The organism is Paenibacillus piri, assembly GCF_004354045.1.
Lineage (GTDB): Bacteria > Bacillota > Bacilli > Paenibacillales > NBRC-103111 > Paenibacillus_S > Paenibacillus_S piri.
The window spans coordinates 460,740-518,281 of sequence record NZ_SMRT01000002.1 but is presented as its reverse complement, the minus strand read 5'-3'; the positions used below and the strand labels follow the sequence as shown (position 1 = coordinate 518,281).

Sequence of the window (57,542 nt, the reverse complement as noted above, 5' to 3'; positions counted from 1 at the left end):
CAGTTGCCTCCCTGCAATTGTGATTTTATACTAATTATTACATCAATTTTTTAAAAAAGTTGCTGTATCCCGCTCCAATTTTGTTTATTTTTCGTTTATTTTGCTAACATTTCATAAATAGTCGAAGGAGGGAATTCATGTCTAAAATATTGCTGATTGAAGATGATCGAAGTATCGCAGATATGATTTCCATTTATTTGTCCGAGGAAGATTATCAGGTTCACTGGGCGGCGGATGGCCGCCAGGGCAAGGAGCTGTTTCATTCGGTCGGGCCGGATGTAATCATGCTGGATGTCATGCTGCCCGATATGAACGGGATTGAGCTGTGCCGCGAGCTCCGCTCCCAGTCTCAGGTTCCGATCATGATGATCTCCGCCAAAAGCGAAGTATCGGAGCGCGTCAAAGCGCTGGTCATCGGCGCGGATGATTATTTGTGCAAGCCGTTCAGCATGCGGGAGCTTGCTGCCCGAACCGGTGCGCTGCTGCGCCGGTCGACGATGGTCAAAGCTCCGGCGGCCGAAGCGGATGCCGTTTCCGCAGGCGGGCAATCCATTAAAGTCGATATCGAGAAACGGTGCATCTACTTGCAAAATCATCCCGTCGAAACCACGTTCTCCGAATTCGAAATTATGCGTCATTTTTGGCTTCATCCCGGCAAAGTTTTTTCACGCGAGGAGCTGCTCAACAAAATCCGCGGCATCGACACGTTCGTTACGGAACGGTCGGTGGATGTCCACATTACGAATCTCCGCAAAAAAGTGGAGGTCGATCCGAAGGAGCCGAAACATATTAAGACCGTTTGGGGCGTCGGCTACAAATTTGAGCTTTAACCGGAGGCGGCTGCCCGACAAGATGCAGGCGAACGGATCAATCCATACCATGTGCAAAGACGCCTCCGGAGCCACGTCTGAAGTGGGGACGGAAGCGTCTTTTTGTATGCAGCTCCATGTCGGAGCGGGGTTGAACAATCCCGATAATAATTTGCGGGGCGGCCCTTTCCTGCAGGAGGCTATCTTCTCGTATTGCCGTCGTTCGGGAATACGCGCTGGATCAATGTGTTGAACTCGTTCAAATAGGCCGATAAATCGACGCCTTTTTGCCCTTCCTGTTTGTAAAACCGGACACGTTGTACAAAATTGGGATTCGCCGACACGAATACCCGCTGAACCCCTTCGCGGGTCATCGCCAGCACTTCGCTTTTCATGCGGATGCTTAACGATGTGGTTAAACCGCCAGGGTCGGACCAATTGATCCGCGCATTGCCTTTATCGATTCCGAACAAGCCAACCCCGCCCTTCGACGTCACTTGATGCGACATCATATCGGGGTGGCTTTCCGCCGCAGGATCGTGACCGTCCAGCACGACCGCCACATACGCGTTCGTTTCCGTCAGCAGGACGTCGGCCGACCGAACACCCGGATTGCGGCGCACCAGCTCGTCGGCGAGATCAGGCGCAAACCGCAGCGGCGATTTCGTCAAATGGTAATTGTTCGCATCCAGCTGCTGGAACGACCCGGGATTATCCGGCTTCGCCTTCCCGGCTTGCTCCTCCACCCATTTGGCCTTGACACCTAGCGAGTTGTCCTCGTTATTGCGGCTGTCTCTATCGAATTCGGCATGCAGCTGCGACGATTGCACACCGCCTCCGGCCGTTTTTTGATGCTCGTCATTACAACCCGCGGCTAAAATCAGCAGCCCGATCCAAAGGCCGAACCGCCAAGACGCCGGGCGAAAAAATATTGCGCTCACGCTTATCCCCCTCCTTTTCTTATCATCCGTCTATATGCTTAGGATGGTTCCAAGTCAGGAAAATATGCGCTGCCGGCTGCAAAATGAATTTCCGGTGTGAGCGAAAAAAAGAACAGGCCCCCTATTCGGAGCGCCTGATCCTATAATCGCTTTCCGGCTGCAAGCAAGGCCGGACATCCCTTATTTCGATCCGTCTTTATCGGTGCCGCCGGTCCGGTCCAATTCCTCGAGCAGTTTACTAACCGCCTCCGGCGTCAGCTCCCCCGACTGCCTGAACTTCAGCAGCTGCTCTTGAATTTGTCGGCCGATCTCCTCGTTCTCCGTTTCCTCCTCGATATATGCAGGGTCGAACCAAACGTAATCGCCGTCAGGACCGTTGCGTAAAAACGCTTTATTCCACGCATCCGGATAGTGGAAGGACTGTTCGTTAAAAATAATGCCCAGCACATCGTCGCTGCTCAGCGGCATCAAATGATGAAACGTCTCTTCGCCGCTGCTCTCCGGACCAATTGCCGCCACCTGCCGGTGCAGATAGGCATAGTGAAGGTAGTGCTCTCCCGTCAATCTGTCCTTAGCTACCTCATAAAGCTCGAGCTTGTCGTCTCCGCTTAACGCTCTGACGGTTTCCAGCCGCTGCTCAAGCCATTCGGAAGGGATCCGTTTAAATTCCGTAAACGACATTTCCATAACCCGCAGCCTCTTTCTTCCATGCCTTTTCCCGGCTTTATTTTGTGTCTCCGCCGCGTTTCGTACGGACTGCCGTCGTAGCAGCCAAGCTTAGCGAACGACGCGGCAGACGCCATTTAAACAGAACAGAGAGCATTCTTAAAATTACGATAACAACAAACAGGGAAAGCAAATGAAACGGTCCCTGAAACCAGCCCAGTCCGATCATCAAGCCTGCAAACATGCCCCATACCGCATAAATTTCGTCCCGAAGCACAAGCGGTTTCCGGCCGGCCAGCACATCGCGGATGATGCCGCCGCCAATCCCCGTCATTACCGCGGCCACCATGACGGCGCTGATCGGATGGTTCATGTTGGATGCATACAGAGCGCCCTGGATCGAAAAGGCCGCGAGGCCGATCGCGTCGAAAAGCGATTCCCACGTTTTCCAGCGGCGAATCCAGCTGACAGGGACAATAAAGACGAGCGCCGCGGCGATCAAAGCGGTTTTCAAATACATGCCTTGTCCCCAGAGGGTCGTCACCGGAACACCGATCAGCAGATTGCGCACGACGCCCCCGCCAAATGCGGTAACCAGCGCAAGCACGAATACGCCCAATATATCGTAATCTTCCTCCATCGCCACAACCGCGCCGCTTACCGCAAACGCCACAGTGCCGATGATACTGAATAATTGCAAATTCAGGTCGAGCAGTTCCATATCATTATTATATGTTCCAATCCAGTGTAACTACACTGCCTGTGCGGGATGATTCATAAATGGCTTCCAGCACCAGGCTGTTCGCCAAGCCGGACATCCCCGACGTGATCGGTTCCTTTCCTTCACGAATACATTCAACGAAATGCCGGCTTTGCCGCACGCGGGCGCCTTCGTCGTTGGCGGGAACGGATAGCTCCACATCGGCCGTCCGGTCGAATACTTCTGAAAACAGCTTGCCTTGATCACCGCGCAGCGTCGCCCCTCCCTCGGATCCCATCACGTACAAATACGGCTTATTGTCCAGCAGATCGGTATGCGCCGCCCAGCTTACATCCAGCGTCAGCGTACTGCCGTTATCGAGCTTGATCAACGCGGTAGCCAAATCCTCGACATCGTAGGAGCCGTTCCAATCCGGCTTGCCCCATGTGCCGATCCCTTTGCGCTTCGGTCCGAATTCCGCATACGTCGTGCCGAACACCGAGACCGGCTTGGCATTGCCCATCAGGTGAAGCGACAAATCCAGCATATGAACGCCGATATCGATCAGCGGTCCGCCGCCCGATTTGGACTTTTGCGTAAACCAGGTGCCCCAGCCAGGTATTCCTTTGCGGCGCATCCAGCCTGCCTTTATGTTATATATATGTCCCAACGCGCCTTTATCGATCTGCTCCTTCACCTGTAGGTTAATCGCTTCCCAGCGCATCTGGTGGGCGATCATCAGCGTTTTATTCGATCCGCGATGCGCCCTGACGATATCTTTGGCCGAAGCGGCGTCGATCGCCATCGGCTTCTCCAGCAGCACGTGCTTGCCCGACTCCAGCGCGCGAATTGCGATAGGCGCGTGCATCTCGTTCGGCACCGCGATAATGACCGCATCCAGACCCGGATCCTGCAGCAGCTCTTCATATGAAGCATGCACCTTAGGTATGCCGTGCTCCTTCGCTCTCGATTCCGCCAGCGGCAAATAAATGTCGGTCACGGCGGCGATCGCCGCTTCCGGCACTTGTTTAAACACGTTCATGTGTACGTTGGCGATATTGCCTGCTCCGATTACGCCCACTTGGATGATGTTGTTTACTGCCATCGATTTCTGACTCCTCCACATACAATAAGTATCAAACTGTAACATACTATACCATAAAGTCTCGCTTTACCGCCAATGCAAAAAAGACGGCTTTACCGCCATAATAAGCGGTTTAGCCGTTATAAAATACCCATATCCTTCGCCTTTTGGGCCGCTTCCTTGCTGCTCTTGCCGCCAAGCTTGCGCAAAATATTGCCGACATGCACCTTAACGGTGCGAATCGACACGACGAATTTGTCGGCAATCTGCGTCTGCGTATGGCCTTTCTCGATCAGATCCAGCACCTGTATCTCGGTCGGTGTCAGCAGCTCGCGCAGCTCCTTTACTCTGACCTCTTGCTCCAAATTTTTCAATCGGCGAAACTCATCGCGCATTTGGGCCGCAACACTAGGATGAATCGAGCTTCGGTTCGCGCAGGCGTTGCGGATCGATTGCGGGATTTCCGTATAATTGGACTTGACCATATAGTCCACCGCTCCGACCTTGAACGCCTCGAAAATAAGCTCCTTTTCCTCTATCGACGTCAGCATGATCACTCTCGCCCCCGTACACTGGACGATTTCCGCAGCCGCCCATATCCCTTCAGGACTGTCGGACAGCATGATGTCCATCAACACGACGTCCGCCTCGACCCGTTCAAGCAGCTCTACAGCCGCCTGACCCGACGAAGCATGACCTACGATGTCCAAGTCCGGCTCCCTGCTCAAGTAGCTCATTAAGCCGCGCAGCCAATCCTGGTCATCCTCTACGATGACGACACGAATCCGGCTCATGCTCCAACGCCTCCTTTCTTTTTCGGAAAATTCATATATACCGATGTTCCCTGGCCCGGCTTGCTGTGGATGCTCATCGTTCCTTTATGCTTCTGGACAATGGCGTAGCAATACGATAACCCGAGCCCAAAATTAAGCTTTTTGCCGGATTTCGTCGTATAAAAAGGATCGAACGCTTGCTTCACCTGCTTTTTATCCATTCCCGCTCCGGTATCTTTCATTTCGACAATGAGGCTGCGCTTCGATTCCGTCAGCCTGACGGTCAGCCGCCCGCCCTGCGGCATCGCCTCCGCCGCATTCGTCGCCACATTGGTGAACACCTCGATCAGCTGCGCCCGATCGGCCCATATCAAGCCCGCGCAGCGGTAATCCTTGATCAATTCAACGTTATGAAAAACCGGCGACAGCATGCCGAGGCATTGTTCCAGCAAATCCCGCAGCTTCACTTCTTCCCGTTGCAGAACAACATCCTGCGTCTGCCCCTGAATACGGTAGATCATATCGTAAATATGCTGGGAAGCGTTCATGATCACTTCGATATCGCCGATCAGTTGCTGCGGATCGGGCTGCTCCGCCTCCGCTTTGATTTTTTCGCTGAACAGCTTGATTTTGCCGACATCGTTTTTGATCGCATGGTTTAAAATGGCCGTTCCCGATGTAATCGCCCGCAGCGTATAATCGAGCTTCTGGTTGCGGATCGAAATTTGCAGCCCCATAAACCCGTAACGAAAACTGGAAAAAAGAATAACCGCCAATGTGAATCCGATCACAGCCGCGTTGTAGCGCCACCATTCATACAAGCCGAAAAAGGTCGGCAGCACATACAGCGTGAACAAGGCAAAAAATAACGACGGTGCTGCGGCAAGTGCCGTCAGCATCCGGTGCTTGCGCAAAAACGTATTCCGTTCCTTAAACGCTCCGTGAAGCAGCAGAAAAAGCCCCGCCAAAATATAGGGAACCGTCCAGAACGTCACATAGCGGTACGGAATCGGATCGCCGGGCATCGGCTCGAAGGCAAATGAAACGAGCAGCGGCAGCAATAGCGCCCAGCCCAGCAATCTTGTCCAACGCCAGACGGATGCGTTCGGATGGTACATGAGCGTAAACATAATAAACGTGTATGGCAAGCCATAGTAGCAGATGAGCGAGCATATCGTTTCCGTATGACTCATGATCCGCATGACCGGTTCGCTCAGCCAGCCCCGGGCATTCAAATAAGGGTTGATCTGATCGTTGATGACGGCCGACAGCCCGCCGAACCCCCCTGTGAACGCGATGCTTGCAATCCATCGTGTCGTCGGACGCCTCGGGTCCGTAATCAGCAGCAGCAAGCCGATCGCCCATAATCCAATCAGTACAAACAGCATAACATCCGCCACATCCGTTTCGACAAAATGGGGTTCGTTTCTATTATACAGCGTAGTGCCGTCGAATGGTTGAACGGATTTATTTCAAAACGGCGTAATCCTTTTGCAGCTGCTCCAGTTCCTGCAAACTACGCTCGGCCCATTGCACCGTCTGCCGCAGCTTGTTCATTTCGGCTTGAAGCGACTTCTCCAGCGAAGCGCGGTAATCCTGAACGCTGCCGCTGAACGGCTTGATTGTATGACGCGGCATCAAAGCAATTTCCTGATAAGCCAGTGCCCGGCGCTGGTGGAAAAAAGGAACATCCGGGTCCATCGGATGATGCAAATCGCCTTGGGTCGGATGCTTCACGACAGCCAATATTTTGACCGCTAATTTGCCGGACGGGGAATGCTCCACTACCTCGCCCGTATATATTCCTGTCTTATATTCTGCCATGACCAAGCTGCCTACTTCAAACGTATCGTTCATGACGATTCCCTCCCATTGTCGTTTATTTGCTGAAACCAGCGATGCAAATCGTCGACCGCCTGCATCTTGTAGCGTTTGCGCATGCCGCCGTCCGTTCCAAAACCGACGATGCACGGAACGCTTTCGATTTGCCATTCGATTGCCGTCTGCCTGCAAAAATTAACATTGCATTTCACAATCGGCAGCTGCGGATCAAGCGTCAAGATCACCTGCAGCATTCGTTCGGTCCATTTGCACGTGCCGCATAGCGGGGTATAAAAATAAAAGAATCTGCGCTCAGAACTGTCTTTCATCCAATCCTTCAGCTGCGCTTCTGTCCATTCGGTCAAAACGGCACCGCCTCCTTTCAGCCTCGCCGCCGCTGCGTCATTTGCATGAACCCGACAGATTAATGGCCGGCAAACCGTTCGTCGAGCCGCTGCAGGCTGAGCACGACATGATCGAGCAGGCTCGGGATGTCGTCGATCTGCCGCTCATCCAGCTTTCTTGTAAACCGGACGGTCAAATGATTCGTCAGCTTCACCGGCTGGCTGCCATACGTCATGCGCACGCTTTGCGCGGCTTCGACGCCGTCGCCCCAAATGTCGCGGATGAGTTCTTCCGTCCAGGCGCAATCGGCCTCCATCTCACGGATCGGGTGCATAAACGTCAGCTGCAAGCCGCAGCCCGGCTGCTTATCGGTTTCGGCCAGCAATTCCGCCGCCAGATCGGCAACCGACGCCGTCAACCGGACCCGCCCTTTCGCGGCGCCTGCCGGCTTTGCCGTAAACTCCATGCCAAACGAGCGGGACATCGAGGAAAGCTCCATCCGGTCCATACGGTTCGTAATTTGCAGGACGCCATCGAAATCTTTATCGTACAGCGCGCCTTCCAAAACGACTTTCAAATTATCAAAAATAGTCGGGTCAAACATAAGATTCTCTCCTGTAGCCTTAGCTCATTAAAAGCTATTTTTTCACTTGCTTCCACATGGACAAATCAGTACAATGAAATCATCTAATGCAAGGAAGGTGTACACCATGTCGGACGTGAACGAAACGCCAAACGAACAAGCCCATGAGCCGAAAAAAGTCAGCCTGGCGGACGCAGTCAAAAACAAGCTGGCGCAAAAGAAGCAAGCCCAGAACGATGCCAAGTCCAACACTCAGCAGCGGGCGGGCAACAGCGCCGTCATGCGGAGCCAAAACAACAAGAAGCCGAATAATCAGCGCCGCCGCACCGGCGGAAGCTAAAAAGAAGGATGAGCTGCGTAACCCAAGCTCATCCTTTTTTCTTTTTAATATCAGAATGTATTAGTTTTCAGCGGAGCTGAACCATTCTGATAATGCAGGAAAAGCTACCTCTAAAACACGAATGTGTTTTCATCGAAAGGCCTCGATAGAGGTTTTCTTATCCATGCTTGTACGTACGTTTCGACACCGGTTATGCGTAAAGCGCCTCGCGCTGTTTTTTGATTTCTTCGCTCTCCAAATATTCGTCGTACGTCATCATTTTATCTATCACGCCGTTTGGCGTAATTTCCATGATCCGGTTCGCCACGGTTTGAATAAATTGATGGTCATGGGAAACGAACAGCATCGTCCCATCGAAGTCTACCATTCCGTTGTTCAGCGCCGTAATCGATTCCAGATCCAGATGGTTCGTCGGTTCGTCCAAAATCAGCACGTTGGCGCCGCTCATCATCATTTTGGACAGCATGCAGCGCACCTTTTCTCCCCCGGACAATACGCTCGCCTTCTTCAGCGCTTCCTCACCGGAGAACAGCATCCGTCCCAGGAAGCCGCGCAAATACGATTCGTCCTGTTCCTTCGAATATTGGCGCAGCCAGTCGACCAGGTTCATGTCGGATTCGAAATACGCCGAGTTGTCTTTAGGGAAATAGGCCTGAGACGTCGTTACGCCCCAAGTGAACTCGCCCGAGTCGGCCGGCGTTTCGCCCATCAGCACTTGGAACAGTGCCGTTTTGGCGTTGCCGTTCGGTCCGACGAATGCGATTTTATCGCCCTTGTTGATCGTAAAGCTGAGGTTGCTGAACAATTGCTCCCCGTCAATCGATTTGGACAGACGGTCGACGGTCAACAGCTGCTTGCCTGCCTCGCGCTCCGGCGAAAACTTGATAAACGGATATTTCCGGGTAGACGGCTTAATATCTTCAAGCGTTAGCTTCTCCAGCTGCTTTTTCCGGGATGTGGCCTGCTTCGACTTTGACGCGTTCGCGCTAAACCGCTGAATAAACGCCTCGAGCTCCTTGCGCTTCTCCTCTGTCTTCTTGTTCGCTTCGCGCGTCAGCTTCAGCGCCAATTGGCTAGACTCGTACCAGAAGTCGTAATTGCCTACATACAGCTGGATTTTGCTGAAGTCGATATCGGCGATGTGCGTGCACACCTGGTTCAGGAAATGACGGTCATGGGATACGACGATGACCGTGCCTTCAAACTTGGCAAGGAAATTTTCCAGCCAGTTGATCGATTCGATATCCAAATGGTTCGTCGGCTCATCAAGCAGCAAAATGTTCGGGCTGCCGAACAACGCCTGGGCCAATAGTACGCGCACCTTCTCGTTACCGCTCAAGTCTTTCATCTTCAGCTCATGCATTTCTTTCGTAATGCCAAGGCCGATCAGCAGCTCGGCTGCATCCGACTCCGCCTGCCAGCCGTCCAGCTCCTGGAATTCGCCTTCCAGCTCCGCGGCGCGCATACCGTCTTCCTCGGAGAAATCCGGCTTGGCATAAAGCGCATTTTTTTCTTCCATAATTTCAAACAAACGCGCGTGACCCATGACGACGGTACGCAGTACTTCGACCTCGTCGTATTCGAAATGGTTTTGCTTCAGGACCGCCATCCGCTCGCCGGGCGTAATGCTGACATCCCCTTTGTTCGGCTCCAATTCGCCGGACAAAATTTTGAGAAATGTCGATTTGCCGGCGCCGTTGGCACCGATCAATCCGTAGCAGTTGCCTGGCGTGAATTTAATATTAACATCCTCGAATAATGCCCGCTTGCCGTATCGTAAAGTCACATTGGATACTGTAATCATCGTTGGTCTTCTACTCTCCTTCATGAATGCTTATGGCTCATCATACTTCCAAACATAAATTATAGCACAAAAAGCAGGTTCATTCCCAACCGGATTGTAAAAAATTTACGCTTGCCTAACGGGCGGACCGTATCATACTCATTTTTTGCCGGCGGCGATTTGTTCGACCAGCTCCGACAGCTCGGTCCAGCGGTCCATTGCCTGCTCCAGCTCTCCGGTTAGCTGCTGTTCTTCGGCAAACAGCTCCTGCACCTTTCCGTAATCGCTGCCGGCGCGTTCAATGCCCTGCTTGACCGCAGCAAGCCGCTCCTCGATCGAGGCGATGCGCCCTTCGATTTCGTCCCACTCCTTCTGTTCCTTAAAGCTCAGCTTGCGGGGCCGCGCATTTTCTTTGCCTTCCGCCGCTTCGTGTGCGTCCGATGCAGGCTGCCCGGCGGCGGTTCCCGTCTGTTTCTTATCTATGGCCTGCAGCAGCTGCTCGTCGGCCCGGGTCTTTTCCAAATACTCCGAATAATTGCCGTTAAATTGGTGAACTGTCCCGTTATCAAAAACAAACAGATGATCCGCCGTCCGATCCAAAAAATATCTGTCATGAGATACCGTAATGACGGCGCCGGGGAAATCGTCCAAATATTCCTCCAGAATGGTCAGCGTCTGAATGTCCAGGTCATTGGTCGGCTCATCGAGCAGCAGCACGTTCGGCTCGCCCATCAGCGTCCGCAGCAAGTACAACCTCCGCCGTTCGCCGCCCGACAATCTGCCGATCGGCGTCCACTGCAGGGACGGCGGGAACAGAAAGCGCTCCAGCATTTGCGCGGCGGTGATCGATTCGCCATCGGACAAACGGATCACTTCGGCAGCTTCCTTAATGTATTCGATCACGCGCTGCTTCTCGTCCATCTCCACATTTTCCTGCGTATAATAAGCCAGCTTGACCGTCGTTCCCGTTTCAATCGTGCCTCCGTCCGGCTGCAGCCTGCCTGCCATCATGTTCAGAAGCGTCGACTTCCCGCTGCCGTTCGGTCCGATGATCCCGACCCGGTCATCCGGCATGACGATGTAATTAAAATCGCGGATCATATCGCGCCCGTCAAACGATTTGGCGACATGCTCCAGTTCCATCACCTTTTTGCCGAGGCGGCTGGCTCCAAGCGCCATATCAAGCTGCTCCGCCGGTCCGCTCACCTTGCGGTCGCGAAGCTCAACGGCCCGGTCCACTCGCGCTTTTTGCTTGGTCGTCCGCGCCTTTGCTCCCCGTCGAAGCCAGGCCAGCTCGCGGCGCAGCAGGTTTTGCCGCTTATCCTCCTCCGCCGCTTCGCGCTCCAGACGCTCCGCTTTTCTCTCCAGAAAAGTCGCATAGTTGCCTTCATAGCTGTACAGCTTGCCGCGGTCAAGCTCGATGATCCGGTTCGTCACGCGGTCCAGGAAATAACGGTCATGCGTAACAAGGAGCAGCGCCCCTTTCCATTTGGCCAGAAACTCCTCGAGCCATTCTACCGTCGCATGATCGATATGGTTCGTCGGCTCGTCCAGAATGAGCAGATCCGCCGGTTGAATCAGCACACGCGCCATAGCGACACGTTTGCGCTGTCCTCCGGACAGCAGGCCTACTTTTTGCGTAAAGTTGCGAATCCCGAGCCGGGTCAGCACCGTCTTCGCGACGGTGCTCGCATCCCAGGCGCCAAGCGTATCCATCCGCTGCTGCACTGCAAACAGTCGCGACTGCCGCTGCTCGTCCTCCGGCGCCTCCTCAAGAGAAGCCAGCGCTTCCTCGTAATCGCGCAGCGTTCGCATCAGCGGCGTGTCCCCGTAAAACACTTGCTCCAGCACGGTTGAATCGGCGTCGAACTCCGGATTTTGCGGCAAATACTCGGTACGAAAATGATTCGCATGCACCAGCTTGCCGGAGTCGACGCTTTCGAGTCCCGCGATCGCCTTCAACAACGAGGACTTGCCGGTACCGTTCACGCCTACAAGTCCGATCCGCTGCTTTTCGTTGATTTGGAAAGAAATGTCGTCGAACAAAACTTTATCCCCGAAGCTTTTATGAAAATGCTCAATGGCTACGATATTCAAAACGTTACAACCCCTTAAATTCGTTTACAAGACACGGTTCCTGCACATAGGCCGCGAGCAGCGCGATCGTATTCCACACGGCTTCGCTGTGCGTCCGTTCCATGCTGTGGGAGGCGTGCACGCCCGGGCCGACGAGCGCCGCCCGAATGTTGCTGCCGCCCCGCAGGGCGGCGGTGGCATCCGAGCCGTACTGCGGATATATATCGACGGCATAGGCGAGCCGTTCCCGCTTCGCCAGCTCGATCAGCCTGCTTGTCATCTCATAGTCATACGGACCCGACGAATCTTTGGCGCAGATGGAAACGTCAAATTCCGTGCAGGACAGATCATCTCCCATCGCTCCCATATCGACGGCGATCAGCTCATCGATCTCGGAGGGCAGGTAGGACGCTCCATGCCCTACCTCCTCATAAGTGCTGATGAGCAGCTGCAGCGTGCACGCCGGCGTCACTGCTTCCCGCGAAATCAGCTCCAGCAGGCCGAACAGCGCGGCGACGGCGGCCTTGTCATCCAGATGGCGGGATTTGATATAGCCGTTCGCTTTAAATTCCGCCCGCGGATCGAACGAAATGAAGTCGCCGACTTCAATGCCGAGCTTTTTAACATCCTCTGCCGATTGCACCCGCTCGTCAAGGCGAATTTCCATCACGGCCTCCTCGCGCTTCAAATCGCGGGCATCCGTATATACATGCACCGAGGGCTTGTTCGTCAAGATCGTACCGTCATAGCTGCGTCCGCCCCTCGTATGGACTTGGCAGTATTCATTTTCGACGGAGCCCATCATATAACCGCCGACCGAAGTAAACCGCAGCGTGCCGTTCGGCTTGATCGAGCGGACCATAGCGCCCAGCGTATCGACATGAGCCGACAAGCCCAGTACCCGGTCTGTACGCTTGCCGGGCACTTGGATAAGGCCGCAGCCCTTTTTCGTGAAACCGACCGTATAGCCCAGCTTTGCCGTTTCATTGGCGACCAGCTGCATGATTTTGCCGCAGTAACCGCTGGGACTCGGAGTTCGGAGCAGCCGCTCCAACAGTTCAAGCACATACGACTGATTGATGCGGGATTTCATGAACGTCATCTCCTCTACTCAAGCGGGTCCGGAGTGTTTGCTTCCGACCTGCTTTTCATGTAAGCTTACAAATGTACAAAATGAAGGAGGTTACTACCTATGACTGAACCATTGCCACCGAAAACATGTACCATTGACCGCCTCGTTACGAAGGAGGACGATGTACAGAAAGTAATTCGCGGCGAAAAAACGGCAACCCGCCGGAACGGCCGCTATGCCGATATCGGAGAAATTATGGAGCTTGAGGGCCGCAAATTCGAGGTGCACAAGGTGTACCAGCAAACGCTTGGCGAGTTGACCGACGAAGCGGTTCGAACCGAAGGCTATGCCGACCTGGAAAGCTACAAAAATTACATTTTGTCCATGCATGCCGGAATGCCTTGGCTCCCGCACATGAAAGTATGGGTCCATGAATTCCGCGCCATTTAATTAAAGAACTTTCCTCATCGTATTTTCAACGGTTTCTTTTTGATCATGCAAACAGCAAAAACAGTGTAGTTTTTCATTAAAATGAATGCTACACTGTTTTATTCACCTTTTCAAGTTTGGAGGATCGATTTTGTATCCCTGGCTCGTCTTTGTTCACGCGGTAAGCGCTCTTGTTTCCATTGGACCCTTTATCGTACTTATCCCCATGCTCGGCAAGCTGAGAACAGCGGAAGGCAGCTTGCTTCACGCTTATCTGGACTCATTTCAATTCGTCGTGCGCTTATCCAAGCATTCCGGTCATGTTCTCGTCATCTCGGGCCTGCTCTTGATGTGGCTTGGCGAATGGCCGTGGAAAACGCCCTGGATTGCCGGAACGTTCATCGTCCTGTTCGGTTCCCTGTTTTTTATGGCTCGCGCATTTTCACCGACGATTCGCCGTCTGCGCCAATCGGAGCCTTACGACCGTACGGCGCTTCTCAAAAAGCTTTCCCGCTCGTTATATGTATACTTGTTTATTTTAGTCGTGATGTTATGGCTGATGATGATGAAACCGGCTCTATGGTGAACTTGGTTCACCTGAGCCGGTTTTCGTTTGTTTCGGCTGTTCAGGATTGAAAATCGACGCAGACGCTCGTTCCGTCAAGCACCTGCTTCATATGCGCCTTTACTTCCAGATGCAGCGGGTGATTGTCGTAAATTTTCAGGTCGTCCAACGAATCGAATTTCGTAATCAGAGCGATGTCGTAGGAACGTTCCGAATGAAGCACATCGAGACCGACCTCGATATATTTCAATACATCAATTTTGCCTTCCATGTTGGTGAGAACATTAGCAGTAGCTTGTACGGCTTCGGTGCTGCGGTCTTTCAGCTTAAAAAATACGACATGAGTAATCATGGCCAGCTTCCTCTCTGAAATAAAATGCTTTCTTATGTATGGCAAAAGAACGCGCCGGACCCGACGCTGTTCTTTTGTTACCGTTCCTTTACTTGCTTACCGGTTGATTGGACCAGGCTTCAACGTCCCATACCTTCGTTACCCAATCCTCGTAAAAATCGGGCTCATGGCATACGAGAAGCACCGTTCCCTTATATTCCTTCAACGCTCGCCGCAGCTCTTCCTTGGCGACAACATCAAGATGATTGGTCGGCTCGTCGAACAAAATCCAGTTGCTCTCGCGCATAAGCAGCTTGCAAAGCCGCACCTTGGCTTGTTCTCCCCCGCTGAGCATGCTCATCGGGCGTGTAATATGCTCGTTCGTCAAGCCGCAGCGGGCGAGCGCAGCTCTAACTTCATGCTGATTCATATGCGAAAACTCATTCCATACATCGTCAATCGGCGTTAAATTCGGCGCTTTAACTTCCTGCTCGAAATAGGCGGGAAATAGAAAATCGCCCAAATACGTTTTGCCGCCGAACGCTGGGATGAGCCCCATGATCGTTTTCAGCAGCGTCGATTTGCCGACGCCATTGCAGCCGACAATCGCGATCTTCTCACCGCGCTCGATATTCATATTCAGCTTCGGCAGCAGCGCGGTATTATAGCCGATCTCGAGATCCTTGCCTTCAAATACCGTCTTGCCGCTGGCCCGCGCTTCCTTGAACTGGAACGTCGGCTTGGCGGCTGTTTCCGGACGATCGATCCGCTCCACCCTTTGCAGCTGCTTCTCGCGGCTTTTGGCGCGGCCGGAGGTAGAATATCTGGCTTTGTTGCGCTGGATGAAATCTTCCTGCTTTTTAATATATTCCTGCTGCTTTTCGTAAGCGTCGATGTGCTGCTGTTTATTGATATCTGCCATTTGCAGAAATTTTTCATAGTTACCGGTATAGCGCGTAAGTCTGGAAAATTCCAGATGATACACAATGTTGACTACCTTGTTCATAAACTCCGTATCGTGAGAAATCAATATGAACGCATACGGGTAATTTTGCAAATAATTGGTCAGCCACTCGATATGCTCGACATCCAAGTAGTTGGTCGGCTCATCGAGCAGCAGCGCTGTCGGCTGCTCCAATAGCAGTTTGGCCAGCAAAACTTTGGTTCGCTGTCCGCCGCTCAGCTGTGCGACGTCCCGATCCAGCCCGATCGCATCCAGGCCAAGCCCGTTTGCCATTTCTTCAACCTTAACATCCAGCAAATAAAAGCCGCTGTTTTCCAGCTTGTCCTGTATTTCGCCCATTTGTTCCAGCAGCAATTCCAGCTTGTCCGGATCGGCGTCGGCCATTTGTTCGGTTATTCGCATCATTTCCTGTTCCTGCTCGTACAACGGGAGAAACGCATCCTTCAATACGTCACGGATCGTTTTGCCCGGTGTCAGCTTCGTGTGCTGATCCAAATAGCTGTAATGTACTTTCGGCGTCCATTCGACCTTGCCGCTGTCCTTCAACAGCTGTCCGGTCAAAATATTCATCAGCGTCGATTTGCCGACTCCGTTCGCGCCCACCAGTCCTACATGCTCGCCGGCAAGCAAACGGAACGACACCTGTTTAAATAATACTCTGCCTCCGAAAGAATGGCTTAAATCTTCTACAGTCAACAAACTCATTGCGTTTCCATTAGCTCCTGTCTATTTGTAAGTGAAAAATATATGCTCATGAAGGTATTGAAATGATACCAAGACACTTTATTATATCATTTCCGCCATTCGACAGGGAATAGCATGTAAAAATTTTTACAACGATGAATAAAACGCCGCCATGGCGTGATCCTTGCCGCAGCCGGACGGAGCATTAATACGCTGATATTATCGTTGGACTGCCGGTCCAACGCACGGTCCAGCAGCAGGTCGCACAAAGGCTGCAGCCCCAGACCCGCTCCATCCTCCGCTTTTAGTATACGCTCGATGCCAAGATCGGTCACACGGTCATAAAAGCCGTCGCTGCATAAGAGGAACCGGTCGTTTGGGGTATAAAAGCCGGTACGCGCAATGAGCTTCAGCTCCGTTTGCATGCCAAGACAATGCAGCAGCACATGCCGTTTCGGGTGCTTGCGCACCTGTTGCAAAGAAAGCCTGCCCTTGCGGACCTGCTCGGACGCCCATGACTGATCCTTCGTCAACAGCCGTACGCGGTTGGAGCGAGTCACCTTATATACCCGGCAATCGCCGGTATGGCATAAATAATAGGTTTCGTTCAGCAGCAAAATAAGCGTCAACGTCGTGCCGATCCGTCTTCCGCCGCGTTTGCCCAGCTCGATCAACTGCCCGTTCACGGAATGAAACAAACGTTCCGCCGAAATCGCAAGCGGCTTCCAGCCAGGACCCGCATTCAACAACCCGGGAAGCTGCTCGTCCAACCACAGCTTCACCGCCGCGAGCGCCGTCTCGCTCGCCATCCCTCCGTCGCCGCTGCCGCCCATACCATCGGCAATTGCGGCTGCGGCGTACGGCTCCCCCTGATCCGTAACGCCGATGCGCAGCAGGGAACGATCCTCATTCGTCGTTTGGAATAAGCCTGAATGGGTGGCGACGCCATACTGCCAATGTACGGCAAATGTAGTTTTCAAACTTATGACCCCATTTTAAACATATAATCCGTCGCAATTAGCTTTACTATATCACCTTCCTGCAAAGAATACATCCGGTAAGGCACCAAAATTTCCCCATTGAGGGTTGTTCCGTTGCGCGAACCGAGATCCTTGATCCAGTATTCGCCGCTTTCGCGCACAATTTCCGCATGAACTCGCGACATGCCCTCCTCATCGTGCACAAGGTCAACCTCGCCCCCGGTTCTGCCGATCACGAACGAGGCTTTATCAATGTGCGCTTTTGCCGGCAGGCCGCCGCCTATCCGCTCCAAATAGGGAAGGACCGCTTGTGATGCCCGGCTTTGCATCTGGGCGTTGCTTAATAAAACCGTCGCGTCGCGCGGCGACAGCAAAGTCGTGCGCTGCTCCAGGCTGCGATAATGAGCGTCGGATCGCCGCTCGCCCGGCAATTCGTTCCGCTTGCCCGGCGGAATCGGGTCCATCATCGGATCCGGCTCATTATCATGCTTGCTATCAATCTTTTTATCGAACTTGGCGTCGAACTTGGCGTCGAACCTAGTGTCGAACTTAGTGTTCAACCTGGCATCGATCCCGGTATCGAGCTTGGCAGCAAGCCTTGATTCAGCCGGAATCAATCCCGCTTGCGTCTGCCGCGGCTGAGACTCCGCAGCATTAAAAAACGGAATCAGGCCGGACTTTTCCGACGACGAAGCCAGCGAACGATGGTCACCTTCCAATGCGGCCTGCCTGCGAATATCCCACAGCTCCGGGTCATCTTCATCTTCGCGCGTCTTTGGCGGCATCCAAATCCATAGCGCGATGAAAACAAGATCAGCCGTCAATAAAGTGAGACCCGAGCAGATCATCAGCCAAGCCTCGCCCGGATGATCCAGATACAGCTTCCAAATCAGACATATAGAGAGAAATCCGATCAGCATAATAGGCAGCCTAAGCTTGCGGTGCTGGTCCGCCTCCGCGGTTTCTAACCCGTCCCAGGGCGCAGCTGCCGGTGATGCAGGAGGTTCGACGATCTTCGAGTCGGATTCTTTCATAATGGATGAGCCGGTTTGAACATCCTTTACCGTAGGCTGACGCAAATCAGGCTCAGGGCGGAATGGTTTCACGAAAACCTCCGGCGGCAGCGGCTTTTCACGATGTATCCAAGCAGCATCGCTTTTCAATTCTGCCCCATGACTGATTGGTTGAACTGTCCCGTAGCCGCCCGCTGCCTCGCCTGCCGGCTGGTTCATATGCTTAAGCAGCAGCTTTTTCAGCATCGGCAAATTAAACGACTCGTCAAGCAAGTAATTCATCAGCTCCTGGTAGCCGTTGCCGGACAGCTCCGTCACTTTGTGCACCAATCTGGCGGCCAAATGTTGCAAATCGGCCGACACTGCATTTTTTTCCGGCAGCAGCTCCTTCGGAATGTAGGTCAAATGCAGGTCGTTCCAGTCGTCGCCGCAATAAATATAGTCCTCCTTCAGCACGTACCGGCCTTCCTGCAGCATATAAATGTGGCTGTCCGCAACCGTCTCGACAATTCGATACAGCAGTGTAAAAAACTGCTTCATACTTATTCGTTGAAGCCGCAGCCAATGAGTAAGCATCCGCTTGCCCGTAATGTTATAGTACAGCTTGATCTGCTGGTCCATCTCTTCGACCTGCAAGTCGAGCAGGCAAGGAATTTTATTGGCCAGGAGCATGTTCACCTGAAACGCGGAGAGCTCTTCCCGGCGAAGGCCTTCGGCGCATGACAGCACCATAAAATGCCCGTTGCGGCTGACATAATCCGCCTGTAATCCATATAGCTGCGAAGGCAATGGGCTCCCCTCCGTATTATAAAATTTGATAAAAAACCGTCGCCGCAGCCGGCAATACCGCCCACATGAATGGAAACCGCAAATGTTGCGGCGAGCGGCCGAAAGCTTTCAGCTGCCGGGGTTCTTTGAACCAAGCGAACAGCAGCAGCGACCTTGCGATACGCCCCCCTCTTTGCTTCCATTCCCGTCTCCATATAAGAATCAGACAGCTGATAAAGGCGGCATAAAGGAGCGAATACATAATGCTCTGCAGTACGAATTCCGCACCCGTTAAAGCCCCGAGAGCTGCGAACAGCTTGACATCGCCGGCTCCTACCGCATGCATCCAATACAGCAGCAGCAGTGGAGCAAAGCCTAATGCCGCACCGGTTAAAGCGTAGCCCGCACCGGCTAATCCCTCCATGACCGTATGCAGCAATAAGCCAATAAGGAGGCCTGCAGCCGTCAGCCGATTCGGAATTTTTCGTTTGACGATGTCCGTAGCAAAAGCGGCCGCAATCAGTCCTCCGCTCAATATCGCTGTTATCATCCGCTTCCACCTACCCATGCGCGTTCAAACGCTTGCTTCCGGATAAATACCGTCTTTTTGAAAAAGGGGACATGCAATGGCAGCTCGTATTCCGCCTCGATGCTCATAAACGCATGCTCTTTATGATTTAAATCCGGAAAGGTTACCCGCGTAACCTTAAGCCGCTCTTTCTTAATGCGCGACGGATTCGCGTGCATCGCCACGATCGGGGCGAAGGCACTGTTCAAAACCGGTGTGTAGGCGGCTTTAACACGCTCTTTGGCTTCCTCGGTTTCGGCCTGAGCCAATGCCTCGAGCTGCTCCCGCTCCTTTTGCTCCCATCCTATCAGCTTGACGACCGGATCCGGAATCCACCGTTCATAGTCCTCAACGAATTGCTCCGCATTCACCGCCTTTTGCTGCACGGCCTCGATTTTCCCTTTCGCTTGCTCGATCCATCCGTTAGCGGCACTTTGATCCCATTTGCTCTTGGCTTGGGCATACAGCAGATCAACGGGATACATATGAACCGCCAACACTTTGGTCGTTTCCGAAACGGCCGATTGCAGCGCCATTTCCGTTAACGAGATTTGGATGAATACGATCAGCATCAACACAAAGGAAAGAAACATAGGCAGCACAAGCGCCGCCTCCATGACGATGCCTCCCTCCTGATCGCGGATTAGCTTCATTTTCCACCTCCACAGCTTGCTTCAGCTTACACATGGGTGCGCAGCGGCAAATTACCGGACGAAGTCGTTAACGGCTTCGCCAATACCGGATGAATCTCACGATCCGACAATCAATATGACATCGCTCCGGTTTTCGTAATATAACAGCGCGTTCCAATGACTCTGCACGAATACAGCTCCGAGGCGCCGACCCACTTCATGACGCCCGGCATAAACCAAAGCTTGACCGACGTAGTTGCTGTTCCCGACAAATACGTGGTGCTTTGCGTCAATGGAACCCCCGTATTCAGTTCGATCAATGCCTGCATTCGGGACAGCAGCACTTTATCCCGGCTGTGCAGCAAAAAAAACAAGCGCAAATAATCTTTATAAGTGAGACTGAAAGCACTTCCGAATTTTTTGGACAGCGGTACCGCTTCTCCTTGAACCAGCTTCATCATGTCCATTTGAGCCTTCACCGCGCCTTCGGCAACGGCGGCCAGAAATACAAGCAGCGGGGAGCCTAAATTCAAAGACTGGATATGCGGTTCCGTGAGCGCTTCGGCTGTGCCTACGGCTAGCCGGATGACAAACATTTCCGCATAAGCTGCCGAATAGTTGCCCAGGCACGAATTGGCCCCGTACAGCAAATATTCAAGCTCCTGATTCACAAGCGCATGGCTGTCGGGCCGCGATAATTCATTGGATACTTTGACCTGCCCGTTCATATCTTTCTCCAAGCCAAAAGTACGGTAGTTAAATTTGCTGACCGCAAATTCATCCAGGTAAAACTCGTCTCTGACATCTGCCAAGACGGATTCGATCGAGGAGACAAGGTTCATCGCACTCATCCCCGCTTTATCGGCGTCATCCAGTTTAATGTCCGGCACCGGCTGCGCCAAATCCGTCTGCCGGTTGACGCTCATATAGGCTTGATAAAGCCCGGTGCTTCCTTTGGACGGATCGCCCTGCAGCGTTACATAGCTTGCTTTGAACGGATCGGTTAAACCTGTGAGACTGCAGCTGCCCATCGCTTTCGTCACCTGATCCAAATACGGCTGCGCCTTGTTTCGCTGTTCCCGTTTGGACGTTGTCACGGCCGCTTTATTTTTGTTGCGCTCCGCTTCCTTGGCGCCTTGACGGGTAAACAGCTCTTGGGCTAGCTTCCAAAACGATTGCAGCGTTTGATCGGCATTGCGGTAATTACCTGCATCGAACAGCAGCACATTGCCGAGCTGAGCCTCCAATCCGGCAAATGAGGCGATCGAGGCTGCCGCCTGGCTTCCATACTCGTCCAGCTCCTGTCTCGAGATCATATAAATTCCTTCAAATGCACGCTCGGCTTCCATCGCGGACGTAGAGGAGGATTGCTGTTGGGCGGTTATCGAGCGAAGCTGGTCGTTCAATTGATCGTTAGCACTTTTTGCCCCGGCCAACGCATCCTCAAACGACTTTAACATTGCTTTGAACTCAGCCAAATCGGCGGACGATTTCAGCTTAAGCATCGCCAATAGCGCCACATATTTCTGGACATCCTCCAGCAGCTGATTCAGATCGCTGATTTTATCACCGATATCGGCTATTTGCGACTTTAGCTCCGCTCTCGTTTCCCTCAGTCTTTCTGCGGCGGCGGATATCCCTGCGCCAGCTTCGATAAGCGACCGGATATTCCGGTCGATCTTTCTGACCTGACTCTGCAAATCATCCAAGTCCCGTTTGGCCGACTGCAGCGATTGTTTGACCTCGTCGACCGTATGAATGCCGACCTTGCCGCTGAGCTCATTAAGATCGGAAAGCTGGGTTTGATAAAATGGATGCGCAGCCGCCGCTTTGTTATAAATCGAGCTCCATGCAGCCCATGCCTGATCGAGCCGCCTGTCCCGCTCCTCGAGCAGTCCTTCGATCTGTACCGCATTTTTGGAAAATCGGGATGCTTGCCCCAACGTGGAAGCAAGTCCCGTTTTCTTGAACTTGTCGGCCAGCTCCAAAGCAAAGATCATCGGGGCGCGATATTTCATTTCCTCCAAAATTTGTTTTTTCATTATCGTATGATTGGCTAACGTATACATGGGAGTTATACTCGATCTGTCTTTTTCCAATCGCTGGTCTACCAGCTGAAAACCGCCTTTGGCCACGGAGCCGGACATATTTTCCGATACGGTATGCTGAAACAGTTCTTTCGTTTGCGTCCGTTCCTCCTCGCCGTCCTGCCTTAACGCATACAGTCCATAAGCCTGAAGCTGCCGGGAGAAAGCCGAGAGAGTCGAACGAACGCCGGTTTTTACCGCATTTTCCGCTTCCTTCTCGGCAACCTTAAGGCGTGAAAAATCGATCAGCATCGCGCACAGTAAAAAGACCGGCACAATTATCAACATCAGGTACAACGAGACTGCACCGCACTGACCGGCGATCAGCCTCCTCCAGCGTCTCACGGCGACTCCCTCCTATTCGTGGATGACAACGACGATCCCGTTTCGTTCCAGCTCCGCCCGCAGACGGGCAGACAGCTTCACCTCGCTGTTTTTGGCTTGCTTAAAAAAATGCCAAACGACTCCCTTCACTTCCGTTCCGTTGTTCAGCAATTGTACGTCCTTTGGCAGCTGCTCGTTTCTCAACTGGCTCTCGCTGAACGTATAAAAGGCTTGATGCGCCACCTGATTGGCATCCATCGCATCAACCTGCCGCTTCGTATCTTTATTGACTTGAATCGTACGCTCGCTGCCGTTCACCAACGTTTGCAAATAAGCTACAGCGGATTTATGGCTGTTAATTACAGCCGGTTTATCCGGAACCGTCTGGGGCTCCTTCATTAATTGGAGCGCCGCATCAGGCTTGATTCGATCCTTGATGTCCTGGATGAACGTCCGGGTCAGATCGATAATCCGAATCGATTCGACCGGCTCGACGACATACGCCTGCGCCGATGATTCAACCTTATCCAGGAGATTGCGTTCCGCAAAGCCCGGAGAATGAAACGGCTTGTCCAGCTGAACCGTAACGACCCGGCTGAAGCCGTTATTCCGGTAGTTCATGATTCCGTTCCATTCCGGCGAAACGACGGATCCGACGCGCCGCAGCTTGCCTTCCGGACCGTCGGATGCGGAAATCCCGGATACAGGCAGCGCAATTTGCGAAGCTGCATTCGGGATCAGGAAGCGGAACAGATCCGATACGCTGTCATTGCTCAGCCTCCAATAAAGACCGTCGCCCTCTCCGGCCGAAAACGATCCGGTAATCGGGTCCCGTTTGCTGTTGTCCCAGACGAATGCCGATCGATCCGCCGCCAGTCCTGCCGTATGATTGGCTGCCGAGGTCTGAAAGACGAATAACGCCAAAAACAGCAGCGACAGCGTAGACAACAGCAGCAGCGGGAGCACGAAGCTTGCTTCGATCGTAAAGCCTCCGTTCGATTCCTTGAGCAACCGCTTTGGACAGCCAAGATGCGGCACACTGGGTTCCGGGCGGCGCAGCCTGTTATGGGCTGATCGATTTTGCATTGCTGTTAATCGTACCGGACTGATCGGTAATCTCCGTATTCGCGGAAAGAAACAAATCCTGCACCCACTTCATGATCCATTTTCGAAAAGCAATGGCGATGATAACGAGTACCGCCACGATCAACAAGATCTCAAGCGTGCCCAGTCCGTCCTCATCGTGCCAAAAGCTGCGGATCGCCCGATTTATTTTATTCATAATTGCTGCCTCCTGTCTTTGTACAATCAACCCATCATTAAAATAGCCGGAGCCGCGACGACAATCATCACGACCATAAATATGCAAACCATCGGAAACACCATTTTGGACGAGGCTTCCTCCCCCATCGTCTTGGCCAACGATTTCCGCTTCTCCCATAACGTTGAGGACAGCTCCTTCAATGCCATGACAAGCTCATCGCCGCCACGCTTATAGTTGAGCAGCAGCGTAGTCGTAAATAAAGATACTTCCTGGACGCCGCACCGTTTGTTGAAATCTTCCAACGCCTTGGAAAACGACGCATTCATCCGGATTTCATGTACGGCCGCAGCCAGCTCGACAAGCAACGGGCTGTCCTGTATTGCGGGTTTATGCTCAACGCACCGGGTTAGCGCCTGCTGCACCGTTGCACCCGCATTGACTAGCAGCACCATTTGATTGACCACCTCGGGAAGCTCAAGCAGCATTAGACGTTTTTTCTTGCGCAGCCGCCCTGTCAGCTCCTTGAAAAATACAAACGGCAGCAGTGCGGTTAAACAGCAGCCGTAGAGCAGCATTTCCGCGCCTCCCTCGGCGACTGCACCGAGTAAAGTGCTGCCCGTCACAACGGCGATCCCCGCAGTAAGCACATTGGCCGAAAAGCATTTGGTCCGCACGATCGCCGTCTTGCTTCCGTAAAGCCCGGCCATCGTCTGATGGACGCGCGACAACGCTTCGGACAAGTGATCGGCCAACTTCAGCCGATCGATAAGCCAAAAAGACAGCGGCGCCGCCATCGGCATTTGAAGCTGTGCCCGGTGTTCGGTTACGAATGCTCTGTATTCGGGAAACGCCGCCAGAAGCAGCATGCCGCCTGCTGCAAGCTCTGCGAAAAACAGCACCAGCATCATCAATGGAATCTCACACCTTAATGTTCATGATCAGCTGCGTTACCATATAGCAGCCGGCTAAAATAAGCAGCGACACCGACATAATGAGACGGCCGGCCCCCTTATACATAGGCTCCATATAATCCGGCGAGCTGAAGCTAAGCACGGCAATGACTACGAGCGGCGCAAATGCCAAAATTTTCGACTCAAACCGCTTTTGCGCCAGCATCACTTGAATATCCTGTTGAATATCAAGCTTCTCCTGGATAATCGAAGCCGTTCGGCGCATAACTTGGACAAGATTGCCCCCCGTCCGTTTGCAGATGACAAACACTTCCGTAAACTGCTGAATATCGTCCAAGCCCGAACGGCCGCTTAAATCGTTCAGCGCAGTCTCAATCGTCTCGCCGTTCTCCAAGCGCCGGTTAATCGTTTCAAGCTCTTTGACGATGAGGGCTTGCGGGTCCGGATAGAGCAGCCGCAAATCCGACAGCGCTTCGAGAAAGGCGATCTCAACCGATTTACCGGCTCCCAATGCCGAGGATATCGAAGCAAGCGCCTGTTTGAACTGCAGCTGAAGCTGATTTCTGCGCTTGCGGATTAACTGCTTGCGACGAATGACCGGATAGTACAGCCCGGCTGCGGAAAGCACCAATGCGCCGAACCAGTGATTGTAAAAAATAAAGCCAATACAAGCGAGACATCCTGCGGCAATAACGGCCGAAAGGAACTTCTGCCTGGGGGTCATCGCATATTCGTTATAATCGATCAGTCCCGTTCCCGGAAGCTGTTGATGCGATAACGGCAATGTCCCTGCAGGTTTGCGTCCGGCTGAAAGACCTCGCAGCAAGCCGGCCGCAGCCGGCCAACCGGATACAGGCAGCCGGCGCTTGCCCCTCGCCTTCACATCGGTATCCGCTAACGCGGCTCTGCGTATTCGCTGGCTCTGGAGCAGCGTCCAGCCGATCCAGCAAGCTCCCCCCAGCATAACGATGACTATAAGCATAATCCCAATTGCATCCCTCCTTCCCCTACGGATCACTTGCTCCAATCAGTGAGGCGTCACCCCCGCCATCGCCAGCTTTTCCGCGAATCGAAGCGCATTGCCGGTTGACTGCAGCTCGCCGATCACGCTGCCTTCCGGCGCTTCGCCCCGCTCTACAAATTGAAATAATGGATTCAACTGCACCTCCCCGTCGGACAATCCGATAATTTCGCTGATTTCCGTTATTCTGCGCGACCGGTCCCTTAGCCTTTGCAGATGGATCATTACATCGATGGCCGAGCAAATCTGCTTGCGGATCACTTCCACGGGAAGCGAAGCGCCGCTCAACACCATCGTTTCAAGCCGACTCAGCATATCCGTTGTAGAATTCGCATGACCGGTCGATAGGCTCCCATCGTGTCCGGTATTCATCGCCTGCAGCATATCCAACGCCTCGGCCCCCCGCACCTCTCCGACGATAATCCGGTTCGGCCGCATCCGCAGCGAGGAACGGATCAAATCGCGAATGGTTATTTCCCCCTTGCCTTCCGTATTCACATTGCGCGTCTCCAGACGAACCAGATTCGGGACGGTGCGGATTTGCAGCTCCGCCGAATCCTCGATCGTAATGATCCGTTCATCATCGGGAATATACTGCGACAACGCGTTAAGAAACGTTGTTTTGCCGGAGCCGGTACCGCCGCCGATAAACAGATTGTATTTCGCCTTGACGAGCCTGATCAGAAACGCGGCCGCCTCGTCCGTCAACGCCCCTTTGGCGATCAGATCGGCCAATGTTAGCGGAGACGACGGAAACTTGCGGATCGTCATGGCCGGCCCCTCAAGAGCGACCGGCGATAGTACGACATTGACGCGCGAGCCGTCCAGCAGCCGGGCATCGACAATCGGGCTCGATTCATTCACCGCACGATTGACGCGCGCGACAATCGATTGAATAACATCCTCCAGCTTTTCCCTGCTTTCAAATTTCACATCGGACAATGCAACGCGACCGTCCTGCTCAATGAAAATTTGATCGTGCCGGTTGATCATAATTTCCGTTATCGAAGCGTCGTCGACTAACGGCTGCAGGACATCCAGACCCCGGAACGAATGAAACAGCCGCAGCACCAAACGATGCTTTTGTCCGAAGGTCAAATAGTCCTCGAACGGAAATGCGAACACTTCCTGCTCGATCATCTCCATCAGCTGCTCGTCCGTCACGGAAAACGACAGATCCAGCTTTTCTTTGACGATCTGCTTGAGGATCGCTACCGTTTCATCGGACCACATCGGCTTGCCTCGCTTCGTCGGGAGAATAGATCCCGGTAATCGCTCCTACGCTTTCGCTGAACGCCCCGCGGGCCTGCAGCGTCTCCAGGCTGCCGACCGCCTTCCATTCGGGAACGTAGGGCAAATAGCCGGCTACGGGCAGCTGCTGTGCCGCCAGCCCGCTGCTAAGCGATCCGCCGTACTTGTTTACGACAAACCGCAGCTTCCCGTTAAGTCCGCTGTCCTGCATTCCTTCCAGCCCGGCGAGCTGACTGAGCAGCAGCTTCGTTTTTTCCAAATGAACGCGATCGTCAATGACAAGCCAAAGCACCTGGTCGCTCTGCTTCAACGAAGCGGTCACCCGCGGGTAAAGCGGCGAGTCCAAATCGAGCAGCAAGCAATCGTAGCCTCCGGACGCCAGCACCGATTGGATGAGCGATTCGGTATCGTGTTCGGTTATTTCCGACATTTCAACCGCCGCCGAAACGCCGGGAAAATAATCGAAGCCCATAATCCGGTGTCTTCGCTTATACCGCTCCACCTTGGCCGTCTGCAGCTTCATGTCCGTTTTGCCGTAATACAGCATCCGCGAAAAATAATTGTCCTCCTCTTCAGGCTCCGCTTCCAGCCATGCCGCGGACGGCAGCTGCTCCAGGTTGAGATAAAAAACCCGCTTGCCTTGATCCGCAAGCTCTCTGGCGAGATGTACCGCCGTAAGCGTCTTGCCGCTGCCGCCGACAGCCGAGTAGACGGAAATAACGCGGGAGCTTCTGCTCCCCTTCAGCATCCTATTCGAAGCGTATTCGTTAAAATGAGATATAATATGCGACAACAGCTGATTTAACGGACGATATTTGCAAAGCACCGGATATTCCATGATATCCGCAGCCGACGGCGCGTCGCTCAGCAGAATGAGGCAGCCCAGCTGCCGTTGAAACACATGCTCGGGCAGCGGTATAAACCGCTCATGAACGAGCAAAATATAAGGCTCCCGCGATCGTTCGACAAACGAAAACCCTTGCTCCTTCGACGTAAACACGCTGATCGTGAACGTATCCGCATGCTCCGAGGTGCGGATGTACGAAGACAGCATATCGATGAAATACGAATCCTGCTCCAGTAAAACGAGCTTCATTTTCGCCATTGGCGTCTGGCCCCTCCTCCTTATGCTTCACGGTACCGCACTATGGATCACAATAATTCGAGCTACATCTCCCCCATCAGCTGCAAAATTCCGCTGGCTGCCAGAACTGCCGAAATGATCGCCAGTACGATGGCCGCCTTTAATTTAATCGTAATGTGCATCGCCTCCTCCCAACCGAGAACGCAAAAAAAGCACTCACTGAACAAGTTGCCACTTGAACAGCGGTGCTTCCGCCTGAGTTCTATAGGATTAAAATCGATTATAGCACATTAAAAGGAAATTTCAACCATTTCATCCGATTTTGTTGAATGATCATGCAGAGTTCATTCAGCCGCCGGAAACAATAGGGTGTATGTCGTACCTTTGCCCGGCTCGCTCTCGATTTCAATTTTTCCGTCCATCTTCTTAATGATACCGAAGGAGACCATTGTCCCGAGTCCCGTACCTTTTTCTTTCGTGGAGTAAAACGGCGTCCCGAGCCTTTTTACTTGTTCCGGCGTCATCCCGGCCCCCGTATCGCTAATGATCATCACTACACCATCATGCCGTAAAAATGCTTTCAGTCTTAAGCTTCCTCCTTGGTTCATTGCTTCGATAGCGTTTTTGCCGATGTTAATGAGCGCCTGCCGAAATTTGTACCGGTCGCCGAGGATGCACAGATCGTTATTTTCCGACGGTGTCTTGTCAACCTGAATCCGGTTATAATTCGCATAGGTCAGCAGCACATTGGATAAATAGTCGAGCTCGCCGTTTACGTTAATTTTTTCAACGATATCGGGGTCAGGTTTGGCAAGGGTGAGATAGTCCGTAATAATCAGCTGGGCTCTATCCAATTCGTCCAGACATATTTTCTGGTAAATTTCTTTTTTGTCCGGCTCCAGATTGGCGTTTCCGAACAACTGGATAAACCCTCTGACCGTCGTAAGCGGATTGCGGATCTCATGGGCGACGGAGGCGGCCATTTCACCGATCATTTTTATTTTCTCGCTTTTGACAATCTCATCCTGCATCTGAAAATGGCCGTTTAAAAATTCAAGCAAATACACATAAAAACCGACGATGCACGCTTGAAGCAGGTACGTTATCAATGTCGAGGCCGGCTTGATGGTCAACAGCGTCAGCTGACCGGTGAGCGAAAGGTACAGGCCGAATGCAAACAGCTTAATGACGGTGCATAAAAGAATAGAAACGAACATTTTAGGATACAGCTTAAGCGATTGAAAAGGCTTCAGAGACAGCACCAATAGTATAAATCCGGGCAAAATGGCAAAAAAGTAGTACCAATTATGCGGAGCGCCCAGCATATCCCGGTACAAAATTAGGGTAAAGAACAGCAGTGCCGAGACGAATGTTCCGCCGTATAAAGCTCCGATCACCAACGGTATGGAGCGGAAATCGAAAATTAATCCGTTCAAATCAATCGGAAAAGACATCGTAACGACCAGCGCAAATGCAAACAGTATGTACATCAACGAACAATATAAGCGAGCATTGCTTTTTGTTTTGTAAATATAGGGATAAAATACGAGCGGGGAAAATATAAAGAAAATATTTAAAATAAAATCTTTAAAGTAGGTTAACATAGCAGCCCCTTTAAAACGTAATCGTATTACCTATATCTTGATTGATTTGTAGCCCGCTCCCTATCATTCCGATTCTGTACGATGCTCGTTGACGGACGTCATTTCATGTAAAAAAGCGACGGCCAGGTCGTAGGCGTCCGGATGCATATACCGTTTGGCGAGCTCCGATTTGTTCGACTGAAAAAACATGCGCACCAAGGAGCTGCTGGTCAGCATATCCGGTGTGTAAGGCGATAAATAAACCGTATCGGCGACTGTCGTATTACGGATAAACTGCTCCATCTGGAACTCGTAATCAAGATCCGTCATATTGCGAATTCCTCGGATGACGGCATCGATTTGATTCGCGTTAATATAATTGGCTACGACGCCCTCGAAAGGAACCACATGAACGCGCCCGGCAAACTGATTCCCGATTGACGCTCTCACCAAATCGGTTCTTTGCGGAAGCGAGAAGTAGTGCTTTTTCGAACGGTTGTTCGCTATCACAATGTGGACGTTCTCGAACAGCTTGAACGCCCGCTCAATAACCGACAAATGACCTAGCGTAATCGGATCGAAGCTTCCTGCATATACGGCTTTCATAGTTATGCTCCTAGATTCGGGATTGAAAAGCTTGCTTGTTCCGCTCGATTTGCTGTATATGCCGGCTTACGTGACCGACAAACATGCTCACAATGTCCTTCAGCGTCTGCTTGCCTGCAATATTATGCACGCCCGTCCGTTCCCAATCGTCCGGCTGCAGCCCTTTTAGCACGGCCGTCATTCCGGCACGCTGCAGCTTGAACAGCTCCAAATAATGCTGAAGATCAAGCGATTCATACTTCAGCCGTCCCGCCCAGGCGTCGGGGTCGAATTTGAACAGCAGCGGATTATTTTCGGCGATAATCTTTTTCATCCTGTAGATGGCTATCATTTCCGCATCGCTTACATGGATGATCACTTCTTTAATGCTCCATTTGTCCGGAGCCGGCTTGAAATGAAGCAGTTCCTCGCTCACCCCGTTCAATGCCTCCGTCAATTGGTCATAGCCTTGCGCATACGCCTGAATCAGCTCGTTCATTGCAGACCTCTCCTTTGCCATGAATTTGGTTTTCGCAGCGTTCAACTTGCTCGGTTTCCGAACCTCAGCTTACACCGGACTTCGTAAAGCAAGTTCCCACAGCCGCTTCGGCCGTCCGTATCGGGTCATCACAGCCTCATGCTTGTAAACCGTGCGCCAGTCCTGAAATAAGCGGTCGACCTGGCTCTCGTTGAAAAAACGTTTGCGGCGTCCGTCCTGCTCGAAATAATTCGGCTCCAGCTCGATCCCCCGGCCGGCTCCGAATTCGACGTCATGGACGGAATTTACGCGGCACAGCAGGCAGCCGTTCGGCTCCAACACGCGCCGGATATCGTCGACAATCGCCTCCGTATCGGTCCATGAAAAATAATGCAGGCTCAGATCGGCGATAACCAGCTTGGCGCTGCCGTCGGTGAAGGGCAGCCGCTCTTGAAGATCGAGCCGCAGCGTCTTCGCCTCCGGCACGTGCCTCCGGAGGCGCCGCAGCGCCTCCTCCGACAAATCGCACGCGATAACGGAGAAGCCGCGCTCGCTGAGATAAAGGCTGTCGCAGCCGATGCCGCAGCCAAGGTCAATGACCGGCACGTCCCGGGATGTCTCCAATATCGATGCGTGCTTATCCAGCCAATCGTCGTAAACCGGCTTCTCATCGTTCCGCTCGGTAAAGATCCGGTTCCAATACTTCATTTCTTCGGTCATCATTTCCTCCGCAGCCGTTATTATGCCTTTATTAGAAACAAGGTCAGCTCATCCCGGTTATGGAACAGCTGTTTGGCCTTCTGCAGCGTAAGCGCCGGCGCCAGGTCCTCGAGCAGCTCGCGCACCGTTTGAAACGGCTTTTTATGCATCAGCTTGACCGTAACGATAGCCGTGCCTCCCTGCTGCAGCGCATGAAGCAGCCCTTTGACCAGCTTGGCCATCTGTCTCGGATTCCAGCTCATATCGCATACGAGCAGATCGAAAGCATCCGGCTGCAGCCGGACGTCCCCGGCGTTTTTGGGATAATACGTCAGCTTCGGATGTTTGAGCAGTCCCGCATCGAGCTTCGCCGGATCGATCGCGGTAACTTTAACGCCCCGTTCCAGCAGCAGCGACGTCCAACCGCCGGGAGCCGCACCGATGTCAACGGCCGAGCGGTACTGCGTAAAATCAAGACCGAAAGCCTGCTCGGCCTCCAGCAGCTTGAATTTGGCCCGCGATACTTGGCCTTCCTCCCTGCGGAAACGGATTGCGCCGCCCGGCCAATCCGACAAATTATCCTCAGGCCGCGAAAGCCCCGCATAAGCGGTTTGCGGCGTCAAGAAAACCGACAGGATCAGCTCGGCATCCTTGACGACCGGAGCGATATGGCAAGCCTCGGTCAATACGCTGTCGATCGCTTGCTTGCAGACTCCGGCGGACAAGCCGGATTGAACCTGCTCCGTCTTGCGGACCTGAACTGCCAGTTTTGTTCCTGCAGCAAGCCGAAAGCCGGCGAGAATCGCATCCTGCAGCGTATCGATGGAGCCGTTCCATTCAAGCTCGACATCGACCGGCTGCATATGGCGCAAAAACATCGGCTCCCGTTCGAGCAGGCTTGCGACCGCCTCCGCCCGGCTCACCGGGACGGAAAACATAAAGATTTCGGTCGGAACCATGAAGCTGAACTTCGTCTCAGAACCGAACAGCCTGCGGATTTCTTCCTGCGCCTGCTGTCCGTAGCCGTGATTGGCCGTACCGATAAATACACTGTGATCGGCGGATGGCATCATTACAGCACCTTAATCCACGGACGTCCCTGGAACCATTCGAGCGTAACCGGAACCTGAAAAGCCTTCAGCAGGTTCGCTTCGGTCAATACGTCCTCTTTCCGGCCGGAGGCGATAATTTTTCCTTCGTCAATCAGCGCCACATGCGTGAACATCGGCATAATTTCCTCAATATGGTGGGTGACATACACAATCGTAATATTTTGCCGGCGAAGCTCATTGATCGTTTCCAGCAGCCGCTCGCGCTCGAATAAATCAAGGCCCGAGCACGGCTCGTCCATAATTAAAATCGACGGGCTGGTCATCAGCGACCGGGCCAGCATAATTTTTTTGCGCTCGCCCTGGGACAGAGAACCGAGCGGTTGATCGGCGAGATGAGGCAGTCTGACTTGCTCCAGCATACCCAACGCCTTGCGCTTTACCTCTTCGGGAATTTCCTCATAGAACCGCAGGAAGGCGAATTCGCCGGTAGCGACAACCTCCCATACCGGATCGGCCGGATTCAGCTTCTCGTACAATGACTGGCTGATATAGCCGATATGTTTGCGCACTTCCCGGACATCGCATTGACCGTATGTATGCCCAAGCACCTCAACTTGTCCGCGGGTCGGGAACTGGTATCCGTTAAGCAGCTCCAGTATGGTCGTTTTGCCCGAACCGTTTTTGCCGAGAATGACCCAATGCTCGCCCCCATTCGCCTGAAGCTCGATATCCGATAAAATCGTCCGCCCCTCGCGGATAAAATAAATATGTTCCAAAGATAAGACCTGCATCTGTAAAATCACAACCTATTCTTGTACGGTATTGGATAGCTTCTGGAGTGTTTCGTATAGCATAGGCCCGTTGACCAGCCTGACATTATCCGGTTTGTTCCGGTACAGCAGCTGGTACATTTGATTTTTGCCGCTGAGACTCGAGGTATGCAAATATATTTCGTGCGGATAGCGCCGCTCGGCAATCATAAAGCGGACAACGTCCATTGCATCGGGCTGGCCCCAGCCCAAATCAAAGTCGAGCGACAAAATGCCGACCTCGCATTCCTGCAGCAGCAGGATGCATTCCTCGGCCGTGCGCGCGGCGACCAAGCCTTTGGGACAAGCTCTCAAATCGTCCAAATAAACGTGTATGACAGGTAACGCCTCCCTTTTTCCATAGAGCGGGCTATCGGCGCTCCGACGGACGGATAACGGGCTTTACTTCGTGCCGGCAGTCGGCAGAGCTTGCTTGGCGGCCGCTAATCCGCTTCCAATCTGCTGCTATCTGCTGCTAATTTGCCGCTAATCGAAAGACCCGTTCGATCTCCGATGCATGCGAGCCGTCCGCCGGAGTCGGCGTTTCCAGCACAAGCGGCAACGACTGCAATTGGGGCGTTTGCAAAAGCTGGCGAAACCGTTCATCGCCAATATGGCCGAAGCCGATATTCTCGTGCCGGTCCTTGCACAGACCCCCCGGATATTTCGAATCGTTGAGGTGAACCGCCTTAAGATGGTCGAAATAGCCGATGGAGGAAGCTTTCGCCGCCAGCTCCGCCCAGCCGTCAGGCTGAGAGGACCACAGCCCGCATGCAAAAGCGTGGCACGTATCGAAGCAAAAACCGACACGGTCGCGGCAATCAGACAAATTGCGAATTTGCATCAGCTCCTCAAGCGTCGAGCCCATTCTCGTGCCTTCACCCGCCTGATTCTCAATGAGCAGCATGGCCCGGCCTTGCCAGTCCAAAAGCACTTCATGTACACATTGTATAATATTTTTATAGCCTTGTAACGTATCCGCGCCTTTATATTTGCCAAAATGAACCACGACGCCTACGGAACCGCAAGCCTCGGCGATTTCCAGGTCGTTGCGCAGCGACAAGACGGAGGCGCGGCGCAGCTGGTCGTCCTCCGAGGCCAGATTGATCAAATAAGCGGAATGGGCAATCGAAGCAAGGCCGTGCTCGCGGCTTAGACGGGCGCAGCCTTCGGCGTCCTTCGGATTCCAGCGCTTGACGGTTAGGCTCCGCGGATTTTTCGGAAAATATTGAAAAGCGCCCGAATTCAGCCTGACCGCGTTTCTGGCGGCTTCCTCATACCCTTTGCCGATACTGAGATGGCAGCCTACTTTTAACATCGGCGGCGTCCACTTCCTCCCGATTTTAATGAACTTGTTACATATTTACCGTCACGAATTTTACGAACGAATCGGGCAAAACCGCCGCCCTAGCTTTGGCAATGAAGGCAGCAGAACGATTTTTTGCCCGATACATCCTGCCTTGCCAACGGTCTGCCGCAGCGCACGCATGGCTCCCCTTCGCGGTCATACACCTTGCAGCGGCTGTCATAGCCGCCGGTCAACGCATCTCCGGCAAATAAGGGCATTTCCATATAGCCGCCATAACGCGTCGCTTCCGCTAACACATGCCGCATGGACCGGTACAAACGCTCTATTTCGCCGTCCGCCAGCTGATGGCAGCGTCTGGAAGGCAGCAGCCCGGCCTCGAAGCAAATTTCATCGGAGTAGCAGTTGCCGATTCCGGCGATGACGCTTTGGTCGACTAATGTCGTCTTCAACGTTCCCCGGTTCCGCTGGATGAGCGCGGCGAAACGGTCGATCGTAAAACCGGACTCCAGCGGCTCGGGCCCCAGCCTGCGCAGCAGCTTCTCCGCTTCCGCGGCGTCGTGAAGATGCAAATAGCCGAGCCTCAGTCCGATAAAAAATAAATGGCGGTCCCCCCAGCTTATCGTAACCTGCACGGTCCGTTCCGGCTTCTCTGCAGCGCTGCCGTAAAACATCATGCCGCCGAGCATGAGATGCAGTATGAGCACTTTGGAGCTGTTCAGGCGGAACAGCAGATGCTTGGCGCGCCGTTCGACCGTAAGCACCGAAGCGCCCGCAAGCTGCCGCTGAAACTGTTCCACCGGCATATTAATCGATTTCTCCCTGGTCACTTCCATTGAAGTGATCGGCAGACCTGAAATTCTCGGATTTAGCAGCAGCCTGTAATTTTCCATTTCCGGCAGTTCCGGCATTTGGGGCTCCCCTTTACAAAAAAATAAGAGACACGAAGCGCTGCCATTTGATCGATACTGAAAAATTGGCAATACTTGTCTCTCTATTATGTAACCATTTTTTAACGGGTTTAACCCTTGGCGGCATGCAGACCGGCGCAAACCGGCAGTTAACGCTTAGCCTGCACACGGCTGCGGGGCCGCCCGGCTTGCAGGGTGTCGGCCTGGACAGCCATCCCGGCTCATTTAGAAAAGCAAGCGCGCTGAATGATGAATGACCTGTCAGATCAGTTGATCCATCACATACTGCACGTCCGGCTTCGCGCGTTTCTTACCGGTCGCGGCCGAACTCCGCCGGCCGGCTGCGGTTGATCGCGCACGGTTTGCGGCCTGCGCCGAATCGCTCTGCTGCAGCTTGCGGCGCAGCCGCTCCGCTCTTTTCTCCAACGCGGCGATTTCCTCATGCTGCCGGGCCTTCGTTTCGTCGGCGGCCGCTTCAACATGTCCGCCATGCCGCCTGACACCATCAAGCCCATAGGAGCGTCTCAGCGATTGGCGCTGCCGCGCATGCTGGAGCGCCCATTCCGCGTAATGAAGCGCCCGGCCTAGCTGCTTCTCCCGATGCTCGTAATGCATCGACAGCTCTATAAACGGCTCCAACGAAACCACGCTTCGCTCTCCCTTGCGCTCCGTGTACAAGGTCCATAAGCGGCATGCGTCCGCAAACCGCCGTTGCTGCTTGTACACCTGCGCCAGCGGCAGCATATAGCCGGCGGCGGCCTCCGACTCCATCCCGCCGGCAAGCCGCTGCTCAAGCAGCTCCAGCGCCCGGGCGGCAAGCTCTCCCCGATCCAGCTTATCCAGCCATAAACCGAGCCGGTACAGCTCTTCCAATTCCATCTCCTCGATCCGGCTTTGGCCGTTCAGTGTTCCTGCAAAATGGATCGACAAGCCTGCTAACGACAAAATATCGAGCTCGTTATGTTCAAATATACCCTGCACGATCGATACATCCCGTTCGGCCAAATACTGAAAATAAAGAGCTGGCGCCAACGAGCCCGGCACATCATGTTCCCTGACGACATGAAGCCGCTCCTCCTCTACCTTGCCCAACCGGCACGAAGGCAGCGTATGCTTCCACAGGCTGCGTGACGGATACAAAAAGTCCAGATGCCCGTCAATTTCAGGCTCGGACGGCATCCGGTTCAAGATGTAGCGATTTTTAATAATCGGCCAGTCGAAAGATTTGCCGTTGTACGAGACGAGTACCGGATGCTCCTCCAGCTTCCGCTGCAAATAATGAAGCATGGCCAGCTCTTCGCCGGGATGGCGGATAAACATTTGCTCTACGACCAGCTGCCCGCGTTCATAAAAGCCGATGCCGATCATAAACGGCACGTTGCCCGCTCCGACACCGAGTCCCGTCGTCTCGGTATCCAGGTAGAGCAGCCGGTCGTGCGGCAGCCGACCGTCCGACTGCCGGCCGCCCATGCCACGGCCGGGCTCCGCTGCGCTGCCGCGCCCGGCTGCAGCGCCTTTCTTCGCTGCCGGCGGCGCCAGCAGCGCATGGAGCTGATCGGACTGTCCGATCAGCTCGCCGAGCGCGTAGCGGCCGTGCCGCGCCGCGCTGTCGTAGACGCGGCGCCGCATCACGAAGGCGCCATGCTCGCCTTGCTCCATGTGGGCGCCGAGCTGCGCCCACTCCGCATCGGCCGCGGGCGCGGCTGCGGCGCTGTCCTCCCGTGCGGCAGCGGCAGGCTCGGCACCGGGCTCGGGCCCGCCGCCGGCCGGCTTCTTATGCCGCAGCAGCCGTTCGCGCAGGCCGCTCATCGCACGGCCTCCGGCCGCTTCCGCAGCCTCGAAGACAGCGACCGGCCTGCGAGTACGGTCTTTCCGGCCGGCAGGAGAGGTGCTGCCCTAGCGACAGGCGTGCTATCGATATATGCAAATGCCAGCGGCTCCATGCATGGGAATGCACGTATCGTCACATGAAATTCCTCCTCTGATTCAGATTCGTTTTCACAGCTGTCCTAACAGCTCCATGCTTTTTTGCTTGGCGCTCAGCCCTTCGATTTCCGTACCGATGCACGAAGGGCAGCCGTCTTCGCAGATGCATTTGCGGATCAGGTTTCGGGCGGCCGCTTTGATCTCGTCCATACGTTTGTATACGTCTTCGGCCAAGCCAATACCGCCCGGGTAATGGTCATAGATGAATATCGTAGGCAGCTGCGTATGCTCGGCCCTGATTTGCGAAACGACGTGAATATCGCTTCGGTCGCACATCACATGAACCGGTACGATATGCCTTAACACATTGGAGATGCCCAGCAGCAGCTGCTCCAGCGTTTTCGTGCCTATCGTCGGGTCCGGCTCTTGCAGCTCGATCCAGGTTGCGCTCGTATGCAGCTCTTGCTCGGGCAGGCTGATTGGGCCGTAGCCGATATTTTCGAACGAGGAAAGCTTGATTTTCTTGAAAATCGTCGGCATGGCATTTACGACAACCTCGCCAAAATGGATGGACGCGGTCCTTCTGCTCTCCGTTCTGTCGATATCCAATACTTTAAGCTTTACAGCCAGGTTCGCGTCCGTGTAATACTCGACATCGACTTCCCGCACATAGGCTTTTTTATGGTCCCAGTCCAGCTTCTCGACCTGAAACTGCACCCCTTCATGCAAATATATGGCTTCGTCATGGAGCAGCGTCATCGCGCTGAAACGATCCATTTCGCCAATTATTTTTACGTTCGCCACGTCCGATTGATCGACAATGACGACATTTTCCTGAGCGGCGGATCGCAGGCTTACTTCATTTGCGGGAAAAGACTGGCTCGCCCAATAAAACGTACCGCCCGCATGATGAAGTACCCGTTCTTCAACCAAATATTGCAACAAGTCCTCAATCTCCAAAGGTCCGAACTCTTCCCCCCTCTTAAAAGGAAGCTCATAAGCCGCACACCTTAAATGATCGACCAAAATAATCAAATTTTCCGGGTTGATTCGGGCCGATTCCGGGGACCGATCAAAAAAATATTCGGGATTGTGGACAATATACTGGTCGATCGGCGTATTGCTCGCCACCATCAGCACCAGCGCTTCGCCATGCCTTCTCCCCGCCCGTCCCGCTTGCTGCCATGTGCTCGCTACGCTTCCGGGATAGCCGGTCATGATGCAGACCTGCAACTGGCCGATGTCCACTCCAAGCTCCAAAGCATTCGTGCTGACAACGCCCAATATGTCGCCGTTCCTTAATCCTCTTTCGATTTCCCTCCGCTGCTGCGGCAAATAGCCGCCCCGGTAGCCTCTAATCGATTTGGTTCCGATCTCGTTCTTAACCAGCTCCTGCAAATGGCTTAAAATAATTTCCACCCTGACCCGGCTCCGGGCAAAAACGATCGTCTGAATACGGTTGGCGAGAAATTGCTTCGCCAGACGGTTCACTTCAGCAGTAGCGCTTTTCCGGATGTTTAAAGGCTTGTTCACGATCGGCGGATTGTAAAATACAAAATGTTTTCTTCCTCTCGGCGCGCCGTTGTCGTCGATCAGCCGCATCGGGTTCCCGGTCAGCTGCTCGGCCAGCTCTCTCGGGTTCGCGATCGTCGCCGACGTGCAAATAAACACGGGCTTGCTGCCGTAAAATTGGCAAATTCGTTTCAGCCTGCGGATCACATTCGCCACATGGCTGCCGAATACGCCTCTGTATGTATGAAGTTCATCGATAACAATGTACTTAAGATTGCTGAATAAGCTGACCCATTTCGTATGATGAGGAAGAATCGCCGCATGCAGCATGTCGGGATTCGTGATCACAATATGGCCGGCATTTCTGACCAATTGGCGGATCGCGGGCGCCGTATCGCCGTCGTATGTAAAGCTTTTAATGTCGATGCCCATTTCGCCGATCATTTCGTTCAATTCGCTCTTCTGGTCTTGCGCCAATGCTTTTGTCGGGAACAGGTAAAGCGCGCGGCTGCCGTCGTCTTCGGCGATGGCCTGCAGTACGGGAAGGTTGTAGCAGAGCGTTTTGCCGGATGCGGTCGGGGTTACGGCTACAATATGTTCGCCTTTGCTTACCGTCTCGTAGGCGGTATACTGATGCGTATATAGCCGTTCGATACCTCTTTTGACCAATGCGGCTTTTATTCGCGGATCTACGGTATCCGGTACTGGCCTTGTTCTTGCCTCCTGCGGTTCGACTTCATGCCAGTTGATAATATGTTCGTTGCCTCTCAATTCCGTTATTAATTCGTCCAGCCGTTTCTTACGAATCATGGTTTCTTCACTCCACAGCATGCGATAAAAATAAACCGACGGTTACGAAATCCGGTTACGCCTATTATACCGAATACATGTTCGTGCGGCAATCGTTATTTGCCCGACTCTACAAGAAAAACATCCCTATCTTAAGGCGTTCAAGCGGAAAAGAAAACCCCGAACGGGACAATCCCGTTCAGGGTTATAGTAAATTTACTAAAGTTCATGCATATGCGCTATGGTCCAAAATGAAACAAATACCGTTACAGCAAGTCGGATGAATCGTCATAATCAAACCGCAGGCCATCGTGCGCAACCGTCTGCAGATACTGTCCCTGGATCGCCGCGGTTGCACTCGCCTGCAGCTTTGTCAGCACCTCGCGAAACTGATTCGCTTTCGAGCTTTTGGCTTCATTCTGAATGGCCAGTTGAAGCGCTTGCTCGATGACGGCAATATCTTGACTTGTAAAATTCATACCCAGTCCCTCCTGAGTAACCATTTTGTTTCCTGACCTAGTCTATCCATATTTAGGAGTATCCATTCAAAAAGCGACCTTAGATGGCATTGCGATCCCGCTTCATTTCCGTTTCCGCCGCCTCAGCCACGGTTTCCGGCGACGCTGCCCGTTCCTTCGCTGCAGCCGGTCCGCTTTCATGCGACGCAACCGATTTCTTATTCTTCACCGGCCGTTCAGCCCGCTTTCGTTCCCGTCCGGCCTTCAGGTGCGCTTCAGGCTCCGGCTCCCACCGCTGCTCCGCATTAAACCAATAAAACCATTGCTCCGGATGCTGCCGGATTACACGTTCCATGAAACGGTTTAGTACAAGCGTCGCCTCGCCCCGCTGCTGCTTCGTAAAGCCGGCATACAAATGCAGCGGCTGTTCAAAATTCAATTCATGCTCAAATCCCCGCGTTCTTCGACCGTAAAATGGAATAATCGGCACCCGCAGCTCGATCGCGAGCTTCGCCGCGCCTTCCGGGGACCGCGTTCTTTTGCCGAAAAATCGGGATTCCGGAAACGTCGGCCGCCAAAAATCGCCCAAAATAAAGACGACACCGTTCCCGGCCAAATGACTGCGCAGCTTGCGAAGCAGCTCCAACGGCGGCGTATTGTCATAATCGAGCCCCGGACAGCCCATCGCCTGAAAACGCAAGTACAACGGCCTTAGCTCCGGACTTCCCGCGGTTGCGATTGTAAGACAACGATAATTCCGGCACAAGTACCAATAGTAATAAAAAAAATTACCAGCATGCGGCGTATAGACGATGGCCCCGTGCCCTATCCGGAGCGCCTGCTCCAGATGATCCTCTCCGCGAATGCGGAACGGCCGTTCGACACCGGTCTGCAACCGGTCCGCTTCGAGCATCAACTCGTACAGAGTAAAAACGATATTTTGAAAATAGCGCCTCCGGATCGATCGCCTTTCTTTATCGCTGCGACCCGGAAGCAAGTCCCGCATATTGTTGAGAAGATTGTCCCGCTGCGAACGTCCGGCCAGCAACAGCAGCAGAAGCCCCATACTGCGGCAAGCAAGCAGAATCAAGGGTCGCGGAATCCAACCGCATATCCTGGATAATATCCCCATAAACCGGGAATTCGCCGTTATTTTTCCGATCCATTCGTACATTTCGTGTCCCTCCAGCCCGAGACTGGCCTTATCGGCTCAAAAAATGCTGTTTATATTTGCGGGTTACCCGCTCTTTTTCCAGCACAATGAAAAAATCTACCGTATCGAACTGCGAATCGTAAGCCGGGTCCCCGCCAATTTGCGCGCCCAGCCATTGATACCCCTTCATGAGCGGCGGGAGCCTGCGGAATACTTCTTTTTCATTCCAGCCGCTTTCCAGCACATTCAGTCCTGCAATCCGATGCGTTTCGAGCGGGCGAATACCGTAATGGTCCGTCCATACTTGCTTTTTCCGAAGCATGCTGTATATCTCGTTCAATTCGTTTAATGCCGGAACGTGAACGCTGGCACAGCCGATCAGATGAGAGTGGTGATGCTGTTCGCTATAACCGGCGATGCCTTCCCACAGCAGTTGAATCGCTTTGCCGCCGCGGTACGCCGGATGGATGCAGCTGCGGCCCAGTTCCAAGGCGTGGTCTTTATAATCATGGAATTCGCTTAAATCGAACTCTGTCTCCGAATAAAAGCCGATATGCGCCGCCGCCCGTCGTCCCGGAAGCAGACGGTACGTCCCGACGACCGTGTCATGATCCACATCCTTGACTATCAAATGATCGCAATAAACATCGTACGGATCCTGTTCGAGCCCGGATTCGTTCAGCATCTGCATGTTCTTTTCCTCTTCGACAAATACTTGATATCGCAATCGCATTGCCTGTTCGATTTCTTCGCTGCTTGAAGCCAGCTTGACGGCCAATCGGGCCGTTTGCGTTACCGCTTGCACTGCAGGTTGAGTCACAGTCAACACACCTTTCCTCCGGAAGTTGGTTTTCCATTACGTTCCCAGAGTAGCAGATGATTATTAAGCAGACATTCTCGGGTTATGAATGTTTTGTAAGGACTCGTTTGCAGCCGCTGCATTCAGCGAAGCCATATATAAACCGGAATGAATAAGATCGAAGTCAAAATTGCAGCAGCACCCATCGCGAATCCGCCGACGCTGCCCTGCAGCTCGGAATCTCGGATAATTTTGGCCGTTCCAATCCCATGAGCCGCAGTACCGATAGCCGTTCCGATCGATATGTCGTCGCGTACGCCGCAAAGTCTCAGCAGCGCCGGGCCGAACATGCTGCCGATCAGCCCCGTCAACACGGTCATGACTGCAGTAAGCTCCGGAATACCGCCGGCTTGACGCGATATTTCCATCGCGATCGGCGAAGTCACCGATTTCGGCATCAGCGTGACTATGAGCTGCATCGAGCCTCCCAGGCTCCAAACTAACCCGGCCGACAACAGCATCGCGCTAACCGAGCCTGCCGTCACCCCCGTCACAATCGAAACCATTTTCGAACGGATGTTCCGGGCGTTTTTATACAACGGAATCCCTAATGCCACCGTGGCCGGGCCCAAAACGAGAACGAGCGCGTCGCCGCCCTTCCGATACGCTTCATACGGGATGTGCGCAGCCAGCAAAAAAGCGATGATCAAAGCGGAGCTTATAAACAGCGGATGAAGCCACCGCCACCTGCGGTACAGGATAAGCGCAATGGAATAGCTGATGATGGAAAGCGCCAATCCGAAGATCGGCTGCTCCGAAATATTATGAAGATTCATGCTGCCGGCGCTCCTTCCTGTTGACAAGCTTGACCGTCCACCCCGTGACGAGCAATACGCCGACCGTGCTTGCAAAAAGACTGACCAGCAGCTGAACCGCATAGACGCCGATGAATTGAAAGAACACCATCGTACCGACAACAAACGGAATAAAGAACAACAGCATATGGTTGATTAAAAATTGGCCTGCATCCTCGACCCACTCCAGCTTTACGAGCTTCAAAAACAGACTGGCCGTAAACAATATGAGGCCGATGACATTCGCCGGAATCGGAATATTCAGCGCCGTTTGCAGCATTATGCCTAGCAAATAAAACCCGGTTACAATCGAAAAACCTAACAAAACCGTTTCCCCTCCAATTGCATCTGACTGAACATGCGAATCCGTAAATAAAACTAACATTCGTGATCCTTAAAAAAGCATCACCTGTCAAAAGCCTAACCGGGTATAATTGGACACCGATTGTGGAATTGTAAGCTTGGTGTGCAGTTCGTATACCGATTAATGAAAAAAAGGAGCTGTAATTCCTCATGGCAAAACCGGATAACCGGGAAGATAACGTCGAGCATCTGCAAAACAGCATCGACAACACGATTGAAAACATGGAGCAGACCGAGGCTTATTTGGACGAGCATGCCGACGAAATCAGTCCGCAGGAAAAAGAGACGCTTCAGGAAAAAAATCAGCGCCGCGAAAATAGTCTTCAAAGCTTCCGCAGCGAAATTCAGGACGAGTCGGAACATCAGCAAAGCTGACGTCTTCAGTCTCCGGAATTGACGAAAATCCCCATCCCGCGGATGGGGATTTATCGTTTTTCCGTCACTGCTGCACGTCCGGATTGCCGCCGCCGCCCGTATCCACTTTATTTCGCGGTACCTCGTAAGACCAGAAATCCCGCGCCAAATACGTATGTTCATGTATTTGTCTGGCCTCACGGACCAGCAGCTCCGCCTCGTCCTTCTGATAGCGCGAGCTGATGTGGGTCAAAATTAGCGCTTTGGCCCCCGCCTCGCGCGCAGCCCGCGCCGCATCCATCGCCGTGGAATGATCGTATTCGACGGCAAGATGCTTCTTAAGCTCGGCGAATGTCGCTTCGTGAACGAGCACATCCGCTCCTCTCGCCAGCTTGACGGAGTACTCGCAAGGCTGCGTGTCACCCAGGATGACGACGACCCGCCCCGGATAGGAGGGGCCGATGAAATCGGCCGCCTTCAGCAGCGTGCCGCTCTCCAGCGTCACATCGATCCCCTGCTTTAACCGGCCGAAGATCGGTCCCGACGAAATTCCAAGCGTCTTCAACTTTTCCGCGTGCAGTCGCCCCTTTTGCGGCTTCTCCACAATCCGGTAGCCATAGCTTTCGACCCTGTGAACGAGCGGCGCGGCGCTAACCGTAAACTGTTCGTCCTCGAACAGCACGGTTTCTTCAACAGACTCCATCTCATGGATCAACAGCTCATAGCTCAAATGAGCCTGGCTGAGCTCCAGCGCCGTACGAATAAACTGATTGGTTCCTTTCGGGCCGTACACCGTAAAGGGCGTATCCCCGCCCTGATACGAGCGGCTGGTGAGCAGTCCGGGTATACCGTACAGATGATCGCCATGCAGATGCGTAATAAACAGCTTTTCCAGCTTGCCGATGCGAACCGGAGACTTCAGCACTTGATGCTGGGTCCCTTCCCCGCAATCGAACATCCAATATGTATTCCGTTCGGCCAGCAAATTGAGGATCACGGACGTCACATTCCGCTCTTTCGAAGGCATGCCTGCGCCGGTCCCCAGAAAATAAATTTCCAAACCTCATCTACTCCGTTCACGCTTCATTCATACAAACAATGGGAAAAGAGTGGAGCAAGCTCCACTCTACCCTATAGCATGCCTAACTTTTATCTACATTAAAATACCGGGCTTCCGGATGGGCGAATACGATGGCGGATACCGAGGCTTCCGGCTCCATCATGCTGCCCTCCGTCAAGGTTACTCCGATATCTTCAGGATGCATCAAAGCGAACAGCTGCTGCTGGTCGTCGAGATTCGGGCATGCCGGATAACCGAACGAGAAGCGCTGACCGCGGTATTTGGCTCCGAACCGCTCCTGCATGGACATGTGTGCAGGATCAGGGAAGCCCCATACGTCCCGCATCATTTCATGCACGCGTTCGGCCAACGCTTCGGCTGTTTCCAGCGCTGTCGATTGAAGCGCATGCGAGCGCAGGTAGTCCCCGTTATCGCGCCATTCTTTGGCTTTCTCGTTGATTCCGTGACCTGCTGTTACAACCAGGAATCCAACGTAGTCCATTTCGCCGCTGTCCACGGATTTCAAATAATCCGCGAGACATAAATACGGCTCCGTCCCCTGTCTTGGGAACGTAAACGTCTGAATCACCTTTGCCGGATCGTTCGGATCGTAGATCAGCACGTCATTGCCCGAAGATTGCGCCGGGAAAAAGCGATACATGCCGTGAGCGCGAATCGTCCCTTCTTTTTGCGCTTCGGCGAGTATTTCATCTACGGTTTCCTTCAGCTGCACGGCTTTCGGGTCTTTTTCCGCAAGCAGCTTATCGACTTTGCCCTTTAAGCCGAGATGATGCCCCAGCAGCATCTGCATATTAATGTACGGCATAATATGGCTCATCGGATAATCGCGGATGACGCGGCGTTCCAGATCGGGCGGAACCTGCACAGGCAGCGTACGGTCTACGGATGACGTCTTGACGCGCGTCAAGACCGGAAGCCCTTCGTCCTTTTTACCGGCGTCCATTACGTCCGATTCCATGCTCTCGCGAAGCTCCCTGACCAGCAGCTTCCTTTGCTCGGGGTCCGTCAGCTTGTTGGCAATATCGAGGCCGTCCATCGCGTCCTTTGCATATAGCACCATGCCCTCGTATTCCGGCGCTATGCGCGTCTTCGTAAACTTCCGGGTCAGCGCCGCGCCGCCGACAAGTATCGGCACATCGATCCCGGCGTTTTTCAAATCTTGCGCTGTAATGACCATTTGCTGGGCGGATTTAACGAGCAGTCCCGACAAGCCGATCGCATCGGCCTTTTCCTGGCGATACGCTTCAATCAGCTGCTCCGGCGGTACTTTTATGCCCAAATTAATGATTTTGTAACCGTTATTGGACAAAATGATTTCCACCAAATTTTTGCCGATATCATGAACGTCGCCTTTGACCGTTGCGAGAATGATTTTACCTTTGACTGCGCTCTCCGCCTTCTCCATAAACTGCTCCAGATGGGCGACGGACGCTTTCATGACCTCCGCGCTCTGCAGCACCTCGGCCACAATCAGCTCGTTGTTGTTGAACAGACGGCCGACTTCCTCCATACCTCTCATCAGCGGGCCGTTAATAATGTCAAGCGGCGAATATTTGCCCCTGGCCTCTTCCAGATCGGGGATTAAGCCTTCCTTCGTACCTTCCACGACATAGGATGCCAGCCGCTCCTCCAGCGTCAAATTGGAGATTTTCTCCTTTTTCTCGACCTTCTTGACACGGAAATGGGCGACAAATTCGGCAAGCGTATCGTCGTTCGTATTGTAAATCAGCTCTTCGGCCAATCTGCGTTCTTCCTCAGGAATCGAGGCGTAACGCTCCAAGGTTTCCGTATTGACGATCGCATAATCCAGGCCTGCTTTGGTACAATGGTACAGGAACACGGCGTTCAGCACTTCCCGTCCTGCCGGAGGCAAGCCGAACGATACGTTGCTCAAGCCGAGAATCGTTTGCGTCTCGGGCAGCGCTTCTTTAATGAGACGAATGCCTTCGATCGTTTCCTTCGCGGAACCGATATACTGCTGATCGCCTGTTCCTACCGGGAATACAAGCGGATCGAATATAATATCGGACGGGTTCATGCCGTATTTATTGACTAACAGATCGTAAGACCGCTTCGCGACGTCCAGCTTGTCTTGCGCTTTTATCGCCTGTCCGCGCTCATCGATCGTACCGACGACGGCAGCCGCCCCGTAACGATGTATCAACGGCAATATTTTTTCGAACTTTTCTTCGCCATCCTCCAGGTTAATCGAATTGATGATCGCCTTCCCCTGGGAATGCTTCAACCCTAGCTCAATAACTTTGGCATCGGTCGAGTCCAGCATGAGCGGAACTTTCACTTTTTTAACGACAAGCTCAAGAAACCGGGTCATGTCGCTTATTTCATCGCGGTCCGGATCCTGCAAGCAGACGTCGATGACGGCTGCGCCGCCTTTGACCTGCGCTCTCGCAACCTCTGATGCTTCTTCATACTTGCCTTCCGCAATTAACCGCTTGAACTTCCGGGAACCAAGAACATTCGTTCTCTCTCCGACCATATACGGACGGTTGGCGTCTTCAATAAAGACCGTTTCAATGCCCGAAACCGCCGGCATATGCGGAGCTGCCTGCTCGCGCGGCTTGTAAGCCGCCAACGTCTGAGCCATCGCACGGATATGATCCGGAGTCGTTCCACAGCAGCCGCCGGCAATATTCAGCCAGCCCTGCTCGGCGAAACCGGCCAATTTCGTCGCGAGCGATTCCGGCGATTCGTGATACTTGCCGTTCTCATCCGGAAGCCCGGCATTCGGATAGCAGCTGACAGCCGTTTGCGCCAGTTCCGACAACGTCCGGATATGATCCCGCATAAACTCGGGGCCTGTTGCACAGTTCAAGCCGAACGAAATCGGCTTCAAATGCTCCATCGAAATATAGAAGGATTCGATATTTTGTCCGGCCAGCGTCGTTCCCATAGGCTCGATCGTACCCGAAATCATGATCGGCAGCTCGACGCCCAGCGCCTCGAACGCTTTGCGGATCCCGATGCTTCCCGCCTTGACGTTCAGCGCATCCTGCGACGTTTCCAGCAGCAGCGCGTCGACTCCGCCTTCGATCAATGCCAGCGCCTGCTCAAAGTAGCTGTCCACCAGCTCTTCAAAAGTAACGCCGCCCGTGACCGATAACGTTTTCGTCGTCGGCCCCATCGCTCCCGCCACATACCGCGGCCAGTCCGATGTGCTGTATTTGTTAGCGGCATCCACGGCGAGCTTCGCCAAAATAAGATTGATCTCTCTTGCTCGATCCTGCAGCCCGTATTCCGCCAAGACAACGCTGGAAGCTCCGAACGTATTGCTTTCTATAATATCGGCACCGGCGGCAAAATACGCCTCATGGATTTTGGAAATGACATCGGGACGGGTGACGGCCAAATATTCGTTGCAGCCTTCCAAATCTTCGCCGCCAAAATCATCCGCGGTCAAATCTTCCTGCTGGATCATCGTACCCATAGCACCGTCAAGAATCATAATTTTTTTCTTTAATTGCTCTTGCAATGATGGTTTGCTCATCGTTATCTTCCTTTCAAAGCCATCCGTTCGTCAACAGTTTCAAACTACTGGTGCGAAGCATGGGAAACAGTCGTGGTGTACCGCAAATAGTTTCGAATAATGTAAACTTAAGTGTAACAGAAAGCCAACTTGATGAAAAGACAGGAACTATTTTCATACGAATTATTTTATAATTCCTATCGGATTTATTGTATTAAATAGATCGACATCATGATCAACTTCCACTATAATACATCTTAGGAGACTGTCGATTAATAGGGATAAGGGCTTGGAGAATGGCTTCAGGGCGAGTTTTTTATTGCATTGTTACCGAAAAGTATAATGAAATCAAGGCAATAAAACGTGTTTGAGCTTCGAAGTCATCTCCAAAGCCCGCTCCCGTCCTTTAATCGACAGTCTCCTAAGCATCATTATATTGAATGGAAAGAGGGATGACCATGGCCGAAATTCGAATCCGCAATACGAATGAGCGCATCTCGGGCGAACAAAATGTGAAGGCATTTTTGGATAAGCAAGAAGTGCTGTACGAACACTGGGACGCAGCCAAGCTGCCGGAAGCCATACAAGAGAAATTCATTTTATCCGACGAGGAAAAAGCTCAAATTCTTTCCACCTTTAACCAGGAAATTACCGATTTGGCCGAACGCCGCGGGTATAAAACATGGGACATTATCGCGCTCTCCGACGCAACTCCGAACCTGGATGAACTGCTGAAAAAGTTCGAGCAGGTGCATACGCATACGGAAGATGAGGTTCGCGCCATTACAGCCGGTAAAGGAATCTTTATTATTAAAGGGACCGACGATGTCGGCTATTTCGACGTAGAGCTGGAGGCTGGCGACGTCATCTCCGTTCCCGAGCGCAAACCGCACTTTTTCACATTAATGGACAATCGTCAAATTGTCGCTGTCCGGCTCTTTATCGAAACCGAGGGCTGGATCGCCCATCCGTTCGAAGACCCGAGCTTTCAAAAAGCTTGATCCGTTAAGTGCCGCGCTTCCGCCATCTCGCGGTATGCTGGAGACTTTCACTCCTTAGTCGGCGCGCTGCCAAGCGCACATGAAACAAAACCGTCAGTTCCAATGGAACTGACGGTTTTGTTTCATGAACATATACGACAGCTGTGCCCGGTACGAATAAAATATGTATTAAGAGAGCGAGTCAATAACAACCTGGATTTCGCGCAAGTTCGTAATTTCATGTACGGGCTCGATTTCCCCGGTGCGCTTCAGCTCGTGGCGGTTAATCCACATATTGCGCATCCCGACGCGGTTGGAGCCGAGGATGTCAGTCGTCAGCTTGTCGCCGATCATGACGCCTTCCTCCGCGCGAATGTTCAGCCGTTCCATCGCATGGTGAAAAATAGACACCGCCGGCTTCCCTTCGCCGAAGCTGCCGGAAATAACGATATGGTCAAAATACGCGGCCAATTCCGGTACGCCATCCAGTTTCTCCTGCTGCAAATCCGGCGCGCCGTTCGTTAATAGCAGCAGCTTATACCGACTCTTCAGCTGTGCCAATACTTCAAACGTTTCTTCATATACGATCGGACGGCTGCGCCGTTCCACAGGGAACAGTTCGCCAAGACGATAGCCGAGCTTGGGATTATCCACGCCCAGCGCTTCCAAGCCGCGGGTCCAGGAAGCTGTGCGATAGCCTGGCGCCAGCTGCTGAAGCTTGCGGAAATTTTCGTTGTCGCCTCCGGTAAAATTAGCCCATAGCCCTTCAAACGGGTTAATGCCAATCATCTTCGTAAACGGATACGTCTCATACGATTCGTAAAGCGCGCGCGCCTCATTCCGAACCGCTTCCTCCAAAGCTTCCGGCTGTACCGGTTCGTGCTTGGTCGCTTCCTCGCATGTGGCGCGGAACGCCTCCTTCACGCTGCGATCATCCCACAGCAGCGTATCGTCCAAATCAAATAATACCGCTTGAATCGTCATGTTCCATATTCCTCTTCCCCAATGAAATATTCGTTATCTTTATGTGTGAGTTTTGATGATATTGATCATTCGGATCATCTCTTGAAATAATAAATGCCGACGATTATTCGGATTTAAGAGCTACCCCGTTGAGCTGCGCGAATTCTTTCAATTTATCGGCCATCGCGGACACATCAATTCGGTGATACAGCCGGGTAAATACCCATTTCCCGCCTTTTCCCTGCAACGCTATGACGACAGCATCCTTCGTCAGGACGATTTCCTCAATTTGCGCGGCATCGGCTCTCTTGTCTCCTGTAAATCGGCGCGTTAGCAAAAAGTTTTTACCGATGCGCAAAAACGGGCGTCTTACGAAATAAGTAAAGACACCGAGCAATATATAACAGCCCCCGGTCAGCCAATACAAGGTTTCGTCCTGAGGCGTAATGGCGAACGTTATATAACAGAAAATACCTACACAAATCAGTAAAACCGGCATCAGCCAATTGCGGCCTTTAATCGTAATCGTACCGTCCGATACGGCCTGACTCAGCGAAGGCTTGCCCTGCTTCGCCCTAAGCTTATTCGTTGTTTTCGTATTTTTTTGAACCATCCGTTCCCACTTGCGCGACATGGCATATCTCCTCAAAGGTTGATTTTATAAATATTGCGTCTGGCGTCGGAAACCTCTTTCAACCGATGAGAGTAATCCTCGTCTAAAATGCTAATTTCATTCAGCCGAAAGGTTGTAATCGCTGCGAATGCGAGTTCTTATAAGCTGGTACGCCAAAAAGTCGGAGCACCCGATGTATCTGACTTTCCCAGATACCATCAGATTATCCAACGTTCGCAATGTATTGCATTTTCCCAAAAAACATTGTATTGCATACCGCACTTCTCACCCCTGCTACTGCTTGTCATCTTCATCGACGAATCTAATGTTATCCAACTGGCTGCGCAGTGAATTTTTGAACGCTTCAATATACCGCTTGCGAAGTGTATTCCGCTCATCCAATTCTTCGTCCGTCAAGCCGACGTTTTTTGCCTTGCGGGCCAATTCATTTATTCGTCTGATGTCTAGTTCGTGTTCCGTTTCGTTATTCATGCCAGTCCTCCCGGTATGTCGAGCCTATGCCGTCAAGATTAGTCCGCCGACTGAATGCCGGCGAATGCATCAAACTCTACTTTGACATTACGGGTATCGATTGTCAAGAGCTGAACGGCACTTGCAATTATGGAAGCAGCAAAACCTGGCCTTCTTGCAATATGTTCGATTTCAAACCGTTCAGCTTCTTCAATTCATTAATATATTCACGGACATCCTGTCCCTTATGTACATGTTGACCCGCAATGGACCAAAGCGTATCGCCCATGACGATCTCGACGGATTGATTCGCGGTAGGGCTGGAAGCGGCGAACGCGTCCTTCTCTCCGCCAATCATAGAGGCGCAGATGAAGACGATCAGTATTATCGAAGCCGCCGCAGCCAGTCCAAAAAACTTGGACAGTCTGGAACGGCGCTCATTGTTTGCATGCATATTGTTAACAGACGAGCCGGCAGGACGATAAGCAAAATGATCATTCAAAACCATCATTATCCACTCCCAAACATTTGTTCTTGTTTTTAATTTAACACGAACATCTGTTTGTGTCAATCGTTTTTTCGAACTTATGTTTGTACGAACTCCGGTTCTGTGTTATACTTTTTTCAATAATTACCCATGTGGGAGTGATACTGATGAGCAAGCTTTCCAATCGTCAGACGGCGATATTGGATTTTATCAAGAACGAAGTAAAAGACAAAGGATATCCCCCATCCGTTCGCGAGATTGGCGAGGCAGTCGGTTTGGCGTCCAGCTCTACAGTTCACGGACATTTGGAACGACTGGAGAAGAAAGGGCTCATCCGCCGCGACCCGACGAAACCGAGAGCGATTGAAATTACCGACGGTTCCTCTGCAGAAGGAAGCCAGTTCGCGCTCACGGTCACCCGCGTTCCGTTAATCGGACGGGTAACGGCCGGCGTACCTATAACAGCCACGGAGAACATCGAGGATTACTTCCCGCTGCCGAGCCACTACGTCGGCGACGATAATGTATTTATGCTTAGCGTTATCGGCGAGAGCATGATCGACGCCGGCATCCGCAACGGCGACTATGTAATCGTGAGGCAGCAGCCAACGGCCAACAACGGGGACATCGTCGTCGCCATGACAGAGGATGACGAAGCTACCGTCAAGCGCTTTTACAAGGAGAAAGACCATATCCGGCTGCAGCCCGAGAATACGACCATGGACCCGATCCGGCTCAAGCAGGTTACCATTCTTGGCAGAGTCGTCGGTGTATTCCGCGATATCCATTAATTGACGGATCGCTATATTTAAATACCTGAAACAATAAAAGCCAAGAAATCGGTACCGTCGCCGACTCTTGGTTTTTCAGTTTGCTTTGCAACAATCAAGGATAAACGGCTCCGCCGTCCCTCGGGACGAGCGTGTTTGTCAAGGTTGTGCGAAGCTAAGTCTAATATCTTATACTTTCAACTAAAAAAGCCCCCGAATATGCAGGAACAAACGTTCCGTTACATATTCAAGGGGCTTTCGGATTTATTACAATCCGATCATCGAATGTTAATAAAGCGTCAAATATTGCTCCCGCTCCCAATCGTGAACTTGCGTGCGGTAAATATCCCATTCGATTTCTTTCAGCTCGACGAAATGAGCCAGCGCATGATCGCCCAGCGCGTCGCAAATGACATCGTCGCGAAGCAGCTCGTCGATCGCCGATTTCAAATTGACGGGAAGGCTTGGAATCCCTTGATCCTCGCGCTCGTCCTCGGTCATAACGTAAATGTTGCGGTCAACCGGCGGAGGCAGCTGCATTTTATGCTTGATGCCGTCCAATCCGGCTTTCAGCATGACCGCCAACGCCAGGTACGGATTGGCTGCAGGATCGGGGTTGCGTACCTCGACGCGCGTGCTCAAACCGCGGGATGCCGGAATCCGGATCATCGGACTGCGGTTGCTGGCAGACCATGCAACATAGCAAGGCGCTTCATAGCCGGGCACAAGACGCTTGTAGGAGTTGACCGTCGGGTTCGTAATGGCCGCAAAAGCCCGGGCGTGGCGCAAAATGCCCGCCATATATTGTCTTGCTTCCGCGCTTAAGCCCAGCTTGTCGTTCTCGTCATAAAACGCGTTCGCCTTGCCTCTGAACAGCGACTGGTGGCAGTGCATGCCGGATCCGTTCACACCGAACAGCGGCTTCGGCATAAACGTGGCATGCAGACCGTGCTGTCTGGCAACCGTTTTAACGACGAGCTTAAACGTCTGAATCTGGTCGGCGGCTTTGATTGCATTTTCATATTTGAAGTCGATTTCATGCTGGCCCGGGGCAACCTCATGGTGGGAGGCTTCGATTTCAAAGCCCATTTCCTCCAGTGTCAACACGATCTCGCGACGGCAGTTTTCCCCCAAATCCATAGGCGCCAGGTCAAAATAACCGCCCTGATCGTTAAGCTCCATGGATGCATTGCCTTTATCGTCGGTTTTGAACAGGAAAAACTCCGGCTCCGGCCCGACATTCATCGCGGTAAAGCCCATTTCGTCGGCTTCCTTTAAAACCGTTTTCAAGATCCCGCGAGGATCCCCTGGAAACGGTCTTCCGTCCGGCAAATAAATATCGCAAATCAACCGGGCAATGCGGTCTTCCACGACCCACGGAAACACGACCCAGGTGCTCAAATCCGGATATAAATACATATCGGATTCTTCGATGCGTACATAGCCTTCGATCGAGGAACCGTCAAACATCATTTTGTTGTCAAGCGCCTTCTCCAATTGACTTACAGGAATTTCCACATTCTTGATCGTTCCGAGCAGATCGGTAAACTGAAGGCGGATAAACCGCACATTTTCTTCCTTCGCAATGCGCAAAATATCCTCTTTTTTGTAATTCTTGTCCGTCACTGTGAAATCTCCTCCTTATAAAATTTGCAGCATCTTAACAGCGCGTGTTGGTAAATCGGCTCTAGAGCGGACATGCCCTTAGGGCAAGGGCGACGCCTGTTACTTTTTGAAAAACCTCGAAAGCTCGCCTTGAATCAATGAAACTTGACCCCGCTTGCCGCCGCCCAACAGCTGTTGCTTCAGCATGCGGTGAAGCTGGGAGTCGGAAAGCTCCCTGCGTTTGACTTCCGTTTGCTCGTTGAGAATGGTCGCGTCCTCGGAATCTTTGGACACCGGAAGGAGCACCTGCTTAATGCCGGCAATGTTGACTCCTTTTTCAATGAGGTCCTTGATTTCAAGCAGCCGCTCAACGTCATTGAACGAGTACAAACGTTGATTCCCGCCAGTTCTTGCCGGTATGATAAGCTCATGCTGTTCATAATACCTGATTTGCCTTGCCGTTAAATCTGTAAGCTTCATTACAATGCCAATCGGGAAAAGCGCCATATTACGACGTATATCGTCCGTCACAACTCATCACCTCTAATCTGAAAAGCTACCTTCATTGTAACCTTCCTACATAAACGTGTCAAGTTATGTTAGGTTCATGCAAGATGTTTCATGTGAGCATATTTTACAAAAGGCCGCGGTCCATCATGTTGCTTAGTGCCGTCAGCACGCCCAGCTTGCAATGCGAATAAGTTAACCCGCCCTGCATATAGGCGATGTAGGGCTCGCGGATCGGCGCGTCGGCGGACAGCTCCAGGCTCCCGCCTTGAATGAAGGTGCCGGCGGCCATAATGACCGGATGCTCGTAGCCTGGCATGTCCCAAGGCTCGGGGATGACATGGGCGTCAACGGCGGATGCTTGCTGAATCCCCTGGACGAACGCGATCAAATGCTTGTCGCTCGTAAATTGAATCGCCTGAATTAAATCGGTCCGCGGATCGCTCCAGTGCGGATGCGTCACGAAGCCGAGCTGCTCGAAGACGGCCGCCGCGAATATCGATCCTTTCACCGCTTGTCCGACCAGCATCGGGGCCAAAAACAACCCTTGATAAATCGACCGGACAGTTCCAAGCATCGCCCCGACCTCTCCGCCGATCCCCGGGGCGGTCAGCCGGTAAGAGGCGAGCTCCACATATTTGCTTTTACCGGCGATGTATCCTCCGGTTGCGGCGAGCCCGCCGCCCGGATTTTTGATCAGCGAGCCGGCAATCAGATCCGCGCCAGCTTCGGTCGGCTCCTGCAGCTCGGTAAATTCTCCATAGCAATTATCGACGAAGACGATGACGTCAGGATATAGTTCTTTCACGAAGCGGACCATTTCGCCGATCTGCGCGACGGTAAAGGACGGCCGCCATGCGTAGCCGCGCGAGCGCTGGATGCCGACAACCTTGGTCCGCGCCGACAAACGGCTGCGGATCGCATCGTAATCGGGCCGTCCGTCCGGCAGCAGCGGCACCTCGTTATACGAGATGCCCCAATCCTGAAGCGAGCCGCTGCCATCTCCGGGCTTTCCGATCACTTTATGCAGCGTATCGTAAGGCCTGCCGGTAATCATCAGCAGCTCGTCACCCGGTCTCAGCACCCCGAACAAGGCGGTGCCGATCGTATGGGTCCCCGACACAAAATGCGGCCGCACCAAGGCGGCCTCTGCTCCGAATACGTCGGCGTATACCAGGTCCAGCACTTCGCGGCCGCGGTCATTGTAGCCGTAGCCGGTCGATCCGGAAAAATGATAATCGCTAACTTTATGCTTTTGAAAAGCGCGAATGACTTTCCATTGATTCCGGTCGACAATCCGGTCCAGCTCTTTCGTTCTTCCCTCGATCGTCCGTTCGGCATTGTCCATCCATGCCGTAATGCGCTCATTAAACATGCCCGGTGCTCTCTCCCTCTTGATGTGCCTGAGCATCCGTCGCATAGGCTGCGAGCAAATAGCCCAGCTTGCCGTATTCCTTGTTATTTAACCTTACTTGAAACAGCATGTCGCTGCCTTCCACTTCGTTGTCCAGCACTTCCCCGACCCGGTAAACGAGCGAGATGACGTCGCCTTTATCCGCCGGAATCCGGAACGTTTTGCAATCGCCCATCAGCTTGCTCTCAATGGCGCCGCACACTTTCTCCAAATCGTCCTGACGATAAGCCGAAATGCGCAAAAATTCGCCGTCCGTCGTCAGCATTTCCGTCTGCTCCGGGGAGCACTGATCGATTTTGTTAAACAGCGTAATTTGCTCCGTCTGATGAGCCCCCAGCTCCTGAAGCACCTGCTCGACGACGATCATTTGGGTCGACATCATCTCGGACGAGCTGTCGACAACATGCAATATGAGATCCGCTTCGCATGCCTCCTCCAGCGTAGCACGGAACGCGGCGACCAGATCGTGAGGCAAATTTTGAATAAACCCGACCGTATCGGTCAGCACAATTTCTTTGCCGCCCGGAAGCTCCAAATTTCTCGAAGTCGGATCGAGCGTAGCAAACAGCTGATTTTCAACGTAGACGTCCGCATGAGTCAGCTGCCGCAGCAGCGTAGACTTGCCGGCATTCGTATAGCCGACCAGCGCGACCTGGAACACACCCGTTTTCTTCCTGCGCTCACGGTGCAGCGTCCGGTGCTTCACGACCTCCTGCAGCTGGCGCTTCAATTCGCTGATCCGGTCGCGGATATGTCTGCGGTCGGTTTCCAGCTTCGATTCCCCAGGGCCGCGCGTACCGATACCGCCTCCCAGTCTGGACAGATTGCTTCCTTGGCCCGACAGCCGCGGCAGCAGGTAGCTGAGCTGCGCCAGCTCGACCTGGATAATCCCTTCCCGCGTTTTGGCGCGTTGGGCAAAAATATCCAATATAAGCTGCGTCCTGTCAATAATTTTTACATCGAGAAACTGCTCGAGATTGCGCACCTGCGCACCGGACAATTCCTGATCGAAAATGGCGGTATTCGCCTGATGCTCGTCGATGAGCAGCCTCAGCTCCTCGGCCTTGCCTTTGCCGACGAACCATTTGGAATCGATGGATTCCTTGTTCTGGGTCATCGTCGCCAGCACCTCGACACCGGCGGTTTCGGCCAGACTCACCAGCTCGGACAACGAATACTCCGCATCGTAAGCCTCCTGCTTTTTTTGCTGGGGCGTAACCAGACTCATCAATACAGCCCGGGGCTGTTCATGTTCAATGGCATGCGTCGTTGGTTTCATATGCTTCACCTATCCTTTCAGAAACAACAAAAAGAGACATTCACAGTTATTGTAAACGTCCCTATTAGCAATTACAACTTATTGCATTTTTCATACACATTCTTTCCATGCAATTGAAAGTGCCGACAGCAGGTAATCACGACGAGTCCATCATCCTCATATTCATAAAATCGGACCGCGCAAACGAATTGTCCTTGCTCTTGTCGAATTGAATATCTTCCGGATAAATGCTCATCAGCTCCGTCCTGCTCGGCTTCGAAACATGGCGATTCAGCAGTCTGACTGCCTGGTGCCGGATCGCCTTCTCAATCACGTTGCGGACATATCGGGCATTGCTGAAATGATAGCTGTTCGCTTTTTCGTAATGAAGATGCTCCTTAAGCTTCCT

Annotated in this window: 60 protein-coding genes (1 of these 60 only partly in view); 8 read left to right on the top strand and 52 right to left on the bottom strand. The window is 52.9% G+C overall.

What is annotated here, in order from left to right; translation table 11 throughout:
• Positions 1-137 precede the first annotated feature (137 nt).
• Entirely contained in the window at positions 138-830 is a 693-nt protein-coding gene (locus E1757_RS07190) for a response regulator transcription factor (protein ID WP_133226163.1), read from the top strand.
• Positions 831-1,009: 179 nt separating this feature from the next.
• Here the strand turns inward: E1757_RS07190 and E1757_RS07185 are convergent, their stop codons facing one another.
• From E1757_RS07185 to E1757_RS07145, 9 genes are all read right to left on the bottom strand, one after another.
• Positions 1,010-1,750, bottom strand: a complete 741-nt coding sequence (locus E1757_RS07185; protein ID WP_133226162.1) for a hypothetical protein — start codon at positions 1,748-1,750, stop codon at positions 1,010-1,012.
• Positions 1,751-1,930: 180 nt separating this feature from the next.
• Positions 1,931-2,437, bottom strand: coding sequence for a hypothetical protein (locus E1757_RS07180; RefSeq protein WP_133226161.1), 507 nt, complete (start codon positions 2,435-2,437; stop codon positions 1,931-1,933).
• A 37-nt stretch (positions 2,438-2,474) separates the two neighbouring features.
• On the bottom strand, positions 2,475-3,137 hold the full coding sequence (locus tag E1757_RS07175) for a trimeric intracellular cation channel family protein (RefSeq protein ID WP_133226160.1): 663 nt from the start codon (positions 3,135-3,137) through the stop codon (positions 2,475-2,477).
• A gap of 7 nt (positions 3,138-3,144) precedes the next feature.
• Complete coding sequence (locus E1757_RS07170; protein ID WP_133226159.1) at positions 3,145-4,221, bottom strand: Gfo/Idh/MocA family protein; 1,077 nt, start codon at positions 4,219-4,221, stop codon at positions 3,145-3,147.
• Positions 4,222-4,340: 119 nt separating this feature from the next.
• Positions 4,341-4,994, bottom strand: coding sequence for a response regulator transcription factor (locus E1757_RS07165; RefSeq protein ID WP_133226158.1), 654 nt, complete (start codon positions 4,992-4,994; stop codon positions 4,341-4,343).
• Positions 4,991-6,361, bottom strand: coding sequence for a sensor histidine kinase (locus E1757_RS07160; RefSeq protein WP_133226157.1), 1,371 nt, complete (start codon positions 6,359-6,361; stop codon positions 4,991-4,993). The genes E1757_RS07165 and E1757_RS07160 overlap by 4 nt, the downstream gene beginning before the upstream one ends.
• A gap of 79 nt (positions 6,362-6,440) precedes the next feature.
• Entirely contained in the window at positions 6,441-6,830 is a 390-nt protein-coding gene (gene kapB / locus E1757_RS07155; protein WP_133226156.1) for a kinase-associated lipoprotein KapB, read from the bottom strand.
• Complete coding sequence (locus E1757_RS07150) at positions 6,827-7,159, bottom strand: thioredoxin family protein (RefSeq protein WP_133226155.1); 333 nt, start codon at positions 7,157-7,159, stop codon at positions 6,827-6,829. Before E1757_RS07150 ends, kapB begins: the two co-directional genes overlap by 4 nt.
• Before the next feature lie 59 nt (positions 7,160-7,218).
• Positions 7,219-7,743, bottom strand: coding sequence for a hypothetical protein (locus E1757_RS07145; protein ID WP_133226154.1), 525 nt, complete (start codon positions 7,741-7,743; stop codon positions 7,219-7,221).
• Positions 7,744-7,849: 106 nt separating this feature from the next.
• Between E1757_RS07145 and E1757_RS07140 the strand changes: the two genes are divergently transcribed.
• Positions 7,850-8,062, top strand: a complete 213-nt coding sequence (locus E1757_RS07140; RefSeq protein ID WP_133226153.1) for a hypothetical protein — start codon at positions 7,850-7,852, stop codon at positions 8,060-8,062.
• A 190-nt stretch (positions 8,063-8,252) separates the two neighbouring features.
• Here E1757_RS07140 and E1757_RS07135 read toward each other — a convergent pair whose 3' ends face one another.
• The 3 genes from E1757_RS07135 to E1757_RS07125 form a co-directional block, all read right to left on the bottom strand.
• On the bottom strand, positions 8,253-9,866 hold the full coding sequence (locus tag E1757_RS07135; protein WP_133226152.1) for an ABC-F family ATP-binding cassette domain-containing protein: 1,614 nt from the start codon (positions 9,864-9,866) through the stop codon (positions 8,253-8,255).
• Positions 9,867-10,004: 138 nt separating this feature from the next.
• The gene (locus tag E1757_RS07130) at positions 10,005-11,942 is read right to left on the bottom strand and encodes an ABC-F family ATP-binding cassette domain-containing protein (protein WP_133226151.1); all 1,938 of its coding nucleotides are present in this window, start codon (positions 11,940-11,942) and stop codon (positions 10,005-10,007) included.
• Positions 11,943-11,946: 4 nt separating this feature from the next.
• Entirely contained in the window at positions 11,947-13,014 is a 1,068-nt protein-coding gene (locus E1757_RS07125; protein ID WP_133226150.1) for a M42 family metallopeptidase, read from the bottom strand.
• Positions 13,015-13,113: 99 nt separating this feature from the next.
• On the opposite strand from E1757_RS07125, the gene E1757_RS07120 reads away from it, so the two are divergent.
• On the top strand, positions 13,114-13,443 hold the full coding sequence (locus tag E1757_RS07120; protein ID WP_133226149.1) for an ASCH domain-containing protein: 330 nt from the start codon (positions 13,114-13,116) through the stop codon (positions 13,441-13,443).
• A 127-nt stretch (positions 13,444-13,570) separates the two neighbouring features.
• Positions 13,571-14,008 (top strand): hypothetical protein, encoded by a 438-nt coding sequence (locus tag E1757_RS07115; protein WP_246079085.1) that lies wholly within the window; start codon positions 13,571-13,573, stop codon positions 14,006-14,008.
• Between the two features lie 40 nt (positions 14,009-14,048).
• On the opposite strand, the gene E1757_RS07110 is transcribed toward E1757_RS07115, so the two are convergent.
• The 22 genes from E1757_RS07110 to E1757_RS07005 form a co-directional block, all read right to left on the bottom strand.
• The gene (locus E1757_RS07110) at positions 14,049-14,339 is read right to left on the bottom strand and encodes a Dabb family protein (RefSeq protein WP_133226147.1); all 291 of its coding nucleotides are present in this window, start codon (positions 14,337-14,339) and stop codon (positions 14,049-14,051) included.
• Positions 14,340-14,427: 88 nt separating this feature from the next.
• Complete coding sequence (locus E1757_RS07105; protein ID WP_133226146.1) at positions 14,428-15,987, bottom strand: ABC-F family ATP-binding cassette domain-containing protein; 1,560 nt, start codon at positions 15,985-15,987, stop codon at positions 14,428-14,430.
• Between the two features lie 86 nt (positions 15,988-16,073).
• On the bottom strand, positions 16,074-16,946 hold the full coding sequence (locus E1757_RS07100; protein ID WP_165971988.1) for a PP2C family protein-serine/threonine phosphatase: 873 nt from the start codon (positions 16,944-16,946) through the stop codon (positions 16,074-16,076).
• 2 nt (positions 16,947-16,948) lie between these two features.
• Positions 16,949-18,748, bottom strand: a complete 1,800-nt coding sequence (locus tag E1757_RS07095) for a DUF6382 and FHA domain-containing protein (RefSeq protein WP_133226144.1) — start codon at positions 18,746-18,748, stop codon at positions 16,949-16,951.
• A gap of 16 nt (positions 18,749-18,764) precedes the next feature.
• Positions 18,765-19,277 carry an A24 family peptidase gene (locus E1757_RS07090; protein ID WP_165971987.1) on the bottom strand — a complete coding sequence of 171 codons (513 nt, stop codon included), beginning with the start codon at positions 19,275-19,277 and terminating at the stop codon, positions 18,765-18,767.
• The gene (locus E1757_RS07085) at positions 19,274-19,948 is read right to left on the bottom strand and encodes a TadE/TadG family type IV pilus assembly protein (RefSeq protein WP_133226142.1); all 675 of its coding nucleotides are present in this window, start codon (positions 19,946-19,948) and stop codon (positions 19,274-19,276) included. Before E1757_RS07085 ends, E1757_RS07090 begins: the two co-directional genes overlap by 4 nt.
• Before the next feature lie 110 nt (positions 19,949-20,058).
• Positions 20,059-22,359 carry a hypothetical protein gene (locus E1757_RS07080; RefSeq protein WP_246079057.1) on the bottom strand — a complete coding sequence of 767 codons (2,301 nt, stop codon included), beginning with the start codon at positions 22,357-22,359 and terminating at the stop codon, positions 20,059-20,061.
• A 12-nt stretch (positions 22,360-22,371) separates the two neighbouring features.
• Positions 22,372-23,424, bottom strand: coding sequence for a hypothetical protein (locus E1757_RS07075; protein ID WP_246079056.1), 1,053 nt, complete (start codon positions 23,422-23,424; stop codon positions 22,372-22,374).
• Positions 23,402-23,620 carry a Flp1 family type IVb pilin gene (locus E1757_RS07070; RefSeq protein WP_133226141.1) on the bottom strand — a complete coding sequence of 73 codons (219 nt, stop codon included), beginning with the start codon at positions 23,618-23,620 and terminating at the stop codon, positions 23,402-23,404. The genes E1757_RS07075 and E1757_RS07070 overlap by 23 nt, the downstream gene beginning before the upstream one ends.
• Positions 23,621-23,646: 26 nt before the next feature.
• Positions 23,647-24,510 carry a type II secretion system F family protein gene (locus tag E1757_RS07065; protein ID WP_246079084.1) on the bottom strand — a complete coding sequence of 288 codons (864 nt, stop codon included), beginning with the start codon at positions 24,508-24,510 and terminating at the stop codon, positions 23,647-23,649.
• Positions 24,511-24,520: 10 nt separating this feature from the next.
• Entirely contained in the window at positions 24,521-25,495 is a 975-nt protein-coding gene (locus tag E1757_RS07060) for a type II secretion system F family protein (RefSeq protein ID WP_246079055.1), read from the bottom strand.
• Between the two features lie 45 nt (positions 25,496-25,540).
• On the bottom strand, positions 25,541-26,767 hold the full coding sequence (locus E1757_RS07055; protein ID WP_133226140.1) for a TadA family conjugal transfer-associated ATPase: 1,227 nt from the start codon (positions 26,765-26,767) through the stop codon (positions 25,541-25,543).
• A complete protein-coding gene (locus E1757_RS07050) occupies positions 26,754-27,890 on the bottom strand; it encodes a nucleotide-binding protein (protein WP_133226139.1) in 1,137 nt (378 codons plus the stop codon). The genes E1757_RS07055 and E1757_RS07050 overlap by 14 nt, the downstream gene beginning before the upstream one ends.
• A 323-nt stretch (positions 27,891-28,213) precedes the next feature.
• Positions 28,214-29,473, bottom strand: coding sequence for an ATP-binding protein (locus tag E1757_RS07045; RefSeq protein WP_133226138.1), 1,260 nt, complete (start codon positions 29,471-29,473; stop codon positions 28,214-28,216).
• Between the two features lie 63 nt (positions 29,474-29,536).
• Positions 29,537-30,058 (bottom strand): pantetheine-phosphate adenylyltransferase, encoded by a 522-nt coding sequence (gene coaD / locus E1757_RS07040; RefSeq protein ID WP_133226137.1) that lies wholly within the window; start codon positions 30,056-30,058, stop codon positions 29,537-29,539.
• 10 nt (positions 30,059-30,068) lie between these two features.
• The gene (locus tag E1757_RS07035) at positions 30,069-30,536 is read right to left on the bottom strand and encodes a DinB family protein (RefSeq protein WP_165971986.1); all 468 of its coding nucleotides are present in this window, start codon (positions 30,534-30,536) and stop codon (positions 30,069-30,071) included.
• A 69-nt stretch (positions 30,537-30,605) separates the two neighbouring features.
• Positions 30,606-31,238, bottom strand: coding sequence for a class I SAM-dependent methyltransferase (locus tag E1757_RS07030; protein ID WP_246079053.1), 633 nt, complete (start codon positions 31,236-31,238; stop codon positions 30,606-30,608).
• A gap of 17 nt (positions 31,239-31,255) precedes the next feature.
• Entirely contained in the window at positions 31,256-32,287 is a 1,032-nt protein-coding gene (locus tag E1757_RS07025; RefSeq protein WP_425464822.1) for an SAM-dependent methyltransferase, read from the bottom strand.
• Complete coding sequence (locus E1757_RS07020) at positions 32,287-33,057, bottom strand: ABC transporter ATP-binding protein (RefSeq protein ID WP_133226134.1); 771 nt, start codon at positions 33,055-33,057, stop codon at positions 32,287-32,289. The genes E1757_RS07025 and E1757_RS07020 overlap by 1 nt, the downstream gene beginning before the upstream one ends.
• Positions 33,058-33,072: 15 nt before the next feature.
• Positions 33,073-33,399 carry a cyclic-phosphate processing receiver domain-containing protein gene (locus tag E1757_RS07015; RefSeq protein WP_246079052.1) on the bottom strand — a complete coding sequence of 109 codons (327 nt, stop codon included), beginning with the start codon at positions 33,397-33,399 and terminating at the stop codon, positions 33,073-33,075.
• 151 nt (positions 33,400-33,550) lie between these two features.
• The gene (locus E1757_RS07010) at positions 33,551-34,393 is read right to left on the bottom strand and encodes a deoxyribonuclease IV (protein WP_133226132.1); all 843 of its coding nucleotides are present in this window, start codon (positions 34,391-34,393) and stop codon (positions 33,551-33,553) included.
• 89 nt (positions 34,394-34,482) lie between these two features.
• Positions 34,483-35,292, bottom strand: a complete 810-nt coding sequence (locus tag E1757_RS07005) for an Fpg/Nei family DNA glycosylase (protein WP_133226131.1) — start codon at positions 35,290-35,292, stop codon at positions 34,483-34,485.
• 47 nt (positions 35,293-35,339) lie between these two features.
• Here E1757_RS07005 and E1757_RS07000 point away from each other — a divergent pair, with 47 nt between their 5' ends.
• Positions 35,340-35,549: a hypothetical protein gene (locus E1757_RS07000; protein WP_133226130.1), complete on the top strand. Its 210-nt coding sequence runs from the start codon at positions 35,340-35,342 to the stop codon at positions 35,547-35,549.
• 4 nt (positions 35,550-35,553) lie between these two features.
• On the opposite strand, the gene E1757_RS06995 is transcribed toward E1757_RS07000, so the two are convergent.
• The 7 genes from E1757_RS06995 to E1757_RS06965 form a co-directional block, all read right to left on the bottom strand.
• Positions 35,554-37,101: a ribonuclease H-like domain-containing protein gene (locus tag E1757_RS06995; protein WP_133226129.1), complete on the bottom strand. Its 1,548-nt coding sequence runs from the start codon at positions 37,099-37,101 to the stop codon at positions 35,554-35,556.
• Positions 37,102-37,290: 189 nt separating this feature from the next.
• Positions 37,291-39,537 (bottom strand): DEAD/DEAH box helicase, encoded by a 2,247-nt coding sequence (locus E1757_RS06990; protein WP_133226640.1) that lies wholly within the window; start codon positions 39,535-39,537, stop codon positions 37,291-37,293.
• Between the two features lie 248 nt (positions 39,538-39,785).
• Positions 39,786-39,998 carry a hypothetical protein gene (locus tag E1757_RS06985; RefSeq protein WP_133226128.1) on the bottom strand — a complete coding sequence of 71 codons (213 nt, stop codon included), beginning with the start codon at positions 39,996-39,998 and terminating at the stop codon, positions 39,786-39,788.
• A gap of 79 nt (positions 39,999-40,077) precedes the next feature.
• Positions 40,078-41,151 (bottom strand): lysophospholipid acyltransferase family protein, encoded by a 1,074-nt coding sequence (locus tag E1757_RS06980; protein WP_133226127.1) that lies wholly within the window; start codon positions 41,149-41,151, stop codon positions 40,078-40,080.
• A gap of 28 nt (positions 41,152-41,179) precedes the next feature.
• Entirely contained in the window at positions 41,180-41,959 is a 780-nt protein-coding gene (locus E1757_RS06975) for a GNAT family N-acetyltransferase (RefSeq protein ID WP_246079051.1), read from the bottom strand.
• A gap of 113 nt (positions 41,960-42,072) precedes the next feature.
• The gene (locus E1757_RS06970) at positions 42,073-42,765 is read right to left on the bottom strand and encodes an LrgB family protein (RefSeq protein WP_133226126.1); all 693 of its coding nucleotides are present in this window, start codon (positions 42,763-42,765) and stop codon (positions 42,073-42,075) included.
• Positions 42,752-43,108, bottom strand: coding sequence for a CidA/LrgA family protein (locus E1757_RS06965; RefSeq protein WP_133226125.1), 357 nt, complete (start codon positions 43,106-43,108; stop codon positions 42,752-42,754). The genes E1757_RS06970 and E1757_RS06965 overlap by 14 nt, the downstream gene beginning before the upstream one ends.
• Positions 43,109-43,296: 188 nt before the next feature.
• Between E1757_RS06965 and tlp the strand changes: the two genes are divergently transcribed.
• Complete coding sequence (tlp, locus tag E1757_RS06960; protein WP_133226123.1) at positions 43,297-43,521, top strand: small acid-soluble spore protein Tlp; 225 nt, start codon at positions 43,297-43,299, stop codon at positions 43,519-43,521.
• Between the two features lie 64 nt (positions 43,522-43,585).
• Here tlp and rnz read toward each other — a convergent pair whose 3' ends face one another.
• Entirely contained in the window at positions 43,586-44,560 is a 975-nt protein-coding gene (rnz, locus tag E1757_RS06955) for a ribonuclease Z (RefSeq protein WP_133226121.1), read from the bottom strand.
• Positions 44,561-44,642: 82 nt separating this feature from the next.
• A complete protein-coding gene (gene metH, locus E1757_RS06950; RefSeq protein ID WP_133226119.1) occupies positions 44,643-48,086 on the bottom strand; it encodes a methionine synthase in 3,444 nt (1,147 codons plus the stop codon).
• Between the two features lie 437 nt (positions 48,087-48,523).
• On the opposite strand from metH, the gene E1757_RS06945 reads away from it, so the two are divergent.
• Positions 48,524-49,066 carry a 1,2-dihydroxy-3-keto-5-methylthiopentene dioxygenase gene (locus E1757_RS06945; RefSeq protein WP_133226117.1) on the top strand — a complete coding sequence of 181 codons (543 nt, stop codon included), beginning with the start codon at positions 48,524-48,526 and terminating at the stop codon, positions 49,064-49,066.
• Positions 49,067-49,234: 168 nt separating this feature from the next.
• Here the strand turns inward: E1757_RS06945 and E1757_RS06940 are convergent, their stop codons facing one another.
• From E1757_RS06940 to E1757_RS36395, 4 genes are all read right to left on the bottom strand, one after another.
• Positions 49,235-50,029, bottom strand: coding sequence for an HAD family hydrolase (locus tag E1757_RS06940; RefSeq protein WP_133226115.1), 795 nt, complete (start codon positions 50,027-50,029; stop codon positions 49,235-49,237).
• 103 nt (positions 50,030-50,132) lie between these two features.
• Positions 50,133-50,642: a hypothetical protein gene (locus E1757_RS06935; RefSeq protein ID WP_133226113.1), complete on the bottom strand. Its 510-nt coding sequence runs from the start codon at positions 50,640-50,642 to the stop codon at positions 50,133-50,135.
• A 273-nt stretch (positions 50,643-50,915) separates the two neighbouring features.
• Positions 50,916-51,113, bottom strand: a complete 198-nt coding sequence (locus tag E1757_RS06925) for a DUF896 domain-containing protein (protein WP_133226111.1) — start codon at positions 51,111-51,113, stop codon at positions 50,916-50,918.
• Positions 51,114-51,240: 127 nt separating this feature from the next.
• Positions 51,241-51,603, bottom strand: a complete 363-nt coding sequence (locus E1757_RS36395; RefSeq protein WP_246079050.1) for a LysM peptidoglycan-binding domain-containing protein — start codon at positions 51,601-51,603, stop codon at positions 51,241-51,243.
• A 143-nt stretch (positions 51,604-51,746) separates the two neighbouring features.
• Here E1757_RS36395 and lexA point away from each other — a divergent pair, with 143 nt between their 5' ends.
• A complete protein-coding gene (gene lexA / locus E1757_RS06915) occupies positions 51,747-52,370 on the top strand; it encodes a transcriptional repressor LexA (protein ID WP_133226110.1) in 624 nt (207 codons plus the stop codon).
• A gap of 267 nt (positions 52,371-52,637) precedes the next feature.
• Here the strand turns inward: lexA and glnA are convergent, their stop codons facing one another.
• The 5 genes from glnA to E1757_RS06890 all read right to left on the bottom strand — a co-directional run.
• A complete protein-coding gene (glnA, locus tag E1757_RS06910) occupies positions 52,638-53,975 on the bottom strand; it encodes a type I glutamate--ammonia ligase (protein WP_133226108.1) in 1,338 nt (445 codons plus the stop codon).
• 99 nt (positions 53,976-54,074) lie between these two features.
• Positions 54,075-54,485 (bottom strand): MerR family transcriptional regulator, encoded by a 411-nt coding sequence (locus E1757_RS06905; protein ID WP_133226106.1) that lies wholly within the window; start codon positions 54,483-54,485, stop codon positions 54,075-54,077.
• 103 nt (positions 54,486-54,588) lie between these two features.
• Positions 54,589-55,836: a methionine gamma-lyase family protein gene (locus tag E1757_RS06900; protein WP_133226105.1), complete on the bottom strand. Its 1,248-nt coding sequence runs from the start codon at positions 55,834-55,836 to the stop codon at positions 54,589-54,591.
• Positions 55,829-57,154: a GTPase HflX gene (hflX, locus tag E1757_RS06895; protein WP_133226103.1), complete on the bottom strand. Its 1,326-nt coding sequence runs from the start codon at positions 57,152-57,154 to the stop codon at positions 55,829-55,831. The genes E1757_RS06900 and hflX overlap by 8 nt, the downstream gene beginning before the upstream one ends.
• 136 nt (positions 57,155-57,290) lie before the next feature.
• Positions 57,291-57,542 carry the 3' portion of an AAA family ATPase gene (locus E1757_RS06890; RefSeq protein ID WP_133226102.1) on the bottom strand. The gene runs 759 nt beyond the window's last position, so 252 of the gene's 1,011 nt are visible here — the last part of the coding sequence; the start codon falls outside the window, past its right edge — the gene reads right to left on this strand; its stop codon occupies positions 57,291-57,293.

What these genes read in the sequence shown, in the direction of transcription:
- E1757_RS07190 (WP_133226163.1), top strand. Translation starts at nt 138, where the DNA reads ATGTCTAAAATATTGCTGATTGAAGATGATCGAAGTATCGCAGATATG.
- E1757_RS07180 (WP_133226161.1), bottom strand. Translation starts at nt 2,437, where the DNA reads ATGGAAATGTCGTTTACGGAATTTAAACGGATCCCTTCCGAATGGCTT.
- E1757_RS07175 (WP_133226160.1), bottom strand. Translation starts at nt 3,137, where the DNA reads ATGGAACTGCTCGACCTGAATTTGCAATTATTCAGTATCATCGGCACT.
- E1757_RS07170 (WP_133226159.1), bottom strand. Translation starts at nt 4,221, where the DNA reads ATGGCAGTAAACAACATCATCCAAGTGGGCGTAATCGGAGCAGGCAAT.
- E1757_RS07165 (WP_133226158.1), bottom strand. Translation starts at nt 4,994, where the DNA reads ATGAGCCGGATTCGTGTCGTCATCGTAGAGGATGACCAGGATTGGCTG.
- E1757_RS07160 (WP_133226157.1), bottom strand. Translation starts at nt 6,361, where the DNA reads ATGCTGTTTGTACTGATTGGATTATGGGCGATCGGCTTGCTGCTGCTG.
- kapB (WP_133226156.1), bottom strand. Translation starts at nt 6,830, where the DNA reads ATGAACGATACGTTTGAAGTAGGCAGCTTGGTCATGGCAGAATATAAG.
- E1757_RS07145 (WP_133226154.1), bottom strand. Translation starts at nt 7,743, where the DNA reads ATGTTTGACCCGACTATTTTTGATAATTTGAAAGTCGTTTTGGAAGGC.
- E1757_RS07140 (WP_133226153.1), top strand. Translation starts at nt 7,850, where the DNA reads ATGTCGGACGTGAACGAAACGCCAAACGAACAAGCCCATGAGCCGAAA.
- E1757_RS07135 (WP_133226152.1), bottom strand. Translation starts at nt 9,866, where the DNA reads ATGATTACAGTATCCAATGTGACTTTACGATACGGCAAGCGGGCATTA.
- E1757_RS07125 (WP_133226150.1), bottom strand. Translation starts at nt 13,014, where the DNA reads ATGAAATCCCGCATCAATCAGTCGTATGTGCTTGAACTGTTGGAGCGG.
- E1757_RS07120 (WP_133226149.1), top strand. Translation starts at nt 13,114, where the DNA reads ATGACTGAACCATTGCCACCGAAAACATGTACCATTGACCGCCTCGTT.
- E1757_RS07110 (WP_133226147.1), bottom strand. Translation starts at nt 14,339, where the DNA reads ATGATTACTCATGTCGTATTTTTTAAGCTGAAAGACCGCAGCACCGAA.
- E1757_RS07105 (WP_133226146.1), bottom strand. Translation starts at nt 15,987, where the DNA reads ATGAGTTTGTTGACTGTAGAAGATTTAAGCCATTCTTTCGGAGGCAGA.
- E1757_RS07090 (WP_165971987.1), bottom strand. Translation starts at nt 19,277, where the DNA reads ATGATAACAGCGATATTGAGCGGAGGACTGATTGCGGCCGCTTTTGCT.
- E1757_RS07085 (WP_133226142.1), bottom strand. Translation starts at nt 19,948, where the DNA reads ATGAAGCTAATCCGCGATCAGGAGGGAGGCATCGTCATGGAGGCGGCG.
- E1757_RS07075 (WP_246079056.1), bottom strand. Translation starts at nt 23,424, where the DNA reads ATGCAAAATCGATCAGCCCATAACAGGCTGCGCCGCCCGGAACCCAGT.
- E1757_RS07070 (WP_133226141.1), bottom strand. Translation starts at nt 23,620, where the DNA reads ATGAATAAAATAAATCGGGCGATCCGCAGCTTTTGGCACGATGAGGAC.
- E1757_RS07065 (WP_246079084.1), bottom strand. Translation starts at nt 24,510, where the DNA reads ATGATGCTGGTGCTGTTTTTCGCAGAGCTTGCAGCAGGCGGCATGCTG.
- E1757_RS07060 (WP_246079055.1), bottom strand. Translation starts at nt 25,495, where the DNA reads ATGCTTATAGTCATCGTTATGCTGGGGGGAGCTTGCTGGATCGGCTGG.
- E1757_RS07055 (WP_133226140.1), bottom strand. Translation starts at nt 26,767, where the DNA reads ATGTGGTCCGATGAAACGGTAGCGATCCTCAAGCAGATCGTCAAAGAA.
- E1757_RS07050 (WP_133226139.1), bottom strand. Translation starts at nt 27,890, where the DNA reads ATGGCGAAAATGAAGCTCGTTTTACTGGAGCAGGATTCGTATTTCATC.
- E1757_RS07045 (WP_133226138.1), bottom strand. Translation starts at nt 29,473, where the DNA reads ATGTTAACCTACTTTAAAGATTTTATTTTAAATATTTTCTTTATATTT.
- coaD (WP_133226137.1), bottom strand. Translation starts at nt 30,058, where the DNA reads ATGAAAGCCGTATATGCAGGAAGCTTCGATCCGATTACGCTAGGTCAT.
- E1757_RS07035 (WP_165971986.1), bottom strand. Translation starts at nt 30,536, where the DNA reads ATGAACGAGCTGATTCAGGCGTATGCGCAAGGCTATGACCAATTGACG.
- E1757_RS07030 (WP_246079053.1), bottom strand. Translation starts at nt 31,238, where the DNA reads ATGATGACCGAAGAAATGAAGTATTGGAACCGGATCTTTACCGAGCGG.
- E1757_RS07025 (WP_425464822.1), bottom strand. Translation starts at nt 32,287, where the DNA reads ATGATGCCATCCGCCGATCACAGTGTATTTATCGGTACGGCCAATCAC.
- E1757_RS07020 (WP_133226134.1), bottom strand. Translation starts at nt 33,057, where the DNA reads ATGCAGGTCTTATCTTTGGAACATATTTATTTTATCCGCGAGGGGCGG.
- E1757_RS07010 (WP_133226132.1), bottom strand. Translation starts at nt 34,393, where the DNA reads ATGTTAAAAGTAGGCTGCCATCTCAGTATCGGCAAAGGGTATGAGGAA.
- E1757_RS07005 (WP_133226131.1), bottom strand. Translation starts at nt 35,292, where the DNA reads ATGCCGGAACTGCCGGAAATGGAAAATTACAGGCTGCTGCTAAATCCG.
- E1757_RS06995 (WP_133226129.1), bottom strand. Translation starts at nt 37,101, where the DNA reads ATGAGCGGCCTGCGCGAACGGCTGCTGCGGCATAAGAAGCCGGCCGGC.
- E1757_RS06985 (WP_133226128.1), bottom strand. Translation starts at nt 39,998, where the DNA reads ATGAATTTTACAAGTCAAGATATTGCCGTCATCGAGCAAGCGCTTCAA.
- E1757_RS06980 (WP_133226127.1), bottom strand. Translation starts at nt 41,151, where the DNA reads ATGTACGAATGGATCGGAAAAATAACGGCGAATTCCCGGTTTATGGGG.
- E1757_RS06970 (WP_133226126.1), bottom strand. Translation starts at nt 42,765, where the DNA reads ATGAATCTTCATAATATTTCGGAGCAGCCGATCTTCGGATTGGCGCTT.
- tlp (WP_133226123.1), top strand. Translation starts at nt 43,297, where the DNA reads ATGGCAAAACCGGATAACCGGGAAGATAACGTCGAGCATCTGCAAAAC.
- metH (WP_133226119.1), bottom strand. Translation starts at nt 48,086, where the DNA reads ATGAGCAAACCATCATTGCAAGAGCAATTAAAGAAAAAAATTATGATT.
- E1757_RS06945 (WP_133226117.1), top strand. Translation starts at nt 48,524, where the DNA reads ATGGCCGAAATTCGAATCCGCAATACGAATGAGCGCATCTCGGGCGAA.
- E1757_RS06940 (WP_133226115.1), bottom strand. Translation starts at nt 50,029, where the DNA reads ATGACGATTCAAGCGGTATTATTTGATTTGGACGATACGCTGCTGTGG.
- E1757_RS06935 (WP_133226113.1), bottom strand. Translation starts at nt 50,642, where the DNA reads ATGTCGCGCAAGTGGGAACGGATGGTTCAAAAAAATACGAAAACAACG.
- E1757_RS06925 (WP_133226111.1), bottom strand. Translation starts at nt 51,113, where the DNA reads ATGAATAACGAAACGGAACACGAACTAGACATCAGACGAATAAATGAA.
- E1757_RS36395 (WP_246079050.1), bottom strand. Translation starts at nt 51,603, where the DNA reads ATGATGGTTTTGAATGATCATTTTGCTTATCGTCCTGCCGGCTCGTCT.
- lexA (WP_133226110.1), top strand. Translation starts at nt 51,747, where the DNA reads ATGAGCAAGCTTTCCAATCGTCAGACGGCGATATTGGATTTTATCAAG.
- E1757_RS06900 (WP_133226105.1), bottom strand. Translation starts at nt 55,836, where the DNA reads ATGTTTAATGAGCGCATTACGGCATGGATGGACAATGCCGAACGGACG.
- hflX (WP_133226103.1), bottom strand. Translation starts at nt 57,154, where the DNA reads ATGAAACCAACGACGCATGCCATTGAACATGAACAGCCCCGGGCTGTA.